The sequence below is a fragment of the Lelliottia sp. 7254-16 genome, from assembly GCF_002922995.1.
In the GTDB taxonomy this organism is placed as follows: domain Bacteria; phylum Pseudomonadota; class Gammaproteobacteria; order Enterobacterales; family Enterobacteriaceae; genus Enterobacter; species Enterobacter jeotgali.
The window spans coordinates 57,672-115,342 of sequence record NZ_PQVS01000014.1; the positions used below are offsets into that span (position 1 = coordinate 57,672).

Sequence of the window (57,671 nt, forward strand, 5' to 3'; positions counted from 1 at the left end):
CCGCTTACGGCGCTTCGCCAGTGGCTACAGGAAAACAATCTCGACGGCATGATCGTGCCGCGCACCGACGCGTGGCAGAGCGAATACTGCGCACCGCATTTTGAAAAACTGGCGTGGCTGACCGGCTTTGACGGCTCTGCAGGGCTGGCATTGGTTCTGAAAGATCGCGCGTTGCTGTTTGTCGACGGTCGCTATCAGGTACAGGCTCGCGTGCAGGTCAATATGGATGATTTTGCGATCCATCATCTGCACAACGAACCGCTGGCCCAGTGGCTTGACGCGAATGCGAGCGACGGAATGCGCATCGCCTTTGACCCTCTGCTGATGACCCACAACGAATACCAACAGCTTGCCGTCACCGGCTGCGAATTTGTCCCGCTCAACGCGTCGCCTTTCGACACATTATGGAGCGATCGCCCCGCTGCCCCGGCGGGCCGGATCCGCGAGATGCCCGTTGCGGTCAGCGGTGAAAGCAGCGCCGACAAACGTCGTCGTGTGGCGCAATTGCTGCAGGATAACAGCGCGGATTATCTGGCGATAACCATGCCGGACAACATCGCCTGGCTGCTGAACGTGCGTGGGTCTGATATCCACACCAGCCCGGTGCCGCTCTCCTTTGCATTGCTGAGCCGCGAGGGTGACGTCGAATGGTTCGTCGATGGCGACAAACTTCGCGAACTGCCCGCTTCTGCTGTCGATGGGATAGTGATTTCGCCGCAGGATGATTTTGTGCACCGCTGCAAACAGGTCAGCGAAGGCAAACGCGTGTGGCTGGATGCGGATTCTGCTCCGGTTGCGCTGCGTTTTGCGATTGAGCCGCAGGGAGAGATCCTCTGGCAGGCCGATCCGGTGACGCTTATGAAAGCGCACAAGAACCCCGTCGAGCTGGAAGGCTATCGCGAATGCCATCAGCAGGACGGTGCCGCGTGGGTGAATTTTATCGCGTGGTTGTCGCATGAAGTACCGCAGCGCGAGGCGGCAGGCAAGCCGCTGACCGAACTGGAAGCGCAGGCGCAGCAGCTTAAATTCCGTGAACAACAGCAAGGCTTTATCGAGCAAAGTTTCGAGACGATTTCCGCCTCCGCCAGTAACGCGGCAATGTGCCATTATCACTCCAGCGCCGCATCAAATAAGGCAATTACCAGCGGCCATTTCTACCTGAATGATTCTGGCGGCCAGTATCATAACGGCACCACGGATGCGACCCGTACGCTGGCGTACAGCAAGCTGGATGCGCAGCAGCGGTTGCACTATACCGCCGTGCTAAAAGGCTTTTTATCGCTCATTACGCTGCAATTCCCGTCGGGTACGCAGGGGCATCAACTGGACGCGTTCGCTCGTCGTCCGCTGTGGGAACTGGGACTGGATTACGATCATGGCACCGGGCACGGCGTGGGGCATCAGCTACTGATCCACGAAAACCCGCAGCGCATCGCCAAGAAAGTGAACCCGTGGCCGCTGACAGCGGGGAGTATCATCACCATCGAGCCGGGGTATTATCAGGCCGACAGCCACGGTATTCGCATTGAAAATCAAGTGGAGATTGTTGAGAGCATTCCGGGCTTCTGCAAGTTTGCTTCCCTGACGCTTATCCCGATTGATTTAAGCCAGGTTGAATTGCAGTTGCTCAACGATCAAGAGAAGCAGTGGCTGGATGATTATCATCAGCAGGTGAGAGAGGTTCTGTCGCCGCTGGTCAATAGCGATGCGCGACCGTGGCTGTTTGAAGCCACCGCGCCGATTCGCGTGCAGGCGGGATAATCTGTACGGTTCTGTAGGCCGGGTAAGGCGTAGCCGCCACCCGGCAATTCCACCGAACGCAGAAAAGCAAAAATCCCGCTCAGTTTCCTGAGCAGGCTTCTTAAATATGGCTCCTCTGACTGGACTCGAACCAGTGACATACGGATTAACAGTCCGCCGTTCTACCGACTGAACTACAGAGGAATCGTGTGAACGGGGCGCATATTATCGATGCCACCTGTCATTGTCAAAGACAGAATGCATAAAAAAGTTCGTTTGCTGATTTATTCTTCAGTTCGCACATTTGTCAGGCGTTCTGAAGGTTCCGGCGTCGCATTTTCGCTCTTGATTCGTGGGTATTTCCACAGCCAGCGCCCGCTGACCATACGCCAGTAAAACAGTGCGCCGCGCACCGCCCAGTCGAGGAACATCCCCAGCCAGACGCCAACAACCCCCATACCGAGCATAATCCCGAGCCCATACCCCGCCACCACGCGACAGCCCCACATGCCGAGCATCGACACCCACATCGCAAAGCGCGCATCACGTGCGCCTTTAAGCCCCGCAGGAAGCACCCACGACGCCGCCCAGATGGGCATAAACGCGGCATTCAGCCAGATGAGGATTTTGACCACCTCTTTGACGTCGTCCTCATGGGTGTAGAACGAGGCCATCAGCCCCGCGAACGGCGCGGTTCCCCACGCGATAATTGTCAGTCCAATTGTTGATAACCAGAATACGTGACGCAACTGGCGCTCCGCCTGGGCGATTTGCCCTTTGCCGAGCCGTTTCCCGGTGATAATCGTCGATGCCGATCCGAGGGCGTTCCCTGGCAGGTTAATTAGCGAAGCAATCGAGAACGCGATAAAGTTACCGGCGATAACGTCGGTACCCATCCCGGCGACAAACATTTGAGTCAACAGTTTCCCGCCGTTAAACAGTACAGATTCGATACTGGCAGGAATACCAATCCCCATCACTTCCCAGATAATGGCGAAATTGAAGGGGCGGAAATAGCTTTTTAACGAGAGTTTAAGCGCCGGGTTTACGCCCATCATCAGCACCGCGACAATCGCTATTGCGCCGATATACCGCGAGATGGTCAGCCCCAGCCCTGCTCCGACAAATCCCAGACCATCCCATGAGAAAAGCCCGTAAATCAGTATGCTGCTGATGATGATATTGAGGATATTCATCCCGCCGTTAATCAGCAGCGGAATTTTTGTGTTGCCCGCACCGCGCAGTGCACCGCTTCCAATCAAGGCGATAGCCGCCGCCGGATAGCTCAGTACCGTCATTTCAAGATAGGTCAGCGCCAACCCTTTCACTTCATCGGTCGCCTCCCCTGCTACGATATCGATAATCTCTTTACCGAAATAGTGGATTACTGCTGCCAGAATTACCGAGAAGACGGTCATGATCATCAGCGACTGTCGAGCCGCCTCGCGCGCACGCTTCGGATCGAGTTTGCCGAGACTAAAGGCGACAACCACCGTCGTACCAAGATCGATGGCGGCAAAGAACGACATCACTACCATATTGAAGCTGTCTGCCAGCCCCACGCCCGCCATCGCCTCTTTACCCAGCCAGCTCACCAGAAACGTACTGAGCACGCCCATCAGCAGAACGCAGGTGTTTTCCAGAAAGATAGGCACAGCAAGGGGGGTGATTTCACGCCAGAACAGAACACGATAGCTTTTACGTTTGGCATACCAGGGCGTACGCTTAACGGCCTGGCGCAGAGCGGAAGTGACGTTCAAAATGGACCTTAACGAGAGAAAGTTGAAACTCCATTTCAAATGATGAGGGAGAAACGCTAATCCTGCAAAGTATTTTCCACAAAAAATTGTAGAGAATGACGACAAACTGACGACAGAATCAGCAGTTGAATGAATGAGTGTAAGATCAGGTTTGACAAAAGTTTTTTCGCCGCTAAGATAAGCCTCCTAACCGATTCCTCTGTAGTTCAGTCGGTAGAACGGCGGACTGTTAATCCGTATGTCACTGGTTCGAGTCCAGTCAGAGGAGCCACATTTGAAAAGCCTGCTTTTAAAGCAGGCTTTTTGCTTTTCTGCGCCTGTATATCGGCCATAAAAAAAGCCCCTCAGCTTTCGCAGAGAGGCCTTATCATTCTTCGCGACGGTTACTCGCTTTTCGCTTCGCCGTTCTTGATTTCGCCAATCACTTTCAGTTTTTTGGAGATATCGCGACGCTCTTTGGACAGCTCAGCATTTTTGATGATGTAGTCGTCTACGCGATCTTCGTAGTCGGTTTTCATGCTGGCGATAATGCCCTGAATAGCTTCAACGCTCATGCCCGGCTTGATGTAGTCGCTCAGGTTATCAAGCAGCAGAACGCGTTTCTGGTTGTCACGGATCTTCTTCTCAACGTCCTGGATTTCACGCTGCAGTTTGTTTTTGCGGCGGAACAGGCGGACGAATTCCAGAACATCCTGGAACGAAGGCTTGGTAGTTTCCATTTTAATACCCCTGCTAATGTAAGATTCGGATTCGTTTAAGCAACCGCTGTGCAGATAACCTTACTGACAGCCGCTGCGAATGACAAATGGTATATCGTTTAATCCTATCATAACCCCAATCGCTGCTGAATCGAAGCAGCAGCCGTCACATCAGGCTATGGCTGCTTTTTATTTGCGCAGCGCCCGGCAAATGAGATGCGACAACAGTTCAAGCTGTCTCGCCATTTCCATGCTCAACCATACATAGCCGTGAATGGGCGTTTCCGCCACATTGTCACCCTGATGTTCATTAATCAACTGCCTCAACTCCGCTGTGATTTCATTCAGCCGTTCGCTGTTCGCCAGAATCGGCTGCGGATTGCCTTCATACAGCGCGTGAGCGATGGTTAACAGCGTTTGCTGCGTCATCTGCTGCGTTTCCTTGAGGGTGTGCGCATTCAGAAGAACAAAGTGGCTGGCGCGCGACGCCCAGTGAGCGTTAATTTGCAGTTCGAGCATACACACCAGATTGCGACTGACCGTCTGAATGGCCTCGAAAATGGATTTCTGAATGTGCGTCTCTTTGCTGGCGGGAGCGATAATGCCACGCATCTTCACGACATCATTGAGGATTTTTTGCAGGTGCTTTTCGAGCCTTGGGCGTTCGACCAGGTTGGGCGAAAACCCTGCCTGATAGACGCGGTTGAAAGCCGTGACGTAGTTGGCCATCTGAATGCGCCAGTGCAAAAATGCCCGCTGCGGCCAGATACCGGTGAATAGCATCGCCAACAGCGAACCCAGAATCACATCACCGCTTCGCCACAGGGCCGTGGCCATGTCCCCCGCCGGTGCGCCAACGACCACCGATAAGGTGATCCCAATCAGCAGCGCCTGATACGGTTTTTTACCGAGTGCTAACCAGCCGCACAGGAACATCGCCCCGGCGCACCACAGCAGCATGATCGGGAGCGAAATGAGCTCAAGCTTTAACGCAATCAGCCCCAATGCGGAGCCAAAAATCGTGCCTCCGATACGCTCAAAAGCGCGCGGAACCACGTTTCCCCAGAAAGAGATTGGCCCCATGATCACCACTAGCGTGATGAGCGGCCAGGTACCCTCAGGGATGTGCAGCAACCTCACCAGAAGGAAGGTGAGAAGAAACGCCAATGCGATGCGACAACCATGCACGACGCGGTAATTCCGGTACAAACGGATTTCAAAGGGAGTTAATGATTTGTCGGGACGCACACCCGCTCTCCAGCTATACGGCGAATCACAATTGTACTGTGTTTTCTGCCAGACGCATCACGTCCGGCAGAAAAACCCTACAAATAACAGGTGTGCGACTCAACCGACCTTATTTTGCACTGCAACGTACATTTCGATATCCCAGTAACCATCGACATTGCCATCGTTCAGATAGCGCTCAAAACACGGCTTCGGTGCGATCCCGTAGCGGTTATCCTCGAGGAGACTGTTAAAGAAGCTGTACCACGGTGTGCCGAAGTCATGGTTTTCGACTCGCGCCGTGGCGACGGCATAGTCCCCCGCCGCGATTTCAGTGAGGATCACCCCATCACTGTTGGCAGGGATTTGAAAATCTTCGCCGACAGTGACAGCTGTATCGCAGCGAAGTTTTTCGGCAGGCACTTCATCGGGATTGTCATAATAAACCGCCACCCATTCCAGTGGCTGAATCTGATTGCCATCGACCCACATCGCCAGTTGCTCAAAACCTTGTTTGACGGTTTGCTCCCACGGGCCAACCAGATGAAAACCGGCAATTTTACGCTTAGGTTGCTGCTTGATGCTGTAGTCCATACTGCCTCCGTTTATTACTGTATATTTATACACTATAAAGCAGATTCGTTATGTCCGGCAAACACGAGATGTTTATTATGTGAGCAGACTCGCAGGAGCGCCAGTCTGCTCTTATGAGCATTAGGCTTTGTGGTGCAGATAGTCGCTCAGACGCGAGAACAGACCGCCCTTACCGACTTTTTCCAGCGTGACTAACGGCCAGTGCGCGACGACCTTATCGCGGTCGTACAGCTCAATTTCCCCGACGCGCTGATGGGCAGCAATAGGCGCTTCCAGCTCTTTTTTATCGAGGACATACTTGGCTTTGATATTCGCGACTTCACTTTTTGGCAGTGCCAGCCAGTAATCCTGATCGGTACCAAGTGAAATGTGTTCTTTATCGCCGTACCAGATACGCTCAGTCCCGACCTGTTTGCCGCTGCGCAGGATCTGCACGGTATCGAAGTTTTGCTGGCCCCAGTGCAGCAACTTACGCGCCTGTTCTTCGCGACCTTTCGGGCTGTCGGCTCCCATGACCACTGCAATCAGGCGACGCTGACCGTCCACCGCCGAGGCGATCAGGTTGAAGCCCGCACCTGAAGTGTGCCCGGTTTTCAGCCCGTCAACGTTCATGGTTTTGTCCCACAGCAAGCCGTTGCGGTTTTGCTGGGTGATGCCGTTCCAGGTGAGGCTCTTTTCACTGTACATGTGATAGAAATCCGGCTCACCGTGAATAATTGCGCGCGACAGCACCGCCAGATCGTAAGCCGAACTGTGCTGCCCTGGCGCATCCAGGCCGTGCACGGTTTCAAAGTGGGTATCACGCAGATTCAGCTTTTGCACGTAGTCGTTCATCATGCTGACGAACTGCGGCTGACCGCCCGCTACGTGGTCAGCTAACGCCACACAGGCGTCGTTACCGGAATCCACAATCAGGCCACGGCTGAGGTCGCGAACGGTCACGCGATCGCCTGCTTTCAGGAACATCAACGATGAACCGTCAAACACCGGATTGCCTTTCGCCCACGCGTCGCGCCCGACGGTAACAACGTCATCTGGGGTAATGCGATGACTGTCGATTGCACGATCGACCACATAGCCGGTCATCAGTTTGGTGAGGCTTGCCGGATTGCGCTGCTGATGTTCATTACCGGCCGTTAAAATTTGACCCGTGGTGTAATCCATTAGCACCCATGACCCTGCCTGAATGGCCGGGGGCTGCGGCGAATAGTCCAGTGGATCGGCAGCCAGAGCAGAAGTAATACTCGAAGCGAGTAAAGAAACAGCAATAAACAGACGGCGTTTCAACGGTATTTCCTCAGGTCATTTAAAATCGTTGCCCTTTTTACGGAAGTTCTCGCTTCGTTACCTGTTTAAATTGCAAAAAAATGTGACGGGACGCAAAGATTTAGCGGAAGCCAGCGCGCAATTCTGGCGCTGAAAATCGCTTTTTGTTCGGCGTGTCGCCGCCGATCGTTTACCATAGTAAAGTCACTTTTTAACAGGATGGTATTACTGGTGTCTGATTCCGCCGCGCTTCCCACTTTTCTCTTTCACGATTACGAAACCTTTGGCACCAGCCCGTCGCTGGACCGGCCTTCGCAGTTCGCGGCGATCCGCACCGATGCGGATTTTAATATCATCGGTGAGCCGGAGGTTTTTTACTGTAAGCCTGCTGACGACTATCTTCCCCAGCCTGGTGCCGTGATGGTGACCGGCATTACGCCGCAGGAAGCGCGTGAGAAAGGCGTGAATGAAGCCGAGTTTGCCCGTCGTATTCACGACCTGTTTACCGTGCCCAATACCTGCGTGGTGGGCTACAACAACATCCGCTTCGACGATGAAGTTACGCGCAATATCCTGTACCGCAATTTCTATGACCCTTATGCCTGCAGCTGGCAAAACCGTAATTCGCGCTGGGATCTGCTGGATGTAATGCGCGCCTGCTACGCCCTGCGCCCTGAAGGGATCAAATGGCCTGAGAATGACGACGGTTTGCCAAGCTTCCGCCTGGAGCATCTGACGCGCGCCAACGGCATCGAGCACAGCAACGCCCACGATGCGATGGCCGACGTTTATGCCACCATCGCGATGGCCAAACTGGTCAAAACCGCACAGCCTAAACTGTTTGACTATCTGCTGAGCCATCGCAGTAAGCAGAAACTAATGACCCTGATTGACGTTCCACAAATGAAACCGCTGGTGCATATCTCCGGTATGTTTGGCGCCTGGCGGGGAAATACAAGCTGGGTCGCACCGCTGGCGTGGCATCCCGATAATCGCAATGCGGTGATTATGGTTGATTTGGCGGGCGATATTTCTCCCCTGCTTGAGCTGGACAGCGACACCCTGCGCAAGCGTTTATACACGCCGAAAAGCGAGCTCGGCGATAACGCCGCCGTTCCCGTGAAGCTGGTGCATATCAATAAATGCCCGGTGCTGGCGCAGGCAAATACGCTGCGCCCGGAAGACGCCGACCGGCTGGGCGTGAATCGCCAGCTGTGCCTCGATAATCTGAAGGTGTTGCGCGAAAACCCGCAGGTGCGCGAAAAAGTGATGGCGATCTTCGCCGAAGCCGAGCCGTTTGTGCCGTCGGATAACGTCGATGCGCAGCTCTATAACGGCTTTTTCAGCGATGCCGACCGCGCCGCCATGAACATCGTGTTGCAGACAGACCCGCAGAATTTACCGGCGCTGGATATTACCTTCGCCGATAAGCGCATCGAAAAACTGATGTTTAACTATCGGGCGCGTAATTTCCCTGGCACCCTGGATGAGGCCGAGCAGGAGCGCTGGCTGGAGCATCGTCGCAACGTCTTTACACCTGAGTTCTTGCAGAGCTACGCGCAGGAGCTGGAAATGCTGTATACGCAGTATGAAGGCAATGCAGAGAAACAGGCGCTACTGAAGGCTTTGTATCAGTACGCGCAAGAGATCGTCTGAACATTTCAGGCATAAAAAAACCGGAGCCATGTGCTCCGGTTTTTTTGTATCACGCTCAGTGATTACGCGACATCTTCGTACTGCGGAACCGGGTTGCGGAAGCTTTTGGTCACGCAAGCCAGATACACCAGACCAATACCACCCCAGATCAGACCCAGAATCATGGAGCTTTCTTCCAGGTTAATCCACAGCGCACCAACCGTCATCGCACCGCACAGCGGCAGGAACAGGTAGTTGAAGTGGTCTTTCAGCGTTTTGTTGCGCTTCTCACGGATCCAGAACTGAGAGATCACGGAGAGGTTCACAAAGGTGAATGCCACCAGCGCACCAAAGTTAATCAGCGCCGTTGCGGTGACCAGGTCAAATTTGATCGCCAGCAGAGCAATCGCACCAACCAGCAGCACGTTCCATGCCGGAGTACGCCATTTCGGATGAATGTAGCCGAAGAAGCGAGTCGGGAACACGCCGTCGCGACCCATCACGTACATCAGACGAGAAACGCCTGCGTGAGCAGCCATACCGGATGCCAGTACGGTGACGCTGGAGAAAATCAGCACGCCCCACTGGAAGGTTTTGCCTGCCACGTACAGCATGATTTCTGGCTGAGACGCATCCGGATCTTTAAAGCGCGAGATGTCCGGGAAGTACAGCTGCAGGAAGTAAGAGGCGCCAATAAACACCAGGCCACCCAGCAGCGCAGTCAGCAGAATCGCACGCGGGATCACGCGTTCTGCGTCTTTGGTCTCTTCAGACAGAGAAGAGATACCGTCAAAGCCGAGGAACGAGAAGCACAGGATAGTTGCACCGGTAATCATCGGCACCACGTGTGCGCCTTCAGACCAGAACGGACGGGTGCTGGTCAGCGTACCTGCACCTTCACCATGCGCCACACCGTAGATGATCATGCCGACGATAACCGCCACGATGCCCATCTGCAGAATCACGATCAGGGTGTTGAAGTTAGCGACGGTCTTGATACTGCGCAGGTTAGAGATGGTCATAAAGGCCACCAGTGCGACAACAAAGATCCACGACGGTACGGAAGGCACCAGCGCTTCAAAGTAAATTTTAGCCAGCAGAATGTTGATCATCGGCATGAACAGGTAGTCCAGCAGTGATGACCAGCCCACCATAAAGCCGACAGCCGGGCTAATGGATTTCTGAGCATAAGTGTACGCAGAGCCAGCGGACGGGAAACGGCGAACCAGTTTGCCGTAGCTCAACGCGGTAAAGAGAATAGCGATCAGCGCAAAGGCATACGCCGTTGCAACGTGACCGTCAGTGAGGCCTGAAACGATACCAAACGTATCGAACAGCGTCATTGGCTGCATATAGGCAAGGCCCATCATGACAACCGGAATCAACGTAAGTGTTTTACGTAATTCCACGCGAGAGGTTTTTGGAGTAGCGTTATGCGACATTAGTTTTCTCCTTTACGGTGAAAACCGCCACGTAAGCAAAAGATTGCCCCATTTTCTGGATTCCTCAGCGACAACAACTGTCGGATTTTAGTAAGTATCTATCCGGTACGAAGCCCGGCCTCTTTGTTTTTAAATGGCGTTTGTTACATGCAAAAAAAATAACCGACGCCTTTTATATCGTCGGTTAATCTCATTTTTTTGCAGCGGCGCATTTTGCCCCATCTTTGGCATAAAAGGCAATAGATTCATAAGCCGTTCACGATTTTCTTTTTACTAAGCGGTTGATATTCCGCCCTCCGGCAAAGTGTAAACGGCAGCGATAGCACTATTTGCTAAAATCTCATCTCGCCACCACGCGCTGGCAAGCCCGGCGGTTTGCTCATTCCACCCCACCCACACCGATTCGCTGTTGGTTTGCGCCAGTACTTGTTTTTCCACCAGCGCCCCGCTTTCTATAAACCGCTGTGCCAGATATCGCGGTAAATAGCCGCAGCCCAACCCGCTAATTTGCAGTTCGAGTTTGGTTTTAAAATCAAAAACAGTAATCGCTTCCTGATCCTCCAGCAATTGCGAAGAGATAGCGCACTCTGGCAGAGAGCTATCTCCCACCACAATCGCACGGCAACCTTTTATGACGCGACGCGGTATGGGCTCGGGTTCCTGAGCAAGGGGATGATGTGGCGCCACCACAAACACCTGTTCAAGGGTGCCAATGCGGGAAAAACCAAAATCACTCGACTGAGGCGGGTCACGTAACGCGCCGACGATAATATCCGCACGCCCTTGTGTCAGCGCTTCCCAGGAACCGCCCAGCACGCCATTGATAAATTTAAGTCGGGTAACGCTGTGGCGTTGGTAAAACGCTTCAATCAGCGGCGAGAGTAAAGAGAAAGGAAAAGTATCGTCCACCCCGATGACCAGCTCGTTTTCCCAGCCCTGGTGCAGTTTCACTGCCTGCTTTTCCAGCTCGCGCACCGTATGCAGAACTTCGCGCCCTTTTTCGAGCAGCATCTGGCCTGTTCGCGTGAAACGCGCACGGTGCCCGCTGCGGTCCAGCAGCTGGATATTGAGGTCACTTTCGAGCTTGTGAACGGTGTAGCTCAAGGCCGAGGGGGTTTTGTAGAGCTTCGCCGATGCGGCGGCAAAACTCCCCTCTTTTTCGAGTGCATCGAGGATAATCAGAACATCCAGCAGCGGTTTCATGTTCGCCCCCAAAAGGTGTGCGATAGAACCCGCTGGCGGGGTTATTCCATTGGCATTACCAGCGGATCGGGATATTGATACTCAAATCCCAGTTCACGACAAATACGATTGCCATCAATCACTTTGCCTTGCCCTTCCCCGGATGCATCGCGAAATTGCGGCGGCTCAAGCCCAAGCTGTCGGGCCATCACGGGATAAAATGTGCTACGCGCCGGATGATAGGGCGCACATATATTATAGATGTGCCCGCCCTTTGGAGCCTGCAACAGGAGCGTAATTGCGCCGATAACATCCTCAAGATGCACAAGATTGACACCATGATGACCATTTGGTGCGGTTTTACCGGCAAAGAAGCGCCCCGGATGACGCTCCGGCCCAACCAGGCCCGCGAGGCGCAAAATATCCACTTGGGTACCGGGTAAATTATGCAGCCAGTCTTCCAGCTCTTTCAGCACCCGGCCGCTAGCGGTGACAGGCGCCCGCGCGGTGCTCTCTTTGACGGTCCCTTCAATATCACCATACACCGACGTTGAACTGGTAAAGATTATGCGCGGAATATGATGGGCCAGCGCGCTATCCACAATTTCCTGCATCGCCTGAAGGTAAAAAGTCTCTCCTGGGCCGCTGCGACGAGCGGGAAGCGTAATAACCAGCGCATCCACATTCATCAACGTATCGAGATCGTCCGTATCGCAAACCAGCTCCGGTTCCAGGCGTAACTCGACACCCTCTATGCCGCACATGCGCGCGGCCTCGACGCCATCCACCGTGGTTTTGCTACCGGTCACCTGCCAGCCTCGTGCCGTTAATGACATTGCCAGCGGCATACCTAACCATCCTAAACCGACAATTGCGACCTTCTTCATGCGTTCTCTCCTGGCTTATACGCGTCTGACTTAAGGCTACGCCAGCACTGCGGAACTGACAATTCATAGCATCAATATGAAATGAATTAATGATAGAAAAAAGCCCTTGCTAAACGCTGTGGATATGGTTTAGGTTAAAAGACATCAGATGCATAAGCATTCACAGAGAATTTATATGACACGCGTTCCTTTTAAAAACCACCATCACCACCATCATCCTGACTAGTCTTTCAGGCGATGTGTGCTGGGAGACATTCAGATCTTCCAGTGGTGCGAGAACGCAAGAGAGAGCCCCCGGAAGATCATCTTCCGGGGGCTTTTTTTTGGACCGTATCCAGACAGGGTAATAAGGACAACAACATGTTAGATAACTCACGTTTACGCATAGCTATTCAAAAATCAGGCCGTCTGAGCGACGATTCACGCGAATTGCTTTCCCGCTGCGGGATCAAAATTAACTTGCACACGCAGCGCTTAATCGCCCTCGCCGAGAACATGCCGATCGATATCCTGCGCGTTCGCGATGACGATATCCCTGGTCTGGTGATGGATGGCGTGGTTGATCTCGGTATCATCGGCGAAAACGTGCTGGAAGAAGAGCTGCTGACCCGTCGTGCACAGGGCGAAGACCCGCGCTATTTCACCCTGCGTCGTCTGGATTTCGGCAGCTGCCGCCTGTCGCTGGCTACCGCCGTCGATGAAGCCTGGGACGGTCCTGCTGGGCTGAACGGCAAGCGAATTGCCACCTCTTACCCTCACCTGTTGAAACGCTACCTCGATCAAAAAGGCGTGCAGTTCAAATCCTGTCTGCTGAACGGTTCTGTTGAAGTGGCTCCGCGTGCCGGTCTGGCCGATGCCATTTGCGACCTGGTCTCAACCGGCGCGACGCTTGAAGCCAACGGCCTGCGTGAGGTGGAAGTGATTTATCGCTCGAAAGCGTGCCTGATTCAGCGCGACGGCGAAATGCCGGACGCTAAACAGCAGTTGATCGACCGCCTGCTGACCCGTATTCAGGGGGTGATTCAGGCACGCGAATCGAAATACATCATGATGCACGCCCCTACCGAACGTCTCGATGAAGTGATTGCCTTGCTGCCAGGCGCGGAACGTCCAACCATTCTGCCGCTGGCGGGCGATCAACAGCGCGTGGCGATGCACATGGTCAGCAGCGAAACCCTGTTCTGGGAAACCATGGAAAAGCTGAAAGCCTTGGGTGCCAGCTCCATTCTGGTGCTGCCAATTGAGAAAATGATGGAGTAATTCCACTCATGTTGCCCGGTGGCGTTTTGCTTACCGGGCCTACAAGACCCGTAGGCCGGATAAGCAACGCGCCATCCGGCAAAAAGGAAGACGATTATGAGCTTTAACTCCATCATCGACTGGAACACCTGCAGTACTGAACAACAACGCGAACTGTTGATGCGCCCGGCTATTTCCGCCTCAGAGAGCATTACCCGCACCGTGGCGGAGATCCTGGATAACGTTAAAGCCCGTGGTGATGATGCGCTGCGCGAATACAGCGCAAAGTTTGATAAGACTGAGGTCGGTGCACTGAAGGTGACGACTCAGGAGATCGACGACGCGTGCGAACGTCTGGGCGACGACATCAAACAGGCGATGGCCGTGGCGGTGAAAAATATCGACACCTTCCATACCGCGCAAAAATTGCAAACTGTCGATGTTGAAACCCTGCCCGGCGTGCGCTGCCAGCAGGTGACGCGTCCTGTCGCCTCCGTCGGGCTGTATATTCCCGGCGGTTCGGCGCCGCTGTTTTCCACCGTCCTGATGCTGGCGACCCCGGCGCGTATTGCCGGTTGTCAGAAAGTGGTGCTCTGCTCCCCGCCGCCGATTGCCGATGAGATTCTGTATGCCGCAAAACTGTGCGGTGTTCAGGATATTTTTAAAGTGGGTGGCGCTCAGGCCATTTCCGCTCTGGCGTTTGGCACCGAGTCTGTGCCGAAGGTCGATAAAATTTTTGGGCCAGGCAATGCGTATGTGACCGAAGCGAAACGCCAGGTCAGCCAGCGTCTGGACGGTGCGGCGATTGATATGCCTGCCGGTCCGTCGGAAGTGCTGGTGATTGCCGACAGCGGCGCGACGCCCGATTTTGTCGCTTCCGATCTGCTTTCTCAGGCCGAGCATGGCCCTGATTCCCAGGTGATCCTCCTGACACCGGACGCCGACATCGCGAAACGTGTGGGCGAAGCAGTTGAGCGCCAGCTGGCAGAACTCCCGCGTGCCGAGACGGCGCGCCAGGCACTTTCCGCCAGCCGCCTGATCGTGGCGGAGTCGCTGAAGCAATGCATCGCGATTTCTAACCAGTACGGTCCTGAGCACCTGATTATTCAGACCCGCAACGCGCGTTCTCTGGTCGACAGCATCACCAGCGCCGGTTCGGTGTTCCTCGGCGACTGGTCGCCGGAATCCGCAGGCGATTACGCTTCCGGCACCAACCACGTGCTGCCGACCTACGGCTACACCTCGACCTGTTCAAGCCTCGGGCTGGCGGACTTCCAGAAACGTATGACCGTGCAGGAGTTGTCCCGCGAAGGTTTTGCCGCCCTCGCCTCCACCATTGAAACGCTGGCCGCCGCCGAGCGCCTGACCGCCCACAAAAACGCCGTGACGCTGCGCGTTGCCGCCCTGAAGGAGCAAGCATGAGCATTGAAGAATTAGCCCGCGAAAACGTTCGTCGACTGACGCCCTATCAATCTGCTCGCCGCCTGGGTGGCAATGGTGATGTCTGGCTGAACGCCAACGAATTCCCGACAGCGGTCGCCTTTGAGCTGTCTCAGCAGACCCTGAACCGTTATCCGGAGTGCCAGCCAGCCGCAGTGATTGAGAATTACGCCCAGTATGCCGGGGTCAAGCCAGAGCAAGTGCTGGTCAGCCGCGGGGCCGATGAGGGTATCGAGCTGCTAATCCGCGCTTTCTGCGAACCGGGCAAAGATGCCGTGCTGTACTGTCAGCCAACCTACGGCATGTACAGCGTCAGCGCCGAAACCTTTGGCGTCGAGTGCCGCAACATTTTGTCTCTGGATGACTGGCAGCTCGATCTCCCAACCATTGCCGAGAATCTTGACGGTGTGAAAGTCATTTTCGTCTGCAGCCCGAACAACCCGACCGGACAAATCATCAATCCGCAAGACATCCGTACCCTGCTGGAGATGACGCGCGGCAAAGCGCTGGTTGTCGCCGATGAGGCCTATATTGAGTTTTGTCCGCAGGCAACGCTCGCAGGCTGGCTGGAAGAGTATCCGAATCTGGTGGTGCTGCGTACGCTATCGAAAGCCTTTGCGCTGGCTGGCCTGCGCTGCGGATTCACGCTGGCCAATAAAGACGTTATCGATCTGCTGATGAAAGTGATCGCCCCGTATCCGCTATCTACGCCGGTCGCCGACATCGCCGCCCAGGCATTGGCTCCGCAGGGTATCAATGCGATGCGCGAGCGTGTGGCGCAGATCCTGGTGGAACGTCAGTATCTGATCAGCGCCCTGAAAGCACTGCCGTGCGTGGAGCAGGTTTTCGACTCTGAAACCAATTACATCCTGGTGCGCTTTACCGCCTCCAGCGCCGTATTTAAATCTTTGTGGGATCAGGGCATTATCTTACGAGACCAAAACAAACAACCTTCCCTGAGCGGCTGTTTGCGCATTACCGTAGGCACCCGGGAAGAGAGTCAGCGCGTGATTGACGCCCTGAAAGCGGAGAAAGTATGAGCCAGAAGACCCTTTTTATCGATCGCGATGGCACCCTCATTTCGGAGCCACCGAGTGACTATCAGGTCGATCGTTTCGACAAACTGGCTTTTGAACCGGATGTGATTCCCGTTCTGCTTAAGCTGCAGAAAGCGGGCTACAAGCTGGTGATGATAACCAATCAGGACGGACTGGGCACCGACAGCTTCCCGCAGGCCGATTTCGATGGCCCGCATAATCTGATGATGCAGATCCTTACCTCGCAGGGCATTGCCTTTGATGAGGTGCTGATTTGCCCACATCTTCCGGCGGATAATTGCGACTGCCGCAAACCGAAAGTGAAGCTGGTCGAGGGGTATCTTGCCGAAGGCGTGCTGGATAAAACCAACAGCTACGTGATTGGCGATCGCGCCACCGATATTCAGCTCGCCGAAAACATGGGCATTCAGGGACTACGCTATAACCGCAGCGAATTAAACTGGGCGACGATTGGCGAGCAACTGACGAAACGCGACCGTTACTCCCACGTCGAACGCAACACCAAAGAGACGCAGATTGATGTGAAAGTGTGGCTGGACCGCGAAGGCGGCAGCAAAATTCACACCGGCGTCGGCTTCTTCGATCACATGCTGGATCAGATCTCGACCCACGGCGGGTTCCGCATGGAGATCAACGTCAAAGGCGATCTGTACATCGACGATCACCACACCGTGGAAGATACCGGCCTGGCGCTGGGCGAAGCGCTGAAGCTGGCACTGGGCGATAAGCGCGGTATCAACCGTTTTGGCTTTGTGCTGCCGATGGACGAATGTCTGGCCCGCTGTGCGCTTGATATTTCCGGTCGCCCGCACCTGGAATATAAAGCCGATTTTACCTATCAGCGCGTCGGTGATCTGAGCACCGAGATGGTCGAGCACTTCTTCCGCTCGCTCTCTTACACAATGGGCGTGACGCTGCACCTGAAAACCAAAGGCAAAAACGATCACCACCGCGTCGAGAGTCTGTTCAAAGTCTTTGGCCGTACGCTGCGCCAGGCGATCCGCGTGGAGGGCGATACCCTGCCTTCGTCAAAAGGAGTGCTGTGATGAACGTGGTGATTCTGGACACCGGATGCGCCAACCTTAACTCGGTGAAGTCCGCCATCGCTCGCCACGGCTACGATCCCGTCGTCAGTCGTGACCCGGATGTGGTGCTACGCGCCGACAAACTCTTTTTACCAGGGGTCGGGACCGCGCAGGCGGCGATGAACCAAATCCACGAGCGCGAGCTGGTCGAGCTGATTAAAGCCTGCACCCAGCCAGTGCTGGGGATTTGCCTCGGGATGCAGATCCTCGGGCGTCGCAGCGAAGAGAGCAACGGCGTGGACCTGCTGGGCATTATTGAAGAAGACGTGCCGAAGATGACCGATTTTGGTCTGCCGCTGCCGCACATGGGCTGGAACCGCGTGTATCCGAAAGCAGGTGACCGCCTGTTCCGCGGCATCGAAGACGGGTCTTACTTCTACTTCGTACACAGCTACGCCATGCCGCTGAACCCTTACACCATCGCCCAGTGCAATTACGGCGAGCCGTTCACGGCAGCGGTCAACAAAGATAACTTCTTTGGCGTGCAGTTCCACCCCGAGCGTTCGGGTGCAGCGGGCGCACAGTTGCTGAAAAACTTCCTGGAGATGTGATGATCATTCCCGCATTAGATTTAATTGACGGCACGGTTGTCCGTCTCCATCAGGGCGATTACGGCCAGCAGCGCGACTACGGTAACGATCCGCTGCCGCGCTTGCAGGATTATGCGGCGCAGAGCGCAGAAGTGTTGCACCTCGTCGATCTCACGGGCGCAAAAGATCCGGCTAAACGCCAGATCGCACTGCTGAAAACCCTGGTCGCAGGCGTCAACGTCCCGGTGCAGGTGGGTGGTGGCGTGCGCTCTGAAGAGGATGTCGCCGCACTGCTGGAAGCGGGAGTCGCGCGCGTGGTGGTCGGTTCAACGGCGGTCAAAGACCCGGAACAGGTCAAAGGCTGGTTCCGCCGCTTCGGCGCCGACGCACTGGTGCTGGCGCTGGATGTGCGCATTGACGAGCATGGCAACAAGCAGGTGGCGGTCAGCGGCTGGCAGGAAAACTCTGGCGTTACGCTGGAGGAGTTGGTCGAGATTTATCTCCCCGTAGGACTGAAACATGTTTTGTGTACGGATATCTCCCGCGACGGCACGCTGGCGGGCTCCAACGTCTCGCTGTATCAGGAAGTGTGCGCCCGTTATCCGCAGGTGGCTTTCCAGTCATCGGGGGGTATTGGCGATCTAGCTGATATCGCCGCACTGCGCGGCACCGGCGTGCGCGGCGTGATTGTCGGTCGCGCTTTACTGGAAGAGAAGTTTACTGTGACGGAGGCGATTCAATGCTGGCAAAACGGATAATCCCATGTCTGGACGTGCGCGACGGCCAGGTGGTGAAAGGCGTGCAGTTCCGTAATCACGAAATCATCGGCGATATCGTACCACTCGCCAAACGCTACGCTGACGAAGGCGCGGACGAACTGGTGTTTTACGATATCACCGCCTCCAGCGATGGCCGCGTCGTCGATAAAAGCTGGGTTGAACGCGTGGCAGAAGTTATCGATATTCCATTTTGCGTGGCGGGCGGGATTAAATCGGCGGAAGACGCCGCGCAGATCCTCTCCTTCGGCGCGGACAAGATCTCCATCAACTCCCCTGCTCTCGCAGACCCGGAGCTGATCACCCGCCTCGCCGAGCGCTTTGGCGTGCAATGTATCGTGGTCGGGATTGATACCTGGTATGACGCCGCCACCGGCAAATATCACGTCAATCAATATACCGGCGACGAAAACCGCACCCGGGTGACCCAGTGGGAAACGCTGGACTGGGTGCAGGAAGTGCAGAAACGCGGTGCGGGTGAAATTGTGCTGAACATGATGAACCAGGACGGCGTGCGTAACGGCTATGACCTGGAGCAGCTCAAAAAAGTGCGCGCGGTATGCCGCGTACCGATGATTGCCTCCGGCGGCGCAGGAACGATGGAGCACTTTTTGGAAGCCTTCCGTGATGCGGATGTCGACGGTGCGCTGGCCGCATCGGTGTTCCATAAACAGATTATCAATATTGGCGAGTTAAAAACGTACCTGGTCAATCAGGGCGTGGAGATTAGGGTATGTTAACTGAACAACAACGGGCGCAGCTGGACTGGGAAAAAACGGACGGATTATTGCCGGTGGTTGTGCAACATGCCGTCTCTGGCGAAGTCCTGATGCTGGGCTATATGAACCAGGATGCGCTGAGTACGACGCTTGAAAGTGGAAAAGTGACCTTTTTCTCGCGCACCAAACAGCGTCTGTGGACCAAGGGCGAATCGTCCGGCCATTTCCTCAATGTGGTGAGCGTTACCCCTGACTGTGATAACGACACCCTACTGGTGCTGGCAAACCCGATCGGGCCAACCTGCCACCTGGGCACCAGCAGCTGTTTTGGCGACGCGAGCCACCAGTGGCTGTTCCTGTATCAGCTTGAGCAACTGCTTGCGGAACGTAAAACTGCCGATCCGGAAAGTTCATATACGGCGAAACTTTACGCCAGCGGAACCAAGCGCATTGCGCAGAAAGTCGGGGAAGAAGGCGTTGAAACGGCACTGGCGGCAACCGTAAACGATCGCGATGAGCTGACCAATGAAGCGTCGGATTTGATGTATCACCTGCTGGTGTTGCTCCAGGATCAGGAGCTAGATTTAACGGCGGTGATTGAGAATTTGCGTAAGCGACACAAATAAAAAAGACCGGGGAAACCCGGTCTTTTTTTTGCCTGCTTATTAGGCTCTTGGTTTGTAGTTACGCAGCGCGTTGCGCCCCAGCACCACACCGGAACCGATAATCCCGCCCAGCAGCACGGCCAGAATCAGCGTAATCGCTTTCTTCGGGCTGTCGCGACGGATAGGCAGGTCTGGTTTCATCACATAACGGTAGGCATGGATGGTTGACGGATCAACATTCAGATTCTGAATATCCAGCAAGTTCTGTTTGGTCTGATAATAGGCCGGGGAGAAGACCAGCGGACGAGTTGACTCATTCTGAATCATGGAGTTCAACGCTTCGCTACCCAGCAGGAACATGGTGTCCTGCGTGACGTCCTGGGTTTGTTGGATTTGCGGTGAAGTGATTTTCGCCGCCTGAGCGAACTTCAACGCCTCAGCGATTTGTTTGATTCGAAGGTCTTTTTGTTCCTGAGCCACTTTTTCCTGGTTTTCCAGAGAATCATTCAGGGCTGTGATTTGCTGTTTAATATTGTCTTTAAGGTCAACATCCAGCTCTTTAGCTGTCTGCTCATCAACTTGCTGAATATACTGTGCCAGTTGTTTCTGCGCGGCTTCAGCCGACTCGCCCACGTAGGAGACATTCAGAGGCAATGGCTGACCTTTAACAGCGGCATCAATGGTTAATTTTTCAGGCGCTTCCTGGTTATCAAGGGACTGCGCTAACGCCGAGAAAGCAGAGTTAAAACGTCCGACAACACGAAGTTGTGTATCCAACATGCCTGGAGCAGAAGAACCGTAAAGGATGTTAAGCGCGTTGGTATAGGTAGCGATTTGTGCAGCATCGGGTTGTGTGATGATTGCACTAGAGGTCCATTTCTCTTTGGCAGTGGCGATATATACACCGGCAAACACGATAGCAACTGCCACAAATGCAGCAATTGTCCACTTCCCACGCCATAGCTGCATCACCAAATCAATTAAATCTATCTGTTCTGGGTCATTTTGACTTCTGACCTCATTATTGCTGTTCTGGGACATACAATCCTTAACGAAATATCTACGCAAAAATAATATTTAGCTAGTGTATCGCTTGTTGGCAAATTTTCTATAAGAATCCTGTGAGTTATCTGCTGACTGGTGAAGTTTTGCTTACATCCGGCTTAGGGGTATGATGAGCGCCATTGTATTACGCTATGCAGTTAGCGACTTTGAATCTAAAGAGGATGGATATGAAATTTCTGGTCACCGGTGCAGCAGGTTTTATTGGCTCAAACGTCAGCAAGCGTCTTTTGGACGCAGGGCATCAGGTTGTCGGGATTGACAATCTCAATGACTATTACGATGTAAATCTGAAGCAAGCACGACTGGATCTACTGACATCAGGGAATTTCAGCTTCCACAAGCTCGATCTCGCCGATCGTGAAGGGATGGCAGCGTTGTTTGCCAACGAGAAATTTGATCGTGTGATTCATCTGGCGGCCCAGGCAGGTGTACGTTACTCGCTGGAAAACCCACATGCCTACGCGGATGCCAATCTTATCGGCCATCTGAACGTACTGGAAGGTTGCCGCCATAACAAGGTTCAGCATCTGCTGTATGCGTCTTCAAGTTCGGTTTACGGCCTGAATCGCAAAATGCCCTTCTCGACCGATGATTCAGTCGATCACCCAGTCTCCCTCTATGCAGCGACCAAGAAAGCTAACGAGCTGATGTCGCATACCTATTCGCATCTTTATAATTTGCCAACGACAGGTCTGCGTTTCTTTACGGTGTATGGCCCGTGGGGTCGCCCGGATATGGCGCTGTTCAAGTTCACGAAAGCGATGCTCGAAGGCAAAAGTATTGATGTGTACAACTACGGCAAGATGAAGCGTGATTTCACCTACATTGACGATATCGCAGAAGCCATTATCCGTCTGCAGGATGTAATTCCGCAGGCCGATGCCAACTGGACGGTGGAAACAGGGACACCAGCAACCAGTTCTGCTCCGTATCGCGTCTATAACATCGGTAACAGCTCGCCGGTTGAACTGATGGATTACATCACGGCGCTGGAAGAGGCGTTGGGCATTGAGGCTGACAAGAATATGATGCCGATTCAGCCGGGCGACGTACTGGAAACTAGCGCGGATACCAAAGCGCTGTATGAGGTGATTGGTTTCAAACCTCAGACTTCTGTAAAAGAAGGCGTGAAGAACTTCGTGGACTGGTATCGCGATTTTTATAAGGCCTGAGTTTTATTTCGGTCAGTTGGCATCCTCAGGGATGCCAACTTCTTTTAGTTAAAAAGATTAGATTTAAAAATAATAAAACCGCCCGAAGGCGGTTTTATTCGAGTGTTTAATCCAATATAAAATATAAGCTCATGAGGAGCTGATATATCACTCACACCGTGGGTAGATTTCATAGAAATCATGAACAACTGCTCTTGCTCCAAAACCCTCTTTTTGCGAGATCAACCCCTCATTTAACACTCTACCCTGCTCCTCATTGGAAATTCCAAAATCAAAATAAGCTCGATCAGCGTAAGTATTTTTCACAAGATAATCAATGAGCCCGTCAAGCGCACCGACCTGTCGCCCCTGTTCTGAGTTAAACAGATACTGGGTGTGAACAGTATTCCCAACTTCAAAAATGACGGCCCCAGATACTTCTTCATTGTTTAAAGAAGCGGTATAGAATTTTATATTCTTAGGGAATGTTTCATGAAGATATTTAATTTCGTCGACAGTATGCACCGGGTTTACACCATGAACTCGCTGCAATACTGCCGTTAAATTACTCCAGAAGCTATTGATATCCGAGCTTTCTTGATAAACCATGCCTGATTCAGATGCTTTTTTAACAATCCATTTTCGCCCTTTAGAATACTTTATCTGTTTTTCTAATTTTATTGTTGAGCTAACATCTCTGCGAATCAATTTAGCACCGATTCGGAATAGTGCATATAAATCTTCGTCACAAGGCATATCATGATAAATATATGGTATCCGCTTATATATCAGTGATGTTAACTTATTGACAGACAAATATTCTTGCAAAGTTTCAAATACAGATAATATCTCGTTCTGCTTTGCAGATGCTTTGATTAATAAGCCGCCAAATGTTAATCCTTGATGAGAAATCAACTGATCTTCAGAGATATTTGCAGGCAAAAGCGCAATAAGTGAATCTTTGTCATCATAAATCATCAATGAATGATCAATAAATCGGGAAGAGTGATAGTCCATATATTTTCTTAGGAAGAAAAAATGACTATTTTTAGCTAAAGACACAAACTCGTTCCAGATAATACTATCTTCGCTTTGATATTTTTTAACAAACACTTACGCTACCCTCATCGTCATTTCTATTAAATCATCTCTTTGTGTCGAGACAATAAATCCTTCTCTCTGATAAGCACGTATTGCTCGTTGGTTATCAGAACAAACATTTAAATAAATTAGATTAATATCTAAGCGTTTCGCTTCGAGCCTTATAAAATCAAGAATGGAAGTAAAGAGTCCTTTTCCCCAATAATTTTTTTCGCCAATATAGCCAAAATACTCAGCACTCGATGAGGTTATTTTCTTGAGTCCCACCACACCTATAGGGAAATCGTTGCACTCCATCCCCCAAACTTTATAATCATCTCTTGGTAACGAATCAAAAAATGCTCTTTGTTGCATCTGTGTAAAGTCAGGGGTATTTGTAAGCTTTTTTATTTCAACATCATTAAGCCAGCCCCATGATTTAGCTAAATATATTTCATCAAATGTTACAAATCTTAAAGTATAACTTGACATTAAAAACCTCAGCCGATGAAAGATAAAGTAATATGTTTAAAAGAATTTAGTTCTTATAGCGGCCAAACGTCTAAGCTAAGACGTGGCCAGTTAGATAACTGGCCACCAACATTATTTTATCAAAAAATTATATGACTTAATCACTACCAAACAGATCGCGGGTGTAAACTTTGTCCGCCACATCCGCCAGCTCTTCCGCCATGCGATTCGAAATAATCACATCCGCTTCTTTCTTAAACGCATCCAGGTCGCGAACCACTCGCGAATGGAAGAACTCGTCCTCATTCATCGCCGGTTCATAAATAACAACCTGAACACCCTTCGCTTTAATGCGCTTCATAATCCCCTGGATCGATGAAGCACGGAAGTTATCCGACCCACTCTTCATGATGAGACGATACACGCCGACGACTTTTGGCTGACGAGCCAAAATCGAGTCAGAGATAAAGTCTTTGCGCGTACGGTTCGCTTCAACAATCGCTGAAATCAGGTTGTTTGGCACCGCCTGATAGTTAGCCAGCAGCTGTTTGGTATCTTTAGGCAAGCAATAGCCACCATAACCGAAGGACGGATTGTTATAGTGATTGCCAATACGCGGATCCAGACAAACACCTTCGATGATCTGTTTGGTGTTCAATCCCAGGCTTTCCGCATAGCTGTCCAGCTCGTTGAAGAAGGCGACACGCATCGCCAGATAGGTATTGGCGAAGAGCTTGATTGCCTCAGCTTCAGTCGTATCAGTGAACAGCACATCGATATCTTTCTTGATCGCCCCCTCCTGCAACAGCGCAGCAAAGCGCTCCGCACGTTCGGAACGCTCACCAATAACAATACGCGATGGATACAAGTTGTCGTAAAGCGCCTTACCTTCGCGGAGGAATTCTGGGGAGAAGATCACGTTATCAATACCCAGTTTCTCTTTAATGGACTGGGTAAACCCGACCGGAATGGTTGATTTGATGATCATCACCGCACTTGGGTTGAGAGCAACAACATCTTTGATGACGGCCTCGACGCTGGAGGTGTTGAAGTAGTTCGTTTTTGGATCGTAATCCGTTGGGGTGGCGATAATCACATAATCTGCACCACGATAAGCGTCTTCTTTGTCGGTCGTTGCACGGAAGTTGAGCGACTTGTTAGCCAAGTATTCTTCGATCTCTTTATCAGCTATCGGAGAGATCTTCTGGTTCAACATGTCCACTTTGGCCTGCACGATATCCAGCGCCACCACTTCATGGTTCTGCGCAATCAGAATACCGTTTGAGAGACCGACATAGCCCGTTCCGGAGATTGTAATTTTCATTCGTTCTACTTCTTCAAGTATGAGTGTCAGGAGGCCCTAGCAGCGCCACCGCAGTAAACAACTGTGGAGGTTTTTACCTCTTATGTTTATGCACTGTCAAGGCAAAGTCCTTGTTGCGTGAGCGGGATAAAACCGTCATTTATTCTTCGCCAGGCAGGTGGTGTTGTGCAAAGCAAGAGGACACGGGGAGGAGAGCAATAAAAAAAACCCGGTAACAATGACCGGGCCTTGCTATGGAACTGAGTTAAATCAGATTAATCCAGCCATTCGGTGTGGAACACACCTTCTTTATCGGTACGCTTGTAAGTGTGCGCGCCAAAGTAGTCACGCTGCGCCTGAATCAGGTTCGCAGGCAATACTTCTGCACGGTAGCTGTCGTAGTACGCCACTGCTGCAGAGAAGGTTGGTACCGGAATACCATTCTGGACAGCATAAGCGACAACATCGCGCAGCGCCTGCTGGTATTCGTCAGCGATTTTCTTGAAGTAAGGTGCCAGCAGAAGGTTAGCGATACCTGCATTTTCAGCGTATGCATCGGTGATTTTCTGCAGGAACTGTGCACGGATGATGCAGCCAGCACGGAAGATTTTCGCGATCTCACCGTAATTCAGATCCCAGTTGTTTTCATCAGACGCAGCGCGCAGCTGAGAGAAGCCCTGTGCGTAAGAGACGATTTTACCCAGGTACAGTGCGCGGCGAACTTTCTCGATAAACTCGGCTTTGTCACCGGCAGGTTTCGCCTGCGGGCCAGACAGCACTTTAGAGGCCGCAACACGCTGCTCTTTCAGAGAGGAGATGTAGCGCGCGAACACGGATTCCGTGATCAGAGACAGCGGCTCACCGAGATCCAGGGAGCTCTGGCTGGTCCATTTACCGGTACCTTTATTTGCTGCCTCATCCAGAATCACATCAACCAGGTATTTACCCTCTTCGTCTTTCTTGGTGAAGATGTCTTTGGTGATGTCGATCAGATAGCTGTTCAGCTCGCCAGTGTTCCACTCGGTAAAGGTCTGCGCCAGCTCTTCGTTGGACAGGTTCAGACCACCTTTCAGTAAAGAATACGCTTCAGCAATCAGCTGCATATCGCCGTATTCGATACCGTTGTGAACCATTTTCACGTAATGACCTGCACCATCCGCACCGATATAAGTGACGCACGGTTCACCGTCTTCAGCAACTGCCGCGATCTTAGTCAGGATCGGCGCAACCAGCTCATACGCTTCTTTCTGGCCGCCTGGCATAATTGACGGGCCTTTCAGGGCGCCCTCTTCACCACCGGAAACACCGGTACCGATGAAGTTGAAGCCTTCAGCAGACAATTCGCGGTTACGGCGGATAGTGTCATGATAGAAGGTATTGCCACCATCAATGATGATGTCACCTTTATCAAGATACGGCTTCAGGGAATCGATAGCAGCATCAGTGCCAGCGCCTGCTTTCACCATTAACAGGATACGACGTGGCGTTTCCAGAGATTCAACAAACTCCTGAACCGTATAGAAAGGAACCAGCTTCTTGCCCGGGTTCTCGGCAATCACTTCTTCGGTTTTTTCACGGGAACGGTTGAAAACGGAGACGGTATAACCACGGCTTTCGATGTTGAGCGCCAGATTGCGCCCCATCACTGCCATACCGACAACGCCGATCTGTTGTTTGGACATTATATACTCCTGTCAGGTGTGGTCACCGCGACTCATGCGCGGCTTGAATATATTGGAATGTTAACTCAGCTTATGATGCAGAAGATAGTGAAAATTGAGTTTTCACTACAGTAGTAAAAGTTTATACCTGAAATTAAAAGGTTATATTAAACAGAAAGTTAAAAACTTCTATTTTTTACAAAAAGTAAGATAATATTAACTCAAACTATCATACAAGTTTAGGTGTTTATTCACTACAGAGGAAACATCAAATTCCTGTTCTGCAAATTGTCTACCTGCTAGTCCCATTCTATGCCTAAGATCCGGCTGTTCAACTAAGAATATCACCGCCTCTGCTAGAGCTTCAGAATTCTTGATCGGTATACATATCCCAGTTTGGCCATCGATAACCGCATCACGGCAACCTGGATTAATGGTAGTGATGATGGCTCGCCCGCATGCAGCCGCTTCGATGAGTACTTTTGGGACACCTTCGCCGTAATAAGAAGGGAGGCAGACTATATTTGAATCCGAAAAAAGATCAGCAATGTCAGTTCTATGGCCTAAATATTTTATCACTCCCTCGGCAATCCACATATCTATTTCTTTACTTAACACCGAGTTGGGATTGTCGACATCGGGAGTACCAATTAAAATAAACTCAACATTAGAATGGTTGCTTTTGACAATTCTTGCTGCTTCAATAAATTGATAAACACCTTTATCTTTCAAAAGTCGACATGCCATTGCGACTTTGACTATAGGACTTATTGGTTCAGGTCGGTAATTATATATATTAAGATCGGCACCGGAGCCTTTAATTAAAACTTTATCATTATTTCTCAAACCAACAATGTTGGTTAGTATTTTTTCATCCGAAGTATTCTGGAAAATAACAATTCTACTGTTACCTGAAAGTGCAATTTTGTACAAAATCGAAACTGCCAATTTTATTAATCGTGCACGTAGAGTTTTAGAGGTAAATACATAGCCTAAACCAGAGATGGCTGAAACCATAGCGATTTTTTTAAGTACAGTTCTACGCATCAAGCCAGAATAAATGACAGGTTTTATGGTCACTGCATGAATGATTGTTGGCTTAAATAGCTTAATTGCCTTTCTAACCTTTAGTAGAGTCCTTAACTCTGAAACTATGCCAATCCCGCTTCTACTAAATGGAATTTCGTAGGTTAAAAAACCCATTGATTCAAGCTGTTTTTGATGGGCTGTAAAATGGCAAGCAATCACCACCCGATACCCCTTCTCAAGCGCTTTAAGAGCTATTGGCAAACGGTGAGAAATAAAAAACCAATCAACATTAACAAAATACAACAATATTCGATGACTATCGTTATTCATTAAATAATACTCTTCATCTCAAAATTACATATAAAATTAACATTTATACTAAGTCAGTCTATTTAACATTCATTGCGCAATAAATTTGTATTCATTGTTTGGTTATCATGCTTGATTCTTTTCTTTCTTCGTCTAATGAACATCATCATTATTCTTTAGCTCAAATAATACACTTCATTACATTTCAATATTGACTGGAGTTTATTTGCATTTCCAGAATTTTTAACCAATGCAGTTATTGCACTCCAAATATTGGTTCAAGATAAACGTTTCTAATTGCAAAATATAAGCTAACTAGTGCCAGGAAAAACAAGGCTGTATACTTTCTTTTCTTTGAAGAGATACCTGGAACCCAAAAATAAAAGCACACCCAACCTAACTCAAATATCCTACTAGCTACTGTTGGAATCAAGGATGCAGGAATAGATACAGCGTAAGCAGCTAAAGAGATTATGAAGCATCTTTTTTGGAATACACTCAATTCATTGAATGAGAAGACACCTATCAATAATGGGAAAGCTAACCCTATAAATCTTACAGAAGCGAAGTTAAAACTCTCATTATCTGCACGACTAGCGTATAAACTGATTATACTTATATTTGAAACCAAGATACCCTGTATAACATACAAAGTAATGGCTGCAATAATTGCATAAATAAATATCATAGGGATTTTTAGTTTATTCATGAGGAACCATGAATTCGGTATTATAAATCCCATTACAAAAAATGCCATTGAATAATGGAACATTATGGAACATAAAAAAATAGCAAATGAAATATAGAGCCGGTTTATAGACTTATAGTAAAAACTGAGTAATACAAAACTTATTGCGATTGCAACTCGTATCTGTGTCATTTCGTGCAGCAATCCCATTCCCAAAAGATAAAAAATGGTAATAATTAATGCATTATTCCCTTTTATAAACAGAAATTCCTTGATAGCCAACGATACAAATGCCAGCGCAACAAGCATTACGTGAATGTCAGCATTGAATACATTTTTGAATAATAAATTCAATAACACGAAGCCATATTCAAATCGTGTATCAGAAAATGAGAAATCATTTGATATACTATCATAAAATGTTGAGTAAGATAAGAAATCACTATCCTGACCTAACAATCTAAGACCAAAGAAAAAAGAAATGGCCGTAATAAAAACAAATAACAAATAAAGTTTAAAATATTTTATAGACAATTTCTTCTCTCATAAATTAAATTTGTCATGTATATAATGAGTATTAACGATATGGACCCGTAACACCCTTAAGTCCATCAACAATCCCTTTGAGCATAAATTTAAGTCTAATAAAGCCATTGTCACTAAATGTGTATATTATGAACTTACAAGGCATTACGAACATTTTTTTTATTTTGTATTTTAACGGGAACGCAATTTCTCTATTTGACAATAGCCAGTTTCTATATACGTAATATAATCTGAAAGGACTGCATTTTGCAAAACTGACCTTTCCCATCACGTTGACATCTGTTTGCCCGAGATGATGCTGCAAGTCAACGTTTATTGTGGAAAGTACATTCCATCCAAGATGGCGAGCTCTGTAGCACCATTCAATATCGACTAAATCGATAAACCATTCAGATTTATTTAACCCGATATATTTTAGCGCATTTAATGGTATCAATGCGCCAGAAGAAATGATGCTTTCAACTTGATAAACTCCATTAATAACTTCCTTTCCTAGATTTATTTCTCGATCATATTTTTTGTTATTACGTTCGTTTATAATCAGAGGACCTAATGCAGCAATTTTTTTAATACTTTTATTTGCTTCCTGATATTCATTGTACATTTTCGATATATAATCATCATCAATTGATGAATCTTGGTCAAACGTAAAGAATATATCACACCCAAGTTCAATTGCTTTAAAAAATCCGTGATTCTGAGCATATGCAATGCCCATATTTTCATTTAAATTATCATAAAAAACATTATCAGAAAACGTATTAATGTCTATAGATCTTTGGACGCTTGTAGGGGTATTATCAACAAGAATAACAAAATCACACTGTTTCTTTAGTGTAGTAACTAATGCCGAAATTTGTTTTAATATAGGATTGAAAAGTATAACTATGGCTGCTTTTTTATTTTTCATCTTTATCCCAATTATATGATTGATGTTTGGTTCTTAAAATTCTTGTAGATTTCGAAACATATAAAGTGGCAGCGCGATATATAAGAAAATAAGTACTGAGTGCAACAAAATTGAGTATGATGCTATTAGCGGATAAAAAGTATACAATCACCAAAATGAATGTTAATGCTATATACCATTTAACACGGAAAACATCCGGATTCCGAACAATTTTCTTAATAGCCGGGAACGAATATTTATCCTTACATGCATGTTCAACAGTTCTCAATAGAGGAAAAATAAAAATCATGAAAGGAATCATGGATTGATAATAGATACTATCTGTTGCTGCAACAGCGGGAATGAGATAACGAGCAGTTACAATTATAAAATAGGTAACCACATTGCAACGAGAACGGAGAGTATTGTGAAAATAAAAACCTGCTATTAAGATTGCGATCAAGACCGATAAAAGGATTTGCTGATGACTGTCACTTCTATTAAAAAGAAAAATAAACAATACTATTGTAATAATTATTCTAACGGAAATAATAGAAAACAGTCGTTTCTTAAGCCAATCTCTATTTTCGTCTGCGCGAATAGTAGGATTTTTCTCTTTTGCAACTGTTCTAAAATCATTATCGAAATAACCAATTTCATACAATGACATTGTCATAACGAAAGCAATAAAAAAACATAATATACTGCCGTTAAATAAACAAACCGTGAGCAAAAGAAAAAGCGGGAAAATTATCAGCCAACTAACTCTTTCATGCTTGGTTTTAATTCGTGAAATAAAAAGATAATATAAAGGGAAGTAAAATTTCATAGAAAAATAACCTTACCTAAATCTACATTATTCTTCGACAATAATCTTAACCAGCCATTCTTATTGTTTTTATTTGTTATTATATACGAAAGAGTGCTGTTTTTTATAAGGTCAATATCACTCATATTATCAGTAGCTACTAATTCCAAATTACTTTCCGCTATTTGATTAGATTTAATGCCTTTGAGATCAACATCCAGTTTTCCTGTACACATTCCTTCATCATTATATTCAAGCACTGAGGAGTATGCTTTTACATTGAGATGATTTGATATTGCTATTATTACTGGATCAATAGAAGCAGACATCAAGACGGAATTTAACGGGTCATTAAGCAATAATTGCATTGTTTCCTGTTTTCGTTTATTTCCCAGATATCTGTCTACAAAAATTTGTGAGAAATCAAACAACTCATGCTTGCTCTCTCCTTTTAAAGAGTAAATCATATTTCGTCTAATCGAGAGGAATTTCATTCTATTTAAAATTTTAAATGGAAGAGATAATAAAATCTGTGTCCAAAAAAACTTTAGTCTATTACGATGATATTTATGATATTCAATAATAAAATCAAAAGTGGTATTAGAGGCATACAGGGTACCACAAACGTCAAATACACGCATAGAGCAGCCTTTTAAGTTGACGACCGTTCATTAACAAATTTTGTATAGACTACTTTTTATCAAAGACTGGTTGTAATTTATCTTTATCTGACAAAACAATATTTTCTACTTCTGGCCAATCTATATCAACATGGGAATCATTCCACGCGAAACCACGCTCGAATAATGGATTATAATAGTTTGTAGTTTTATACATAAATTCGGCAGTCTCCGTTAATACAAGAAAACCGTGGGCAAATCCTTCTGGGATCCAGAATTGCAGATTATTCTCTTCCGATAAAATGAGTCCTACCCATTCTCCATAGTTTTTAGACTGTGGTCGTATGTCGACTGCAACATCGAAAACCGCTCCGCTAGTACAGCGGACTAACTTACCTTGCGCTGCTGGTTCTAGCTGATAGTGCATCCCACGCAATACACCTTTTGAAGACTTTGAATGGTTATCCTGTACAAATAAAACCTCTTTTCCTACCGATTCATTAAAACTGGCTTGGTTAAAACTCTCCATAAAGAAGCCCCTCTCATCACGAAAGACTTTTGGTTCAATTATTAACAAGTCTGGTATTTTTGTGGCTGTAATTTTCATTTATTCCCATCGCTTTTTTTCTTTATTTCGACTAAAACTTTATCAAATTTATCGCCAACAATATCCCATGAGTAGATCTTATCGATAATATTGTTACCCTCGATTTCATGCTGGATTTGCGCAGGTACTAAATTATAAAAAACATCAAGCTTTTCACGAATAAGTTCTTTGCTGAATTGTTTTATCTTGAGAACACTGTCAGTGTTAACCAACGGTGCATAATTGGATATAACCAGACAACCACACGCCATTGCTTCTGCACAAGGGTAATGAAATGCCCCATCCTCAACGAGCCCAGTAGCAATCATTAGATCATTGCTGCGGTAGAAATCAGCCAACGCCGAATCATTATTGATAGGGATGTGATTATATCTTACTCCTGCTTGCTCAAGCCGATGGGCATCTCTCTCATCAAGATAAACTCCAATATTCAATATGCAATCTTTTCCAGGAATCCAATCAATAAGTACATCAATTAACTCTGATGTTCCTTTATGTTTTTCTTTACGTCCAATTATACCAATAGAATGTCTTGAATTCATTTTATTGCGCGATGAAAAAACTTGAGTATCAACGCCCGCAGGTATGACGTCAATATAATCATTTATTTTTTCAGGTAAAATATTCTCATTGTTTACGATTTTATTAAGCGGCAAACTATAAGTAAGATATGCAATCAACTTTCTAAGTCGACTTTGGCTTAATAATGTCTCGTACGCCTGAATATAATATACTTTAATTATTTTTTTGGGTAGGAAATACGCAATATATGCAGTCAGATTGTAATTAGCCAAGACAAGGTCAGGTTTTAATTCTGCACATTTTTTAAAGATCTTATAATATGTAATTAAATAATTGACAACTTTGTTATACTTCGTTTCTTTAAAACTCCGGTAAATCGTGGCAGACGTTGGATAGTAAGGTTCGCTTCCATTATCTGGCGCAACGAAGTAAACATCGTGACCTCTAATGATCAATTCCGTTGCTATTCGTGATAATACTCTCTCACCACCTGCACGACTAAATCCAACCACTGGTATTGCAATTTTCATCCGAATATTTTACCGCTATTTAATCTTGGGTTGATAAAGTTTGTGAAAATGAAAGTAAAACAAAAATATATACTGTAATTTATCATATATGCAATATTAGCGCCTTGAATGCCCCATATATTAAGGAATACATGAACTAGGAATATAAATGATAATGAAAACAATATCTCTGAGGTTATGAATGTCTTTATTCTTCCCTGAGCTAACATTGGGTAGGCGTATACGAAGCTTGCAATTTTAACGACGTCACCTATCAACTGATATAAAAATAGATTTCTTGCCTCATAAAAATCTTTTGTAAAGAGCAGGGAAATACTCAAATCTCTAAATATATAGATACCAAATGCTATAACTGCCGTAAATGGAACTATCACCAGGCTCAAATTGTTAACTTCTTTTCTAATTTCCATACTTTCATTTATAGCTGACAATCTTGGCATAAAATATGTGCTAAGTGCAATGGTCATTATTGCAAGATACGCTTCAGATATTTTCCAGACCGCTTGCCACTGGCCAGCATTTTCCCATCCTGTTTCGGCTATCATTAACTTACGTGCAACTAATAGTGCAATAGGTAGAGACAACGCAGACACAAATGACATAAACGAATAATTTAATATTCCTTTAGTATAAGCCTTAGTTACTACTCCACTGAAAGATGAGAGCGAAAACCACTCTTTCCTTCTACAGTAGATAACAAGGACGATGCCGGCAATTGCTGTATTCAATGAAACAGAAATTAATGCACCTTTCAATGAATATGCAACAGTCATAAATATCAAAATCGTTGTTGATATTACAACTGAGACCATCCCAGAGATAATGTATTGGCGATAGTTTTGCTGACCATTTAGTATTGATGCAAGTAAAGTGTTAGCAACTGAAAGTGGAAGTGCGGAACAAGCCAGTATAATTAGCCAAGAATACTCAGTGGACGAAAAAAAATACAAAGATATATAATTAGAAAGAATTATCGACACACAAGCAATAACGATATAAAGAATGAGAGACAATTTTATTGATGCACGCCACCATGGCGTGCATTGAAAATAACCTTTCTCATGATTCTCTGCAGTATATCGAACAACACCATTCCCTACAGGAGCATTTACAACCCCGCTCATAATACTGATGATACTTTGGAGTTGGCCAATCATGGCAATCCCGGATGGCCCAGTATATATAGCAATGACTTTGCCAATGACAAAACCAGAAAGCATTTTCAAAAGGGTAAATAAACCGGAGAAAATAGTTACTGTAAGGAATTTTTTCATATTAGAATTTATTAAGCACCGCGATAACAAACTCTACCTGCTCTAAAGTCATAACAGGACTTATCGGCAACGAAAGTACATCCTCATGAATTTGTTCAGTAATAGGTAAACTTAGGTGATTATACTGTTTATAGGCTTCTTGTTTATGAGGAGGAATCGGATAATGTATTAACGTTTGAATCCCATTTTCCGCCAAATAACTTTGCAAAGCATCACGCTCAGTGCATCTAATGACAAATAGATGCCATACGTGATTTTCTGCAGAAACTATCTTTGGCAGGGTGATTTTGTCATTTATAATTCCCTTAAGATATTTTTCCGCAACGCTTCTTCTTATCTCAGTGTCGTCATCCAAATGACGCAATTTCACACTCAGAAGTGCTGCCTGTAACTCGTCAAGTCGGCTATTAACACCACATGTAATGTTATGATATTTTTTATGTGAGCCGTAGTTTCTCAATGAGCGAAGAGTGCTATCTAGTTCTGAATCATTTGTCGTTATGGCACCTGCATCCCCGAGTGCCCCCAGATTTTTACCTGGATAGAAACTGAATCCAGAAGCATCACCCCAAGCTCCAGACATAATACCGTCAATTTTGGCACCGTGTGATTGAGCGGAATCTTCAAGTACAAGCAAGTTATGTTTAACAGCAATTTTTCTAATTGCCGGCATGTCACAAATTTGTCCATAAAGATGAACCGGCAGAATCGCTTTTGTTTTCTTAGTTATTGCCTGCTCGATTTTATCAGGGTCTAAATTAAATGAAGCCGCATTCGGTTCAACAAAAACAGGAATTAGCCCATTTTCAGTGACAGCAAGTACAGAGGCAATGTAAGTGTTTGCAGGTACTATAATCTCATCACCCTCAGTCAATTTCCCCATTTCTTTCCAGGCGCGGATGACCAAAATGAGGGCATCAAGGCCGTTTGCCACACCGACACAATGCTTAACCCCACAGTATTTGGCGTACATTTCTTCAAAATGCGTCAATTCCTGTCCCATGATATACCAACCAGAATTAAGGACACGATTGAAGGCATCTTTTAATTCCTGCTCATATTTCAGGTTTATATTCTTGAGATCTAAAAAATCAACTTTTTCCATTTTTCTAATTCACTCGATAATTGTAGCAACATACCCAAAAGCAAATGTTTTCGGGAGTGGAATGTGCTTTATTGCTTTGTTCATTTGTTGCTTTGTTAACAGGCCTACCAATAATTTCGCTCTACATAATCAATAAAATCATGGTAGTTTCGAATATAATCAGATTCGTTATATATATCGTCAGCCAAAACCATCAAAATACAATCATCACTAAAATCATACATTTCATGCCAAATTCCCGGCTCAATCATGAGTCCTTGAGCTGGGTTATTTAAAATAATATCTTTTTTCTCTTCCCCATCATCAAAAAGGAATGAACATGAACCTTTTATCGCTATAGCTAGTTGCCGTGTTTTTTTGTGAGCATGGAATCCACGCCTAATCCCCTGCAAAGTATCAAACATGTAATAAACACGCTTGATAAGGAATGGTATATTACGTTCCTCTTCTAAAGCGACGAGTAATCCACGTTCGTCTCCGTGTTGTTGCAGTGGAATTAATTCTATTTTCATGAATATCTCTGATTTCTTTAACTAAACTGCTTAAGAGGGTGAATTAATAACCTTTAATCATTTTCAGCAGATACTGACCATAGGCATTTTTCTTCAATGGCTCTGCCAGTTTTTTTACCTGTTCTGCATCGATAAACCCTTTACGATAAGCAATCTCTTCCGGGCAAGAGACTTTAAGCCCCTGACGTTCTTCAATGGTCGCGATGAAGTTACTGGCTTCAATTAAGCTCTGATGTGTACCTGTATCCAACCACGCATAGCCGCGTCCCATCATGGCAACAGATAAACGCCCCTGCTCCAGGTAGATACGGTTAATGTCAGTAATTTCCAGCTCGCCACGCTCAGATGGTTTTAGGTTTTTCGCCATTTCTACAACATCGTTGTCATAGAAATAAAGCCCAGTCACGGCATAATTGCTCTTCGGTTCCAGCGGTTTTTCTTCCAGACTAATTGCGGTACCGCTCTTATCAAACTCAACCACGCCATAACGCTCAGGATCGTTCACGTGATAGGCGAAAACTGTAGCTCCGTTATCTTTGCTCAGGGCCGCTTCAAGCTGTTTTGGCAGATCGTGACCGTAGAAAATATTGTCGCCCAGAACCAGTGCGCAGCTATCGTCGCCGATAAATTCTTCACCGATAATAAAGGCCTGTGCCAAACCATCCGGGCTTGGCTGCACTTTATATTGCAGGTTAAGACCCCACTGGCTACCGTCGCCGAGTAACTGTTCGAAACGTGGGGTGTCCTGCGGAGTACTGATAATCAGGATGTCTTTAATTCCAGCCAACATCAATGTGGACAACGGGTAATAAATCATTGGCTTATCATAGATAGGCAGCAGTTGTTTGCTTACGGCCATCGTTACCGGATACAGACGAGTACCAGAACCACCAGCCAGAATAATACCTTTACGCGTAGTCATCATTTTTCTCTATAAACGCAAAATGCCCATATCAGGGCATTTAAAATTATTAAATAGATTGAGCGGTAAACAGCTCAGCGAGCATCCGTTTCACGCCAATATCCCAGGACGGCAACACCAGATCAAAGTTACGCTGGAACTTTTCTGTATTCAGTCGCGAGTTTTGAGGGCGTTTTGCTGGCGTCGGGTAGGCCGACGTAGGAACCGCGTTCAGCTGTTCGATTGCCAACTCTATACCCGCCTCACGCGCCTGAGCAAACACTAACGCAGCATACTCATACCAGGTTGTAGTGCTAGACGCTACCAGATGATATAGCCCTGCTACCTCAGGCCTTACCAGTGCAGTACGAATAGCATGAGCGGTACAGTCCGCCAGAAGTTCAGCTCCTGTTGGCGCCCCCACTTGGTCGTTAATTACCGATAATTCAGTCCGCTCTTTTGCCAGACGCAGCATTGTTTTCGCAAAATTATTGCCTTTACCGGCGTACACCCAACTGGTACGGAAAATCAGATGCTTAGCACAATGAGCCTGCAACGCTTTTTCACCATCAAGTTTTGTCTGACCGTATACGTTTAGCGGTGCGGTCGCATCAGTTTCCTGCCACGGAGTTTCACCGTCGCCAGGGAACACATAATCCGTTGAGTAGTGAATCACCCAGGCACCAATTTCTGCCGCGGCTTTTGCGATCGCTTCAACGCTAGTTGCATTCAGTAGCTGCGCAAATTCTTGTTCTGATTCAGCTTTGTCTACCGCAGTATGAGCTGCAGCATTAACAATGACATCTGGCTTAATCCGACGTACCGTTTGAGCGATACCCTCTGGGTTGCTAAAATCACCGCAGAAATCTTTGGAATGAACATCCAGTGCAATAACGTTGCCCAGCGGGGCCAGAGCACGTTGCAGCTCCCAGCCCACCTGCCCTGTTTTGCCGAAAAGCAGAATATTCATTACTGACGTTCCCCGTAATTCTGCTCGATCCAGGTTTTGTAGGCGCCGCTTTTCACGTTGTTCACCCAATCCTGGTTGCTGAGATACCACTCCACGGTTTTACGGATTCCGCTCTCAAAGGTTTCCTGTGGTTTCCAGCCCAGCTCAGCCGCTATTTTATGGGCATCAATGGCATAGCGGCGATCGTGGCCTGGACGGTCAGCAACATAGGTAATCTGATCGCGATATGACCCTTCTTTCGGCACGATTTCATCCAGTAAATCGCAGATGGTATGAACGACATCGAGGTTTTGCTTCTCGTTATGACCACCGATATTGTACGTTTCGCCAGGCTTGCCTTCCGTGACCACGGTATACAGCGCGCGAGCATGATCTTCAACATACAGCCAGTCACGAATCTGGTCGCCTTTACCATAAATAGGTAACGCTTTACCGTCCAGGGCATTCAGGATCACGAGCGGGATCAGTTTTTCAGGAAAATGGTAAGGACCGTAGTTGTTAGAACAGTTAGTCACAATGGTCGGGAAACCATAGGTACGCAGCCATGCGCGAACCAGATGATCGCTCGAAGCCTTAGAAGCAGAATACGGGCTGCTTGGGGCATATGCTGTTGTTTCAGTAAACAGTGGCAGCTCGGTTGACCCCGGATGCTCGTCAGGATGAGGCAGATCGCCATACACTTCGTCAGTAGAAATGTGGTGGAAGCGGAATGTAGCTTTGGCTTCATCACTCAGCGTTGACCAGTAAGCGCGGGCGGCTTCCAGCAGGACATACGTCCCAACGATATTCGTTTCGATAAACGCCGCCGGGCCAGTGATAGAACGATCCACATGGCTTTCCGCCGCAAGATGCATCACCGCATCAGGCTTATGAGCCGCAAAAATGCGCTCCATTGACGCTTTGTCGCAGATGTCTGCCTGCTCAAACGCATAACGCTCGTTATCACTCACTTCAGCAAGCGATTCCAGGTTACCGGCATAGGTCAATTTGTCGACATTGACCACTTCATCCTGGGTATTTTTAATAATATGCCGCACTACAGCTGAACCGATAAAACCGGCACCGCCAGTAACAAGAATTTTCACGTTAGCTATTCCGTAGATTGAATATATCGAGATATTGATGTTCTGAATTCAGGATAATAATAGGGACGAAAACAGAAAATTGACACGCTACCGCCCCTGGCTTTACAGCTACCAGTGCACTGAGCGATTGCTTAAAATGAGTGTTCTGCAGTCAGTTTCCGGACGTAAAAAAACCAGTGGATAACCACAGAAGAACGTTAATTGTCGTCCTTATCGTCCCCAGAAACAAGTAGAAATCCTTATCAAGTAGTCCAAAAAAACAACAGGTAACTCTTTGTAATTCTGGAACTTTAAAAACAAAAAACGGCAACTATCATTCTTGAGCATTTACCTTCGCTCAGGATGATCGGTTGCCGCTACTTCACTGCAAACTTAGCAGGACTAAATAATCACTCGTTCGTCAGCATCTTCTCAATGCTCTTACGGAACTTCGCGCCCTCTTTCAGGTTGCGCAGCCCGTAGTTCACGAATGCCTGCATATAGCCCATTTTCTTACCGCAGTCGTAGCTGTCACCTGTCATCAGCATCGCATCAACAGACTGTTTTTTAGCCAGTTCTGCAATAGCATCAGTCAGCTGAATACGTTCCCACGCGCCCGGTTCTGTTTTTTCCAGTTCGGCCCAGATATCAGCGTTCAGCACGTAGCGGCCCACCGCCATCAGATCGGAAGCCAGGGTCTGTGGCTGATCGGGTTTTTCAATGAACTCAACGATACGGCTCACCTGCCCTTCTGAATCCAGCGGCTCTTTGGTTTTAATCACAGAGTACTCGGACAGATCGCCTTTCATGCGTTTGGCCAGCACCTGGCTGCGCCCCGTTTCATTGAAACGCGCGACCATAGCAGCGAGGTTGTAACGCAGCGGATCGGCAGACGCATTGTCCAGAATGATATCTGGCAGCACCACGATAAACGGATTATCGCCGACAATCGGACGCGCACACAGAATGGAATGTCCCAGGCCCAGCGGCTGTGCCTGGCGAACGTTCATGATGGTCACTCCAGGCGGGCAGATGGACTGCACTTCGGCCAGGAGCTGACGCTTAACACGCTGCTCAAGCAGCGCTTCGAGTTCGTAAGAGGTGTCGAAGTGGTTCTCTACCGCATTCTTGGAAGAGTGGGTCACCAGAACGATTTCTTTGATCCCTGCAGCAACAATCTCGTCAACGATGTACTGAATCATCGGCTTGTCGACGATCGGTAGCATTTCTTTAGGAATCGCCTTCGTGGCTGGCAGCATATGCATGCCCAGACCCGCTACCGGAATGACTGCTTTCAAATTAATCATTATTTCTTCCACCTTAAAATGGTTGCCGAATTATAGCTGTTAAACCTGTTTTCGCCAGCATGTTTTGCGGTAATTCTGGACCTGATGGTACGCTTTCGACCCACAAATTACAGTAGTTGTTGTCCGAATACGTCACAGTTTTGATCCAGATTAATCGCAAAATGGCCGACGTAAATTCTATCTGTGGGGCAATTTGAAGTTTAGCCGCTCCACATTCACCACCTGCTGATCCACTCGGTCGATATCCACTGAGCTCTGCCCGTTTTCATTAACTGCGTGGATATTTGCCAGCGACAGCAGGGTCTCGTCCTTCGCCATGAATTTACCGCGCACGTCTTTACGCAGGTCAAAATTCATCTTCAGTGCCGGCCCCACTGCGGCCTCTTGCATCACCTTGATGTTACGCAAAAACAGGTGCTGCGGTTTGTTGTGCAGCTCTAGCGTAGCGCGCTGCATTTCGACGTTAGTGATGGCGACAAACGAGGTCGCATTGCCGGACGAAATCTGGATACCGCGCAGTTTATACGCCAGCTGTCGGTTATCCAGGCGGATATCGTTCAGTTTAAAGTTTTGCGGGATCGACAAATAATTGCCTTTAATCACCCCGTAGCCAATGAGCATTCCGGCGCTGTTGACCATATCAACATTGTCGATGACAAAATTATCGCAGCCGTAAATCGCCACAGTGGCGTTATCAATCCCCGCTTTCTTACTGAAATCGGGAGTGATGTTTTTGGCTTTAATGTTACGGATAATAAAGTGTTTTCCGTTCTCAACATGAATCAGCTGGCGACAGTTACTGCCGGTGATGTTCGCCACCACAAAGTTCTTCACGGCCTGTTTTTCAGGATAGTCGTTATCGTAGGTACTTCCGGCGAGGCCGATGCCGATACCCCAGTTGATCTTGCCGTTAGTGCAGTTGATGTTGTCGATGACGTGGTCAGAAATCAGGATATTGCGATCGTTGATCGCCACATTCCACTCAATCGCATCGCCCTGCAGATGGCTGAAACGGCTGTTGGTGATCCTCGCGCCGTCGACCTGATTATGGAATCCCTGGCGCAGAATGGCGTAGTTAGCCTGTGACACGCTGATATTGTCGATGAGCAGATTACGCATCACACGATCGTTTTTTCCACCAATATAAATCTGCGTCACCGGTCCGAAGCCACTCATCGCCAGACCCTGGATAACACAATCGGAGCCGCGCACGTCGAGGGTGATATTTTCGGTGCGTCCCTTCCCTTCGCCGATCACTTTACTGCCTTCCTGCAACACGAAACGCCCGCGCCCGTTGCCGGTCAGCGCTCCACGGATCAGCAACGTTTTACCATCAGGAATAAAAATCCCGGTATTGATGTTCTCGCAGGTCAACCCTGCCGGGACCACCACCGTATCGCCGTCGATGAAGGCCTGCTTGAAAGCGGCGATCCAGTCGTTGCGATTATACTGGCTGATATCGACCGTGCCGCGACCAGCCGCCCGCGCGAGCCGCGAGGTGAGCAACGGTGTTGCCGCCAGCAATGAGCAGGAAGTCACAAAGGTGCGTCGGGTTATCTTCTTAAGCATAAGACCTCGGCTTTACAGCGTTTGCAGCAGGCTCGCAAGTTGGCGATTGATGACCTGCTGATTAAATTCAGTTTCGACTTTCTGCCGGGCATTGTGCAGCACAGGTTCCAGCTCTTGCTGTCCAATATCGCCAAACGCCGCCAGTCGTTCGGCGAGCGCCGCCGCGTTATTTTCAGGTACCAACCAGCCGGAATGGCCCGGCTCGATCAGTTCCGGAATGCCGCTGTGCACGGTCGAGACCACCGGAATACCGACCGCCATCGCCTCCATCAGCGCCACGGGGATACCTTCCATATCGCCATCGGTGCCGGTCACGGAGGGCAGCAGAAACACATCGGCATCGTCGAGCATCGCTTTCACTTCATGGCTGGGTTTAAAGCCCGGCATCTCAACATATCCCTCGAGCTGATATTGCTCGATCAACGTGCGCAGACGGCGCTCCCACGGGCCGATGCCGAGGATGCGATAGTGGAAATCAAACCCGCGCGCCTTGAGCTGACGGCAGGCTTCAATCGCCACGTGCAGCCCTTTTTTCTCAGTGAGACGCGCCACGGAGATAATTTGCAAAGGTTTTCCCGGCACTTTCACCGGGCGCTGGGTGAAGCGATCCATGTTCACCCCCATCCGCGACACGGTGATTTTATCAGGCGGACAGCCCATGTTTTTCAGTCGTCCCGCCCACAGGTCACTGATGGGCAGCATCATGTCGCCGCGACGAAACAGCTGTTGATATTCGCCCGTGTAGTGGTTCAGCACTTCATGGCTAGAGATGTCGATCCCGTGGAAAATGGTCGCGATTTTGCCATCAATCACACCCAGTTCGCGCAGTTTTGCCGCCGTTACACCGGCCGGGCCGAAGTGGGCGATAAACACATCGGCGCGAAACGGCTGCGACGTTTGCCCGCGAATTGAGGAGAGGATCAGGTTGCGCGACTCCGCGCCATAGCGCGACACGTTCAGCGCCCGCCACGTGGATGGGCGATGCAGGCCACGCAGCGTTTGCGTGGCGCGGTAGCGCAGTTTTGACAGTCGCCCCTGGGGTTCATCCTGCAACCAGCGGGTTTTCGCCGCCAAATCATACTGCGTCCAGGCGGCATGGGTATTCTGCGTATCGCCCTTTTGCAGGGCGACAATCTCCACGTTGTATCCCATATCGATAAACGCGGTGATCTGGTTCAACACAAACGTTTCAGACGAGAGCGGGAATTTCAGTAAGAAGAAACCAACCTTCATTTGCCCTCCCCGATGCGATCGAGGACGGATTTCACCATGCTGATGCCATTTTCCCGCTCGGCTTTCACCGCACGCGCCAGGCGTTCATTGATGGCAGGGAGCTGACCCAGCGTATCGCCGACCATTGCGCCAAGGGAACCGTCGAGCAGATGGCGAATATCCACCGCCATTTCTGGCATCCCGAGCTGCTGCATAATGCCCGCTGATTTGTGCTCGTAGTTGATGGCGATGGCAGGCGTGCCAAAGTTCATCGAGATAATCGCGGAGTGCAGGCGCGTCCCCACCGTCAGGTCGCAGGCAGAAAGCAGCTTGCCCATTTCCAGATCGTTGAGTTCATCCATCACCACGTGGTAGCGCGACGGATCGTTCACCAGATGACGCAAATTTAGCGCCACCATGCGGTCATCTTTGTTGTAACTGTCAATTCCGGTACAGGTCGAGAGCGCCAGCACCTGATAGCCACTGTCGAGCACGCGATTCACCACCTCGGCGAAGGCCTGTTCGTAGGCCGCCTGGGTCGTTCCCAGACGTTTATCGAACGGAGCCAGTTCGCGCAGGGTAATGGCGACCGTTTTTTGCTGTGCCGCGACGTTCAGCCAGTGCTGCACCGCGTAGCTGGCAACAAAATTCTGCTCCTGATGATCCACCAGCCAGGCCGTATCCACGCCATGTTCCACTTTCGACGTATCAATCTCGCTGCGTTTCATCAGGTCGAGGCTCACGGATTCACGCAGAATCAACGCGTCACAGTGACCAAAAACATAGTTCGCCAGTTGGTTAAACTGCGGGTCCTGGAATGGTCCAACGCTGTGACCAATCATAAACAGCGGCTTTTTCGCCATAAAAGTACAGAGCGCATGTTCAAACTGCGGTACGCCGTACAGATCGACGAAGAACGAACCACCGACCTGGATGATGGCGTCATAACCCGACAGCAGGCGCACAAAATCAGTAAAGCCTTGCGCAATGGCGATATTGCGCAGCTTGCCGGTGTCAGTCACACGCGACAGCAGCACCTGATGCTGATAGCGTCGGCGCAGCACCTTCTTCACACGCCCCACTACGCCCGCCGCGTTATTGTGCTGTTTCATCTGGCTGTAGAGCGGATCGCCCATCACCGGACGATTCAGTAACCACGACGAGCTCACCGGGTAGCGGCTCATCACATCCACTTCTGTCTCAGGCTCAAGGGTGTTAATTGCATCCAGTAAACCGCGCAGAATGGCGCTGTCGCCACGGTTGCCGCAGGTATGGTTGCCAAGAATCAATAATTTCATAATGACCTCTAAAAGGGGTTCTTCACATAACAGGTGCGGCCTGATGCCCTCACCCCGGCCCTCTCCCACGGGAGAGGGTGAAATATGCACAGACTGTCCCCTCTCCCTGAGGGAGAGGGTTAGGGTGAGGGGGAAATCACCCCGCCCTCAGTAACGTCTTCATCTTCTCGCTGCGACAAAACTGGCGCTTCATTTCGACCACCAGCGCGTTACGGGACAGCACAATCATCACCACAAACGCCAGCGCACCGGCGGCAATTTGTACCGCCAGCAGCACACCCAGCGACAGATGTCCGTTAAGCACAAACCCTAATCCGTAGCTCACCGCAAGTGTCGGCAGGGACAGGTAAAACGGCAGCCACAGGCTCAGGATGTACTGGCGATAACTGGAGCCGAGCACCGGTTTGATCATCACGAAATAGCTCAGAACCGTATTGATGATCTGCACCAGCAGGAAGCCCAGCGTCACGCCAATCGCACCCGCCATTTGGCCGCCTACCACGATCGCCGGAATAAACAGAAAGGTTTTAAAAACATTGAATTTGAAGCTGATATCAACGCGTGCTTTGGCCATCAGCAGCGAACCAATCGGATTACCGACGGAACGCAGCAGCCCCACCACGCACAGCAGCTGCAGAATCGGGATAATCCCGCTCCACTTCTCGCCAAACACCAGCGGGACAAAATTGTTTGAAACCACCATCAGCCCAAGCAGCGCCGGGAAGTTGATAATCCCCACCACTGACAGCAGCTTGTAGAAGTTCACGCGCAGCTTTTCGGTGTCGTCCTGAATTTTGGCAAACGCCGGGAACAGCACGCGGGTAATGATGGGGTTGAGTTTCATCGGCGGCACCACCGCCACGTTGTAAGCGAGGTTATAGCCGCCCGCGACGCTGGCGCCGAGAATACGCGCCAGAAACAGCGTGGAGAGGTTGGTATTAACGTAATTGATGATGCTATCGGCGGTCAGCCATGCGCCAAAACGCAAATTGGATGACACCGATGCCAGCGAGAAATGAAAGCCCGGACGGTAAATTTTGCGGCCAAAGAAGCCAAACAGCAGCGTACGCACCGCGGTGTTGACCAGATACCCAAGGATCGCCGTCATCGCCAGCGGCCAAAAATGGGCGCTGACCACGGTGAAGGTAAACCCGGCCAGCACCGATGAGGTCTCGATCATGCCGATTTTGTTGAACTCCAGCTCCTTTTGCATCAGCGCGCGGAACTGCTGACCGTGTGGAATCACCACAAATGCAAATGACAGCGTGCGAATGAGCGGCGCGAGGTCCGGGTTATTCAGCACATCGCCAATAACACCACTCAGCAAAAACACTCCCACACACACCGCAATGCCCAGCCCGACGTTAAGCCAGTAAAGAGTGGTCAGCTCAAGATGGCTGATCTCCTTACGCTGAATAATCGAGTTGGCAATACCGAAATCCGACAACGTATCGGCCAGGGCGATAATCACTAACGATACCGTCAGCAAACCAAACTGATGATTATCAATAATGCGTGCCAACACGGTCATCTGCACCAGCCCGAGGCCGATGATGATGATCGTGGCCATCGCTGACCACTTAGCACCGCTGATGGTTTTTTCACGTAAGCTCATGTTAGTACGCCGCTTTGTTGACAAAACCTTTAAAAATCGTCAGAAACACGATTTTGATATCGAACCAGACACTCCACTCGCGGATGTACTCCAGATCGAACTCAACGCGTTTTTCCATTTTTTCCAGCGTGTCGGTTTCACCGCGCCAGCCGTTGATTTGCGCCCATCCGGTGATGCCGGGCTTCACTTTGTGACGTAGCATGTAGCCCTCGATTAGCGCGCGGTACTGCTCGTTATGCGCGACGGCATGGGGGCGCGGCCCGACGATCGACATTCCGCCGGTCAGTACGTTGATAAATTGCGGCAGTTCGTCCAGCGACGTGCGGCGCAGGAAGTTCCCGACGCGGGTTACGCGCGGATCGTTCTGCGTGGCCTGGGTCACGACGCTGGCATTTTCCATCACTTTCATTGAGCGAAACTTCCAGACCATGATCGGCTTGCCGTCCATTCCGTAGCGGGTCTGGCGGAAAATAATCGGGCCAGGTGAAGTGAGTTTGACCGCCAGCGCAATCCCGCACAGTACCGGCGAAATCAGCAGCAGGATCAGAGAGGAAAGGACAATATCTTCCGCGCGTTTCAGCAGGCGATTGATCCCGGACAGCGGCGTGTCATACAGCGGCACAACCGGTACGCCATTTACCTCTTCGATACGCGAATGCAGGATATTGAAGGTAAACACATCGGGGATCAGGATAACCGAGCAGGTCGTATCGGCCAGCTCGCGCATCAGGTATTTAATGCACGACTCTTCGCTCATTTTGAGGGCGAGATAGACGTTGTGAATTTTTCCCGCACGGGCATCTTCAATCAACTGTTCGTAGTTGCCCGCCCAGTCAGCCGTTACGCCGCCCGGTTTGGCGTCGTGATAAACCCCCACCACGTCAAAGCCCAGCCACGGCTCTTTGCGGAAACTGTCCAGCAACGCCTGGCCCACGGGTAAATCCCCGGCCACCGCCACATAACGCTTGTTGTAGCCGCGATTGCGCAGCCACCCGGCGAAGAAGCGGATCAGGGAGCGGCAGACCACCATTCCGACGCTGGTTAACGCATACCAGCACAGATAGGTTTTGAGGCTGTTATCGAAGTCGCTGCTGAACGCCACCAGCCCGGCGCTGAAGATCAGGCTGAGCGTCCAGTTTTGCAGGAGTAGCATCAGTTCGGTGGTGATTTTGACGCCACGGTAAGAGCGGTAGAAATCGGTCATCCCACCGATCATCTGAAAGACCACCAGCGCCAAAAGCGCCATCAGCAAATGCATATATAAAAACGACAGCCCGCTGACCTGACACACCACCCACAGCCCACCGAACATGATGGTGATGTCAGAAAAACGCTGCACCATTGAAATTAACGATGCATTCGTTTTGGCTCGCTCGCGCTTTTTTAGATTTGTCATCGTTGTTCCTTTAAGTTCCCCACTACACCCCTCACCCTAACCCTCTCCTCAAAGGGGAGAGGGGATCGCTCGGTGCGGTCTTTTCCCCCTCGCCCCTCTTGGGAGAGGACAGGGGTGAGGGGAATGTAGCGGGCGACGAAATGCCATTACGCCTTCAACAGCGCCAAAATGTCCTGCGTTCGCGCCTCCATCAGCGGAACATCAGCGCGCGACTCCACGTTCAGGCGCACCACCGGCTCCGTATTCGACGAGCGCAAATTAAAGCGCCACTGCGGGAACGACATGCTGATCCCGTCCGTGCGGTCGATCTCCAGCGCGTGCAGCGCAAAATGTTGCTCCACGCGGGCGATAGACTCGGCGGGCAGTTCCAGCTTGCTGTTGATCTCGCCGCTCGCCGGGAACGCCGCCATGCGGTCACGGACCAGTTCGCCCAGGGTTTGTCCTTTCAGGCACAGCAGTTCCGTCACCAGCAGCCACGGGATCATTCCGCTGTCGCAGTAGGCAAAATCGCGGAAGTAGTGATGGGCGCTCATTTCGCCGCCGTAAATCGCGTCTTCTTCGCGCATGCGCTCTTTGATGAACGCGTGACCGGTTTTCGACATCACCGGCGTGCCGCCCGCCGCGCTCACTACGTCGACGGTGTTCCAGGAGAGGCGCGGATCGTGAATGATTTTCGCGCCCGGATTTTTTTCGAGGAAGGCTTCAGCCAGCAGGCCGACGATGTAATAGCCTTCGATAAACTGGCCGTTCTCATCGAACAAGAAGCAGCGGTCAAAGTCGCCGTCAAAGGCGATGCCCATGTCCGCGCCGTGCTCAATCACCGCATTGCGGGTATCGTCCCGGCACTCGGGCAGCAGCGGGTTAGGAATACCGTTCGGGAAGTTGCCGTCCGGGGTGTTGTGAACTTTCACGAAGGTGACCGGGACATTCAGCGCTTTAAAGCGCGCTTCGAGAGCATCCACCACCGGACCGGCCGCGCCGTTCCCGGAGTTGATCACCAGCTTCAGCGGGGTGATATTTTTGACGTTGATGTAGCCGAGCAGGTGATCGATATAGTCTTTGCGCAGATCGATTTGTTGGTAGGTACCGCGCGCGGCTTCGTTTACCGGCGGGAAATCGTTGGCTTCGGCCAGACGCTGTACGTCGCGCAGGCCGGTGTCGCCGCTGATTGGACGTGCGCCTTCACGCACCAGCTTCATGCCGTTGTAATCCATCGGGTTATGGCTGGCGGTGACTTCGATACCGCCGTCTACACCGAGGTGGAAGGTGGCGAAATAGATCTCTTCGGTACCGGACAGGCCGATATCCAGCACATCCACACCCGCGTCCTGCAACCCTTTCGCCAGCGCCAGTTTTAGCGCTTCGCTTGTCAGGCGCACATCGCCGCCCAGCACGATAGTTTTCGGTTTCAGATATTCGCCGTACGCGCGACCAATGCGCCACGCGATGTCTTCATTCAACTCTTCGCCTAACTTGCCGCGAATATCGTAGGCTTTGAAACAGGTTAATTTATTCATGGTTTTACCCTTTTTCAGGCAACAGTCGGCCCTGACCAGAAAGTGGCCAAAATTATCGTTGTCGTTATTTGCCGGATGGCGCTGCGCTTATCCGGCCTACGTTCCTGTAGGCCCGGTAAGCGAAGCGCCTCCGGGCGTTGTTAACCGGCGCTAAACCCGTCCGTACCGGTCCTGGAAGCGGACAATGTCGTCCTCTTCCAGGTAGGAACCGGAGCGCACTTCGATCAGATCGAGAGGAATTTTCCCTGGGTTTTCCAGGCAATGGGTCGCACCGAGCGGGATATAGATAGATTCGTTTTCGCCGAGCAGTTTGACGTCATCATCAATGGTGACTTTTGCCGTGCCTGCCACCACCACCCAGTGTTCGGCGCGATGATGGTGCATCTGCACGGATAGCCCCTCACCGGGTTTCACGGTGATGCGCTTGACCTGATAACGCTCGCCCGCATCGATGGAGTCATATTTGCCCCACGGACGGTACACTTCGCGGTGAATGTGATGCTCATGACGACCATCAGCTTTGATCTGCTCGACGACTTTTTTGACGTCCTGCACCGAGTTGCGATCGGCAATCAGCACCGCGTCTTTGGTCTGCACTACCACCAAATCTTTCACGCCCACGGTGGTCACCAGACCAGACTCCGCATAGATATAGCTGTTTTCGGTTTTATGACTGATGACATCGCCATGATGGACGTTGCCTTCCGCCGTATGAGCGCTGATTTCCCACAGTGACGACCACGAGCCAACATCGCTCCAGCCCGCATCCATCGGTACCACTACCGCGTCCGCCGTGCGCTCCATCACCGCATAGTCCACTGACTCTTCCGGGCAGGCGAGGAATGACGCTTCGTCCACGCGGATAAAGTCGAGATCCGGGTCAACCACCGCCATCGCTTTTTCGCAGGCGCGAAGAATATCCGGGCGATACTTCTCCAGCTCCTCCAGATAGCGCCCGGCGCGGAACAGGAACATGCCGCTGTTCCAGTAATATTCGCCGCTGGCGACGTAAGCCTGCGCCGTTTCCAGATTCGGTTTTTCGACAAACTGCGCCACGTTAAACGCCACGCTATCACCTTCGCCAGTGGTCACATCGCCGCGACGAATGTAACCATATCCTGTTTCCGGCAGGTCCGGCACGATGCCGAAGGTCACCAGTTTGCCGCTTTCGGCATACGGAATGGCAGCACGCACCGCGTCACGGAAGGCGTCTTCCTGCTGAATCACGTGGTCTGCGGCCAGTACCAACATCAGCGGGTCACAGTCCGGGCTGCTGCGCTGGGCGGCCAGTGCCGCCAGGGCAATCGCCGGCGCGGTATTGCGGCCAGCGGGCTCAAGAATGATGTTTTCGGTCAGCTTATTGAGCTGACGCAGCTGCTCGGCAACGATAAAACGGTGCTGCTCGTTGCAAATCACCACCGGGCTTTCGCACTCCACGCCGTTGAGACGCGAAACCGTGGTTTGCAGCATGGTGAGCTCCCCTTTCAGGCACAGGAACTGCTTGGGGTAAAGCACGCGGGACAGCGGCCACAGCCGACTACCAGAGCCACCCGCCATCACCACCGGGTACAATTTATTCTGACTCATGATTTATCCCCGTATATCTGCAATAAATTGGCTAAGCACGTTCTCTTTCTCGAGCGTGCGTTCGGCATATTCACGTGCCACCGTGTTCTCTTTCGGCATGGCGAGAGCCAGTTCAATCCCGGTCACCAGCGCATTGACCGATTCCGGTTCCACGCAAACGGCGATCCCCGGATAGCTTTCGCACAGCTGGCCTAACTCGGTTTCAGGCTCAGCGGTGATCACCGCGTTGCCGCCGACGGCCAAAATATTGGTCAGTTTGGACGGCAGAACCGCATCGGCTGCGCCGCGCTTTTGCACCACCAGATGACAATCACCCATCTTCAGCAAGGCAGGCAGTGCCTCGTAAGACTGAAGCGGGAAAAATTTAACGTTCTTCAGGCCGCGTTCGCTGACCATTTTTTCAAGCCGGGCTTTACCGCCGCCCTGCCCGACAATCACAAACACCCACGGATGTTTATCAAGCTGCTGCGCGGCGTCGATAACGCTTTCCAGTCCCTGTTTTTCCCCGATGTTGCCGGAGTAAAGAATGATTTTTTGATCGACAGGTAAACCGAGCTGCGCACGTAATGCCAGCGCATCGCTCTGCGTCACGTCGCGAAAACGCGCCACTTCGGACCAGTTCGGGAAGAAGACAATTTTCTGCGCCGGAACGCCTTTCTCCTGCGCTTTATTCATCATCGAGCGCGAAATTGTCGAAACATAATCGACGTTATGCAGACCGCTGCGCTCAAAGGCACTGGCCAGTTTCGCAACTTTTCCGCCCTTGCCTTTCCCGGCCATACCTAAGCCGAGCATGGCGTCCACTTCATAATCCTGGATGTGCAGCAAGGTGCGGGCGCCACTGAGTTTGCCCAGCAGGCGCATACCTGGCGTACAAAACAGGGTTGGCACCACGCCGATAATGCGATCCGGCTTCCAACGACGCTGAGCCATCAGCGGGAAGAAACTGCTCAGGGCAAAGCTTCCCAAATGCAGCAGGCGTTTCAGCGTCGAGGGTTGTTTTGGCACATACAGCGGGCAACGCCAGACGGTCGCGGCTCCCTGCTCGCGGCGATAGCGCCAGCTGGAATAACGCTCGCCGACCTTCCATTCCGGGTAGTAAGGCGGGGCCGTAATGACCCGCACCTCGTGACCCTGACGGGCCATCCACTCCACCATCTCACCGGTGTACTTGCCGATACCGGTTAACTCCGGCGAATAGTTGATTCCGTACACCAAAATTTTCATATGCCTGGCACTCCGGCCTGACGATCAACGAGGAAGTACGCGCGGCTGTTGTCGTGAACGTTGTCACTCGCCAGCAACGCGCCCTGTTCCAGCCAGCGGTAATCGTCGTGTTGAGAATCAGGCAGACGCAGGTCTGCCTCACTCACTTTCAGGCGAAAACCCAGCACCACGTAGTGAGTGCTGAAATCAGTGCCGGAGAAGTTATCGTCATAGAAGTGCTGCCATACCCCGTAAAACTGGCCTGCCGCCATCGGCAGACGCAGCCCCAGCTCCGCCAGAGTGAGACGTTCGAAAGCATTTTCTAACGTCTCATCTTTTTGCACGCGTCCTCCCGGCACGAACCAAAACCCTTGCGCCGGGCGATTGGTGCGCTTGCCGAGAAGAAACTCGCCGCGTTCATTCTCTACGATTAAATCGATGGAAATCAGCGGAGTGGAACGTACCACCGTGGCAAAATCTTCCTGACTTAAAAACATAATTACCCCCGGAAGCGGTGCTGGTTTTCCAGGAACCACTGGTACGTACTGGCCAGTCCCTGTTCGAGCGACACTTCGTGATACCAGCCGAGCTGGTGCAGACGCGTCACGTCCAGCAATTTACGCGGTGTGCCATCGGGCTTAGTGGCGTCGAACACCACGCGTCCTTTGTAGCCCACCACCTGGGCGATAGTCTGCGCCAGTTCGCGAATGGTGCAATCAACGCCAGTACCGACGTTGATGTGCGACAGCATCGGCTGGGTGTTCTCAGCCCACACCTCGCGGTCCAGCTCCATCACGTGAATACTGGCGGCCGCCATATCATCCACGTGCAGGAACTCGCGCATCGGCGTCCCGCTGCCCCACACCACCACATCCGGGGTGTTTTCCGCCGTCGCTTCGTGGAACCGACGCAGCAGCGCCGGGATCACGTGCGAATTACTCGGGTGGAAGTTATCGTGCGGACCGTACAGATTGGTCGGCATCACCGAACGATAGTCGCGGCCATACTGGCGGTTATAGGATTCGCACAGTTTGATCCCGGCAATTTTTGCAATCGCGTAGGGTTCGTTCGTCGCTTCCAGCGTTCCCTGTAACAGCTCGCTTTCGGCGATTGGCTGTTTGGCCAGCTTCGGGTAGATACAGGATGAGCCGAGGAACAGCAGCTTGTTCACGTTGTGCAGATGCGCGGCGTGAATGATGTTGCTCTCGATCATCATGTTCTCGTAGATGAAATCCGCCGGGTAGCTGTTGTTGGCGACAATACCGCCCACTTTCGCTGCCGCCAGATACACCTGGTCTATACGTTCTTCGGCAAAAAACTGCTGCACCGCCTGGCCATCGAGCAGGTTGAGCTCGTCGCGGGTGCGGACAATCAGTTCAGCGTCGCCGCGCTGCTCCAGCTGACGGACAATGGCTGAACCCACCATTCCACGATGACCGGCGACAAAAATACGTTGTTTGGTCATGACTCAGGACTCCAGCGCGATGGCAACCTCGTAGCCATGAGACTTGAGCAGAGAGTGCTTTTTCGCTGCTTCAAGATCGTTGGCAACCATTTCAGAGACCATTTCCTGCAGGGTGATTTCCGGTTTCCAGCCCAGTTTTTCGTGCGCTTTGGTCGGGTCGCCTAGCAGGGTTTCCACTTCCGCAGGACGGAAGTAACGCGGGTCAACCTGGACGATCACATCGCCTGGTTTCACGCCCGGCGCATCGTGACCGGTGACAGAAACCACCACACCGCGCTCTTCTACGCCAGTGCCTTCGAAGCGCAGTTTGATGCCAAGCTGTGCCGCCGCCATTTCAACGAACTGACGCACGGAGTACTGCACGCCGGTCGCAATCACGAAATCTTCCGGGTTATCCTGCTGCAACATCATCCACTGCATTTTCACGTAGTCTTTCGCATGACCCCAGTCACGCAGGGAATCCATGTTGCCGAGGTGCAGGCAAGATTCCAGGCCCTGAGCGATGTTGGCAATGGCGCGGGTGATTTTGCGAGTCACGAAGGTTTCGCCACGACGTGGGGATTCGTGGTTGAACAGAATGCCGTTACAGGCGTACATGCCGTAGGATTCGCGGTAGTTCACGGTGATCCAGTAGGCGTACAGTTTGGCGACCGCATACGGAGAGCGCGGGTAGAATGGCGTGGTCTCTTTCTGCGGGATTTCTTGTACCAGGCCGTACAGCTCAGAGGTGGACGCCTGGTAGAAACGGGTTTTCTTTTCCAGGCCGAGGAAGCGAATCGCTTCCAGCAGGCGCAGCGTACCCATGCCATCGACATCTGCGGTGTATTCCGGGGATTCGAAGGAGACCGCTACGTGGCTCATTGCGCCCAGGTTGTACACTTCATCCGGCTGCACTTCCTGCAGAATACGCGTCAGGTTGGAGCTGTCGGTCAGGTCGCCGTAGTGCAAATGGAATTTCGGGTTAGCGGCATGAGGATCCTGATAAATGTGGTCCACACGCTCGGTGTTAAACGAAGAGGCGCGGCGTTTAATACCGTGAACTTCGTAACCTTTATCCAGCAGGAATTCCGCCAGGTAAGAACCGTCCTGACCGGTAACGCCAGTGATGAGAGCGACTTTAGACATGTTTATATTCCTCTGTACTTATCAATCAGAAATTATTCAGTTTCAACGCGTTCGCGTATCACCACTGCGGGGTTGCCACGGCAAATCTTATTTGCCGGTAGCGATTTAAAAACGCTGCTGCGGGCACCAATGACCGTGCCATCGCCAACAGAAACACCAGGTGCGACAAAAACATCTGTCGCCAGCCAGCATTTTTCGCCGATCACAATCGGCGTGGCATTAATATCAAAATGCTGACTCATAAAATCATGGCTACCGGTGCACAAATAACACTTCTGCGACACCACGGAATTTGCGCCAATCGTTATCTCACCAAGGGTATATAACACCGCGTCATCACCTACCCAGGCGTAATCACCGAGGGTTAATTTCCAGGGATAGGTAATTTTCACTGACGGGCGAATAACCACATTTTTACCAATTTTCGCGCCAAATAAACGCAACAAAAAAGCTCGCCAGCGATACAACACCTGCGGAGACCAGGCAAATAATGTTGCTTGCACGGCCCACCAGAGTTGCACCTTAATTCCATTACCACCGCGAAAACCTTTCGGGACGGTAAAACCACTGAGATCCTGCATCACCTTTCCTTATACTTACGCTTTGTTATATAAGGCTTTCGTTTTGCCTGTCGTTCTCAGACGTAATAAATAGGATAATTCCGCCCAGAAGCCCGGCACGCGTAATATATTGCGCTGCACTTTTTTGGCATCCTGACATAATTCCAGATTATTCGAGGTTGACACTCCGCCCATTGAGAATTCCGACACCAGCCCTTTTATGCGGCGGAACGGATACCCAGATTTATACAAACTGGCGGCCAACGCATAATCTGATGACACTTTATATTGCAAGTCATACGGCTGTTTTTTCAGCCCGGCAGTCGGGAAGAAAATCGCCTGATGGCTGGCCGGTAAACTGTGGTAGATATACCAGCCGCTTTTGGCGCTTCGTCGAATTTTATTACCATCACCAAAGTCCAGCAGCGCATCACCGATAAACATCGCGTCCTCTTTCTGACGCGACAGTTGGCGGGCAAACAGCGCCACATCTTCATGGAAAACATCACCCGAATTGAGGAAGATTGCATAGCGCCCTTGCGCCATCTCGATGCCTTTATTCATCGCATCGTAAATGCCGTTATCTTTCTCGCTGATGTAACGTAAGTTGAACTCACCGTTGAGTTTTTCCAGAAACTCCGCCGTGCCATCGTTCGAACCGCCGTCCACCACTACCCATTCAAAGGTGATGCTCGGATCGCGTGCCAGATTGCGCAGCGAGCGCCAGGTTTTTACGACCCCTTCGTGGTTGCGAAAGGCGACAGTAATGACGCTAAGAAACATAAACCACCTCGTTTCGTCATACGTTCGTAATATTGAGCGCTTTACGCAAAATAAACGGACAGACAATTAAGAATGCATATTCCGGGCTAAATATTGACCCAGTAAAGAACAGCGACACTGGTGTAAAAAGATAAAGCTGAACACGAAAATTCTGATTATCACCAAATGCGTTAATCATCATTTTAAACACTTTAAACAGGTACCAGAGCGTTAACAGCACGGCGAACCAGGAAAAGTAAATAATTAACAGATACAGACCATTGTCTATGGTTTTACCGACATCCGCACCGTTAAAGATTCCGAATGATGCAACATATTCGTAAAGTGAGCCAAATCTGACTACACCATCAATATGGGTTAACGAATACCCAACCATCACCAGCGGGCCGATAATGCGATAATAGGACGATGAGCCTTCCGTACCTAAATCACCCAGACGCGTCGAGATGTAGGGAAATGCAAAAACAATACCCACTAAAAATACGGTTAGCGAAATTATTGCTAACGGTAGTTTTTTCTTAATCGCGTCTTTATTGAGATACTGAAAGGCCCATTCAAGCAGGTAAAACAAGATAAATGTCATTACCCCAGAGAAGGAACCTGACAGAACAATCCCTGCAAGAATCATAGCATCGGTCTTGGGCGTTTTGATACCAAACTGTTTGATGCTGAGCCAAATTGAGATTAGTGCCAGAGCAAAAAATGCCGGTTCGAAATAGAGCGCAGTGGTTCGCTTGCCACCAAACTTAATGAAGTTCATGACATAGCTATTACTGTAAATGAGATATTTCGAAATAATCTCCATCAGACTGCTGCCGCCGGTCAAAATAATTTGCGCCATTTCCAGTGCAGCAAGCACAACAATGAACGCCACGGCAATATAAAAGAACCTGAGGATCTTCCGATAATTGTGCGGAGAAATTGTTTTAAAGCGAATACTCCAGACCATACCAATAATAATCACGATATAGACAAAGAGCATGGTGGAGGTCACGTACTTACTGGCATCCAGCGACTGACCAAAGATGTAGTTAAATGCCGTTAAACCAAAACCCAGCCCCAGGGCAATCATCAGCTTCTTAACGCTAATCTTCTCGACGTACAGCAGCAGCAAGAGCGGCAAGAAGGTGACAATGGTTATCGGGAAGCTTTCACCCAGTTGGGCTATTTTGACGTTGACCAGCAGATAGATGAGCGGTAACAGCAGATAACTACAGATTCTGATAGAACGAGACATACTCCTCCAGCATCTGTTGGCCGCTGTACGCCTTGCGGCTGCGGTTGCGGAACGATTCCAGGCTGGTGTTAAAAACGGCCTGGGCAATCTCGGCTTTTGGTCGTTGCACCAGCGGCAGCACCTCATCCTCGCTGAAGGTTTTCCCGCCCGATTTTTCCAGCACTTCGCGCGCGGCGTCGCTGTGGGTGGCGATGACAGGTACACCAATCGACAGCGCTTCACACAAAATCAGCGGATAGTTATCCACGCGTGAACTGAACACCAGAGCGTCCATCCCGTTCAGGGCACTCATCAGCTTGCGCTTATCGGTTTCAAAGCCGTGGTTGGTGACGTTCGGCCCCTCGAACGGTGAGAATTTGCCGAAGGTGTGCAGCTCGATTTTGTCGCCGAGCGCCATCATGTCGCGCACCAGCTGTTGATTGGTTTTACCGTCGTAGCGCAGGTCATGAGCAACCACCGCGATTTTCGGCTTGCCCGGCGTGACGGCAACCGGCGTCAGTTCCGCCAGAATTTCTTCCGTCGCGACATCGATACCGTTATTAATAATTTTGCAGCGCCCAGGTCCATACAGACTGTTGAAGGCGTCAGCAACATGCTGACTCGGAGAGATAAACTGGCAGCCGAGCGCCAGCATGTCGCGGAACAGCCGACGTTTATCGCCGACCAGCTGATGCGCGCGATCCACTTTGACCGGTGGATAGTTGGCAAGCGTCGGGCATTTCTGGCAGTTCGTTTTCCAGCCTTCGCAACCGTCGGTGAAGGCACAGCGCCCGGTGACGCTCCAGTGATCGTGCAGCGTCCAGACA

Annotated in this window: 54 protein-coding genes, 2 tRNA genes, 1 pseudogene and 1 other annotated feature (2 of these 58 cut by a window edge); of the genes and pseudogenes, 13 read left to right on the top strand and 44 right to left on the bottom strand. The window is 50.0% G+C overall.

Annotated features, from left to right (window positions below; translation table 11 throughout):
- On the top strand, nucleotides 1-1,761 hold the 3' portion of the coding sequence (locus C3708_RS17455; RefSeq protein ID WP_103949767.1) for an aminopeptidase P family protein. 15 nt of this gene lie to the left of the window's left edge; the window shows 1,761 of its 1,776 coding nt (coding positions 16-1,776); the start codon falls outside the window, past its left edge; it ends in the stop codon at nucleotides 1,759-1,761.
- A 107-nt stretch (nucleotides 1,762-1,868) separates the two neighbouring features.
- On the opposite strand, the gene C3708_RS17460 is transcribed toward C3708_RS17455, so the two are convergent.
- The 3 genes and pseudogenes from C3708_RS17460 to C3708_RS24075 all read right to left on the bottom strand — a co-directional run.
- A tRNA-Asn gene (locus C3708_RS17460) sits at nucleotides 1,869-1,944 on the bottom strand.
- A gap of 80 nt (nucleotides 1,945-2,024) precedes the next feature.
- Complete coding sequence (locus C3708_RS17465) at nucleotides 2,025-3,539, bottom strand: EmmdR/YeeO family multidrug/toxin efflux MATE transporter (protein ID WP_103949768.1); 1,515 nt, start codon at nucleotides 3,537-3,539, stop codon at nucleotides 2,025-2,027.
- A 36-nt stretch (nucleotides 3,540-3,575) separates the two neighbouring features.
- Nucleotides 3,576-3,635, bottom strand: a pseudogene (locus tag C3708_RS24075) (hypothetical protein); the annotation flags it as partial.
- Nucleotides 3,636-3,695: 60 nt separating this feature from the next.
- Here C3708_RS24075 and C3708_RS17470 point away from each other — a divergent pair.
- A tRNA-Asn gene (locus C3708_RS17470) sits at nucleotides 3,696-3,771 on the top strand.
- Between the two features lie 112 nt (nucleotides 3,772-3,883).
- On the opposite strand, the gene C3708_RS17475 is transcribed toward C3708_RS17470, so the two are convergent.
- The 4 genes from C3708_RS17475 to dacD form a co-directional block, all read right to left on the bottom strand.
- Nucleotides 3,884-4,219: a DUF496 family protein gene (locus C3708_RS17475; protein WP_095282548.1), complete on the bottom strand. Its 336-nt coding sequence runs from the start codon at nucleotides 4,217-4,219 to the stop codon at nucleotides 3,884-3,886.
- A gap of 168 nt (nucleotides 4,220-4,387) precedes the next feature.
- The gene (locus tag C3708_RS17480) at nucleotides 4,388-5,446 is read right to left on the bottom strand and encodes an FUSC family protein (protein WP_103946152.1); all 1,059 of its coding nucleotides are present in this window, start codon (nucleotides 5,444-5,446) and stop codon (nucleotides 4,388-4,390) included.
- 99 nt (nucleotides 5,447-5,545) lie between these two features.
- Nucleotides 5,546-6,019, bottom strand: coding sequence for a DNA gyrase inhibitor SbmC (sbmC, locus tag C3708_RS17485; protein WP_103949769.1), 474 nt, complete (start codon nucleotides 6,017-6,019; stop codon nucleotides 5,546-5,548).
- A gap of 120 nt (nucleotides 6,020-6,139) precedes the next feature.
- The gene (gene dacD / locus C3708_RS17490) at nucleotides 6,140-7,306 is read right to left on the bottom strand and encodes a serine-type D-Ala-D-Ala carboxypeptidase DacD (RefSeq protein WP_103946154.1); all 1,167 of its coding nucleotides are present in this window, start codon (nucleotides 7,304-7,306) and stop codon (nucleotides 6,140-6,142) included.
- Nucleotides 7,307-7,504: 198 nt separating this feature from the next.
- Here dacD and sbcB point away from each other — a divergent pair, with 198 nt between their 5' ends.
- Entirely contained in the window at nucleotides 7,505-8,941 is a 1,437-nt protein-coding gene (gene sbcB, locus C3708_RS17495; protein WP_199184164.1) for an exodeoxyribonuclease I, read from the top strand.
- A gap of 62 nt (nucleotides 8,942-9,003) precedes the next feature.
- On the opposite strand, the gene C3708_RS17500 is transcribed toward sbcB, so the two are convergent.
- The 3 genes from C3708_RS17500 to C3708_RS17510 form a co-directional block, all read right to left on the bottom strand.
- Nucleotides 9,004-10,362 carry an APC family permease gene (locus C3708_RS17500; RefSeq protein ID WP_095282553.1) on the bottom strand — a complete coding sequence of 453 codons (1,359 nt, stop codon included), beginning with the start codon at nucleotides 10,360-10,362 and terminating at the stop codon, nucleotides 9,004-9,006.
- Nucleotides 10,363-10,635: 273 nt separating this feature from the next.
- A complete protein-coding gene (locus C3708_RS17505; protein WP_095282554.1) occupies nucleotides 10,636-11,565 on the bottom strand; it encodes a LysR substrate-binding domain-containing protein in 930 nt (309 codons plus the stop codon).
- A 41-nt stretch (nucleotides 11,566-11,606) separates the two neighbouring features.
- Nucleotides 11,607-12,431, bottom strand: a complete 825-nt coding sequence (locus C3708_RS17510) for an SDR family oxidoreductase (RefSeq protein ID WP_095282555.1) — start codon at nucleotides 12,429-12,431, stop codon at nucleotides 11,607-11,609.
- Between the two features lie 175 nt (nucleotides 12,432-12,606).
- On the opposite strand from C3708_RS17510, the gene hisL reads away from it, so the two are divergent.
- The 9 genes from hisL to hisIE all read left to right on the top strand — a co-directional run bounded on the left by hisL (nucleotide 12,607) and on the right by hisIE (nucleotide 19,904).
- Nucleotides 12,607-12,657: a his operon leader peptide gene (hisL, locus tag C3708_RS17515; RefSeq protein ID WP_099516347.1), complete on the top strand. Its 51-nt coding sequence runs from the start codon at nucleotides 12,607-12,609 to the stop codon at nucleotides 12,655-12,657.
- Nucleotides 12,633-12,756: a sequence feature (His leader region), on the top strand. It overlaps the preceding gene by 25 nt.
- A 35-nt stretch (nucleotides 12,757-12,791) precedes the next feature.
- Entirely contained in the window at nucleotides 12,792-13,691 is a 900-nt protein-coding gene (gene hisG / locus C3708_RS17520; RefSeq protein WP_103949771.1) for an ATP phosphoribosyltransferase, read from the top strand.
- A 96-nt stretch (nucleotides 13,692-13,787) separates the two neighbouring features.
- Entirely contained in the window at nucleotides 13,788-15,092 is a 1,305-nt protein-coding gene (gene hisD / locus C3708_RS17525; protein ID WP_103949772.1) for a histidinol dehydrogenase, read from the top strand.
- A complete protein-coding gene (gene hisC, locus C3708_RS17530) occupies nucleotides 15,089-16,150 on the top strand; it encodes a histidinol-phosphate transaminase (protein WP_103949773.1) in 1,062 nt (353 codons plus the stop codon). Before hisD ends, hisC begins: the two co-directional genes overlap by 4 nt.
- Entirely contained in the window at nucleotides 16,147-17,214 is a 1,068-nt protein-coding gene (gene hisB / locus C3708_RS17535) for a bifunctional histidinol-phosphatase/imidazoleglycerol-phosphate dehydratase HisB (protein ID WP_095282559.1), read from the top strand. The genes hisC and hisB overlap by 4 nt, the downstream gene beginning before the upstream one ends.
- A complete protein-coding gene (gene hisH, locus C3708_RS17540) occupies nucleotides 17,214-17,804 on the top strand; it encodes an imidazole glycerol phosphate synthase subunit HisH (RefSeq protein ID WP_103949774.1) in 591 nt (196 codons plus the stop codon). The genes hisB and hisH overlap by 1 nt, the downstream gene beginning before the upstream one ends.
- Nucleotides 17,804-18,541 (top strand): 1-(5-phosphoribosyl)-5-[(5-phosphoribosylamino)methylideneamino]imidazole-4-carboxamide isomerase, encoded by a 738-nt coding sequence (hisA, locus tag C3708_RS17545; RefSeq protein ID WP_103949775.1) that lies wholly within the window; start codon nucleotides 17,804-17,806, stop codon nucleotides 18,539-18,541. Before hisH ends, hisA begins: the two co-directional genes overlap by 1 nt.
- The gene (gene hisF / locus C3708_RS17550; RefSeq protein WP_103949776.1) at nucleotides 18,523-19,299 is read left to right on the top strand and encodes an imidazole glycerol phosphate synthase subunit HisF; all 777 of its coding nucleotides are present in this window, start codon (nucleotides 18,523-18,525) and stop codon (nucleotides 19,297-19,299) included. The genes hisA and hisF overlap by 19 nt, the downstream gene beginning before the upstream one ends.
- Nucleotides 19,293-19,904: a bifunctional phosphoribosyl-AMP cyclohydrolase/phosphoribosyl-ATP diphosphatase HisIE gene (gene hisIE / locus C3708_RS17555; RefSeq protein ID WP_103949777.1), complete on the top strand. Its 612-nt coding sequence runs from the start codon at nucleotides 19,293-19,295 to the stop codon at nucleotides 19,902-19,904. Before hisF ends, hisIE begins: the two co-directional genes overlap by 7 nt.
- Nucleotides 19,905-19,943: 39 nt before the next feature.
- On the opposite strand, the gene wzzB is transcribed toward hisIE, so the two are convergent.
- The gene (gene wzzB / locus C3708_RS17560; protein ID WP_095282564.1) at nucleotides 19,944-20,924 is read right to left on the bottom strand and encodes an LPS O-antigen chain length determinant protein WzzB; all 981 of its coding nucleotides are present in this window, start codon (nucleotides 20,922-20,924) and stop codon (nucleotides 19,944-19,946) included.
- A 191-nt stretch (nucleotides 20,925-21,115) separates the two neighbouring features.
- On the opposite strand from wzzB, the gene C3708_RS17565 reads away from it, so the two are divergent.
- Complete coding sequence (locus C3708_RS17565) at nucleotides 21,116-22,120, top strand: NAD-dependent epimerase (RefSeq protein ID WP_103949778.1); 1,005 nt, start codon at nucleotides 21,116-21,118, stop codon at nucleotides 22,118-22,120.
- A gap of 147 nt (nucleotides 22,121-22,267) precedes the next feature.
- Here the strand turns inward: C3708_RS17565 and C3708_RS23930 are convergent, their stop codons facing one another.
- The 33 genes from C3708_RS23930 to wcaC form a co-directional block, all read right to left on the bottom strand.
- The gene (locus tag C3708_RS23930) at nucleotides 22,268-23,212 is read right to left on the bottom strand and encodes a GNAT family N-acetyltransferase (protein ID WP_103949779.1); all 945 of its coding nucleotides are present in this window, start codon (nucleotides 23,210-23,212) and stop codon (nucleotides 22,268-22,270) included.
- A complete protein-coding gene (locus C3708_RS17575) occupies nucleotides 23,213-23,671 on the bottom strand; it encodes a GNAT family N-acetyltransferase (RefSeq protein WP_103949780.1) in 459 nt (152 codons plus the stop codon).
- A 136-nt stretch (nucleotides 23,672-23,807) separates the two neighbouring features.
- Nucleotides 23,808-24,974 carry a UDP-glucose 6-dehydrogenase gene (ugd, locus tag C3708_RS17580; protein ID WP_103946164.1) on the bottom strand — a complete coding sequence of 389 codons (1,167 nt, stop codon included), beginning with the start codon at nucleotides 24,972-24,974 and terminating at the stop codon, nucleotides 23,808-23,810.
- A 254-nt stretch (nucleotides 24,975-25,228) separates the two neighbouring features.
- Nucleotides 25,229-26,635: an NADP-dependent phosphogluconate dehydrogenase gene (gene gndA / locus C3708_RS17585; protein WP_095282567.1), complete on the bottom strand. Its 1,407-nt coding sequence runs from the start codon at nucleotides 26,633-26,635 to the stop codon at nucleotides 25,229-25,231.
- Between the two features lie 195 nt (nucleotides 26,636-26,830).
- Nucleotides 26,831-27,973, bottom strand: a complete 1,143-nt coding sequence (locus C3708_RS17590; protein WP_103949781.1) for a glycosyltransferase family 4 protein — start codon at nucleotides 27,971-27,973, stop codon at nucleotides 26,831-26,833.
- A gap of 235 nt (nucleotides 27,974-28,208) precedes the next feature.
- Nucleotides 28,209-29,174, bottom strand: coding sequence for an EpsG family protein (locus C3708_RS17595; RefSeq protein ID WP_103949782.1), 966 nt, complete (start codon nucleotides 29,172-29,174; stop codon nucleotides 28,209-28,211).
- Nucleotides 29,175-29,217: 43 nt separating this feature from the next.
- Nucleotides 29,218-30,096: a glycosyltransferase family 2 protein gene (locus C3708_RS17600; protein WP_103949783.1), complete on the bottom strand. Its 879-nt coding sequence runs from the start codon at nucleotides 30,094-30,096 to the stop codon at nucleotides 29,218-29,220.
- Nucleotides 30,086-30,904 (bottom strand): hypothetical protein, encoded by an 819-nt coding sequence (locus tag C3708_RS17605; RefSeq protein WP_103949784.1) that lies wholly within the window; start codon nucleotides 30,902-30,904, stop codon nucleotides 30,086-30,088. Before C3708_RS17605 ends, C3708_RS17600 begins: the two co-directional genes overlap by 11 nt.
- Nucleotides 30,901-31,524 (bottom strand): haloacid dehalogenase-like hydrolase, encoded by a 624-nt coding sequence (locus tag C3708_RS17610; RefSeq protein ID WP_103949785.1) that lies wholly within the window; start codon nucleotides 31,522-31,524, stop codon nucleotides 30,901-30,903. Before C3708_RS17610 ends, C3708_RS17605 begins: the two co-directional genes overlap by 4 nt.
- Nucleotides 31,525-31,573: 49 nt before the next feature.
- Nucleotides 31,574-32,110, bottom strand: coding sequence for a dTDP-4-dehydrorhamnose 3,5-epimerase (gene rfbC, locus C3708_RS17615; protein WP_103949786.1), 537 nt, complete (start codon nucleotides 32,108-32,110; stop codon nucleotides 31,574-31,576).
- Nucleotides 32,107-33,162: a glycosyltransferase family 4 protein gene (locus C3708_RS17620; RefSeq protein WP_103949787.1), complete on the bottom strand. Its 1,056-nt coding sequence runs from the start codon at nucleotides 33,160-33,162 to the stop codon at nucleotides 32,107-32,109. The genes rfbC and C3708_RS17620 overlap by 4 nt, the downstream gene beginning before the upstream one ends.
- Entirely contained in the window at nucleotides 33,159-34,436 is a 1,278-nt protein-coding gene (locus C3708_RS17625) for an O-antigen translocase (RefSeq protein ID WP_103949788.1), read from the bottom strand. The genes C3708_RS17620 and C3708_RS17625 overlap by 4 nt, the downstream gene beginning before the upstream one ends.
- Before the next feature lies 1 nt (nucleotide 34,437).
- Complete coding sequence (locus C3708_RS17630; protein WP_103949789.1) at nucleotides 34,438-35,541, bottom strand: DegT/DnrJ/EryC1/StrS aminotransferase family protein; 1,104 nt, start codon at nucleotides 35,539-35,541, stop codon at nucleotides 34,438-34,440.
- Nucleotides 35,542-35,645: 104 nt separating this feature from the next.
- Nucleotides 35,646-36,053, bottom strand: coding sequence for an FdtA/QdtA family cupin domain-containing protein (locus tag C3708_RS17635; RefSeq protein WP_103949790.1), 408 nt, complete (start codon nucleotides 36,051-36,053; stop codon nucleotides 35,646-35,648).
- A gap of 43 nt (nucleotides 36,054-36,096) precedes the next feature.
- Nucleotides 36,097-36,975 (bottom strand): glucose-1-phosphate thymidylyltransferase RfbA, encoded by an 879-nt coding sequence (gene rfbA / locus C3708_RS17640; RefSeq protein ID WP_103949791.1) that lies wholly within the window; start codon nucleotides 36,973-36,975, stop codon nucleotides 36,097-36,099.
- Nucleotides 36,976-37,024: 49 nt separating this feature from the next.
- Complete coding sequence (rfbD, locus tag C3708_RS17645) at nucleotides 37,025-37,924, bottom strand: dTDP-4-dehydrorhamnose reductase (RefSeq protein WP_103949792.1); 900 nt, start codon at nucleotides 37,922-37,924, stop codon at nucleotides 37,025-37,027.
- Nucleotides 37,924-39,009: a dTDP-glucose 4,6-dehydratase gene (gene rfbB / locus C3708_RS17650; RefSeq protein WP_103949793.1), complete on the bottom strand. Its 1,086-nt coding sequence runs from the start codon at nucleotides 39,007-39,009 to the stop codon at nucleotides 37,924-37,926. The genes rfbD and rfbB overlap by 1 nt, the downstream gene beginning before the upstream one ends.
- Nucleotides 39,010-39,398: 389 nt before the next feature.
- The gene (gene galF, locus C3708_RS17655) at nucleotides 39,399-40,295 is read right to left on the bottom strand and encodes a GalU regulator GalF (RefSeq protein WP_103946179.1); all 897 of its coding nucleotides are present in this window, start codon (nucleotides 40,293-40,295) and stop codon (nucleotides 39,399-39,401) included.
- Between the two features lie 177 nt (nucleotides 40,296-40,472).
- The gene (wcaM, locus tag C3708_RS17660) at nucleotides 40,473-41,864 is read right to left on the bottom strand and encodes a colanic acid biosynthesis protein WcaM (protein ID WP_103949794.1); all 1,392 of its coding nucleotides are present in this window, start codon (nucleotides 41,862-41,864) and stop codon (nucleotides 40,473-40,475) included.
- A 12-nt stretch (nucleotides 41,865-41,876) separates the two neighbouring features.
- Complete coding sequence (wcaL, locus tag C3708_RS17665; RefSeq protein WP_103949795.1) at nucleotides 41,877-43,097, bottom strand: colanic acid biosynthesis glycosyltransferase WcaL; 1,221 nt, start codon at nucleotides 43,095-43,097, stop codon at nucleotides 41,877-41,879.
- Complete coding sequence (gene wcaK / locus C3708_RS17670) at nucleotides 43,094-44,374, bottom strand: colanic acid biosynthesis pyruvyl transferase WcaK (protein WP_103949796.1); 1,281 nt, start codon at nucleotides 44,372-44,374, stop codon at nucleotides 43,094-43,096. The genes wcaL and wcaK overlap by 4 nt, the downstream gene beginning before the upstream one ends.
- Nucleotides 44,375-44,510: 136 nt before the next feature.
- Nucleotides 44,511-45,989, bottom strand: coding sequence for a colanic acid undecaprenyl disphosphate flippase WzxC (gene wzxC, locus C3708_RS17675; protein ID WP_103949797.1), 1,479 nt, complete (start codon nucleotides 45,987-45,989; stop codon nucleotides 44,511-44,513).
- Between the two features lies 1 nt (nucleotide 45,990).
- Nucleotides 45,991-47,385 (bottom strand): undecaprenyl-phosphate glucose phosphotransferase, encoded by a 1,395-nt coding sequence (wcaJ, locus tag C3708_RS17680; RefSeq protein WP_103946183.1) that lies wholly within the window; start codon nucleotides 47,383-47,385, stop codon nucleotides 45,991-45,993.
- Nucleotides 47,386-47,531: 146 nt separating this feature from the next.
- Entirely contained in the window at nucleotides 47,532-48,902 is a 1,371-nt protein-coding gene (gene cpsG / locus C3708_RS17685) for a colanic acid biosynthesis phosphomannomutase CpsG (RefSeq protein ID WP_095282591.1), read from the bottom strand.
- A 150-nt stretch (nucleotides 48,903-49,052) separates the two neighbouring features.
- Nucleotides 49,053-50,489, bottom strand: coding sequence for a mannose-1-phosphate guanyltransferase (cpsB, locus tag C3708_RS17690; protein ID WP_095282592.1), 1,437 nt, complete (start codon nucleotides 50,487-50,489; stop codon nucleotides 49,053-49,055).
- A gap of 3 nt (nucleotides 50,490-50,492) precedes the next feature.
- Nucleotides 50,493-51,716, bottom strand: coding sequence for a colanic acid biosynthesis fucosyltransferase WcaI (wcaI, locus tag C3708_RS17695; RefSeq protein ID WP_103949798.1), 1,224 nt, complete (start codon nucleotides 51,714-51,716; stop codon nucleotides 50,493-50,495).
- A complete protein-coding gene (locus C3708_RS17700) occupies nucleotides 51,713-52,192 on the bottom strand; it encodes a GDP-mannose mannosyl hydrolase (protein WP_103949799.1) in 480 nt (159 codons plus the stop codon). The genes wcaI and C3708_RS17700 overlap by 4 nt, the downstream gene beginning before the upstream one ends.
- Nucleotides 52,193-52,194: 2 nt before the next feature.
- Entirely contained in the window at nucleotides 52,195-53,160 is a 966-nt protein-coding gene (locus tag C3708_RS17705; RefSeq protein ID WP_095282595.1) for a GDP-L-fucose synthase, read from the bottom strand.
- 3 nt (nucleotides 53,161-53,163) lie between these two features.
- Nucleotides 53,164-54,285 carry a GDP-mannose 4,6-dehydratase gene (gene gmd, locus C3708_RS17710; protein ID WP_103949800.1) on the bottom strand — a complete coding sequence of 374 codons (1,122 nt, stop codon included), beginning with the start codon at nucleotides 54,283-54,285 and terminating at the stop codon, nucleotides 53,164-53,166.
- A 32-nt stretch (nucleotides 54,286-54,317) separates the two neighbouring features.
- Nucleotides 54,318-54,866, bottom strand: coding sequence for a colanic acid biosynthesis acetyltransferase WcaF (gene wcaF / locus C3708_RS17715; protein WP_103949801.1), 549 nt, complete (start codon nucleotides 54,864-54,866; stop codon nucleotides 54,318-54,320).
- A 15-nt stretch (nucleotides 54,867-54,881) separates the two neighbouring features.
- Nucleotides 54,882-55,628, bottom strand: a complete 747-nt coding sequence (gene wcaE / locus C3708_RS17720) for a colanic acid biosynthesis glycosyltransferase WcaE (protein WP_103946189.1) — start codon at nucleotides 55,626-55,628, stop codon at nucleotides 54,882-54,884.
- A gap of 16 nt (nucleotides 55,629-55,644) precedes the next feature.
- Complete coding sequence (gene wcaD / locus C3708_RS17725; protein ID WP_103946190.1) at nucleotides 55,645-56,865, bottom strand: colanic acid polymerase WcaD; 1,221 nt, start codon at nucleotides 56,863-56,865, stop codon at nucleotides 55,645-55,647.
- On the bottom strand, nucleotides 56,840-57,671 hold the 3' portion of the coding sequence (gene wcaC / locus C3708_RS17730) for a colanic acid biosynthesis glycosyltransferase WcaC (RefSeq protein WP_103949802.1). Its footprint extends 386 nt past the window's final position; 832 of the gene's 1,218 nt are visible here — the last part of the coding sequence; its start codon lies beyond the right edge, outside the window; its stop codon occupies nucleotides 56,840-56,842. Before wcaC ends, wcaD begins: the two co-directional genes overlap by 26 nt.

Coding starts and splice junctions, on each gene's coding strand:
- C3708_RS17475 (WP_095282548.1), bottom strand. CDS start 4,219: ATGGAAACTACCAAGCCTTCGTTCCAGGATGTTCTGGAATTCGTCCGC.
- rfbA (WP_103949791.1), bottom strand. CDS start 36,975: ATGACTACGCGTAAAGGTATTATTCTGGCTGGTGGTTCTGGTACTCGT.
- C3708_RS17500 (WP_095282553.1), bottom strand. CDS start 10,362: ATGTCGCATAACGCTACTCCAAAAACCTCTCGCGTGGAATTACGTAAA.
- C3708_RS17610 (WP_103949785.1), bottom strand. CDS start 31,524: ATGCGTGTATTTGACGTTTGTGGTACCCTGTATGCCTCTAATACCACT.
- wzxC (WP_103949797.1), bottom strand. CDS start 45,989: ATGAGCTTACGTGAAAAAACCATCAGCGGTGCTAAGTGGTCAGCGATG.
- hisC (WP_103949773.1), top strand. CDS start 15,089: ATGAGCATTGAAGAATTAGCCCGCGAAAACGTTCGTCGACTGACGCCC.
- cpsG (WP_095282591.1), bottom strand. CDS start 48,902: ATGAATAAATTAACCTGTTTCAAAGCCTACGATATTCGCGGCAAGTTA.
- C3708_RS17605 (WP_103949784.1), bottom strand. CDS start 30,904: ATGAAATTTTACTTCCCTTTATATTATCTTTTTATTTCACGAATTAAA.
- gndA (WP_095282567.1), bottom strand. CDS start 26,635: ATGTCCAAACAACAGATCGGCGTTGTCGGTATGGCAGTGATGGGGCGC.
- C3708_RS17635 (WP_103949790.1), bottom strand. CDS start 36,053: ATGAAAATAGAATTAATTCCACTGCAACAACACGGAGACGAACGTGGA.
- hisD (WP_103949772.1), top strand. CDS start 13,788: ATGAGCTTTAACTCCATCATCGACTGGAACACCTGCAGTACTGAACAA.
- C3708_RS17700 (WP_103949799.1), bottom strand. CDS start 52,192: ATGTTTTTAAGTCAGGAAGATTTTGCCACGGTGGTACGTTCCACTCCG.
- wzzB (WP_095282564.1), bottom strand. CDS start 20,924: ATGTCCCAGAACAGCAATAATGAGGTCAGAAGTCAAAATGACCCAGAA.
- C3708_RS17565 (WP_103949778.1), top strand. CDS start 21,116: ATGAAATTTCTGGTCACCGGTGCAGCAGGTTTTATTGGCTCAAACGTC.
- wcaJ (WP_103946183.1), bottom strand. CDS start 47,385: ATGACAAATCTAAAAAAGCGCGAGCGAGCCAAAACGAATGCATCGTTA.
- gmd (WP_103949800.1), bottom strand. CDS start 54,285: ATGTCTAAAGTCGCTCTCATCACTGGCGTTACCGGTCAGGACGGTTCT.
- C3708_RS17575 (WP_103949780.1), bottom strand. CDS start 23,671: ATGTCAAGTTATACTTTAAGATTTGTAACATTTGATGAAATATATTTA.
- sbmC (WP_103949769.1), bottom strand. CDS start 6,019: ATGGACTACAGCATCAAGCAGCAACCTAAGCGTAAAATTGCCGGTTTT.
- C3708_RS17630 (WP_103949789.1), bottom strand. CDS start 35,541: ATGGAAAAAGTTGATTTTTTAGATCTCAAGAATATAAACCTGAAATAT.
- wcaL (WP_103949795.1), bottom strand. CDS start 43,097: ATGAAGGTTGGTTTCTTCTTACTGAAATTCCCGCTCTCGTCTGAAACG.
- ugd (WP_103946164.1), bottom strand. CDS start 24,974: ATGAAAATTACAATCTCCGGAACGGGCTATGTCGGTCTCTCAAACGGT.
- wcaI (WP_103949798.1), bottom strand. CDS start 51,716: ATGAAAATTTTGGTGTACGGAATCAACTATTCGCCGGAGTTAACCGGT.
- sbcB (WP_199184164.1), top strand. CDS start 7,505: ATGGTATTACTGGTGTCTGATTCCGCCGCGCTTCCCACTTTTCTCTTT.
- hisF (WP_103949776.1), top strand. CDS start 18,523: ATGCTGGCAAAACGGATAATCCCATGTCTGGACGTGCGCGACGGCCAG.
- C3708_RS17510 (WP_095282555.1), bottom strand. CDS start 12,431: ATGAAGAAGGTCGCAATTGTCGGTTTAGGATGGTTAGGTATGCCGCTG.
- galF (WP_103946179.1), bottom strand. CDS start 40,295: ATGATTAATTTGAAAGCAGTCATTCCGGTAGCGGGTCTGGGCATGCAT.
- hisA (WP_103949775.1), top strand. CDS start 17,804: ATGATCATTCCCGCATTAGATTTAATTGACGGCACGGTTGTCCGTCTC.
- wcaM (WP_103949794.1), bottom strand. CDS start 41,864: ATGCTTAAGAAGATAACCCGACGCACCTTTGTGACTTCCTGCTCATTG.
- C3708_RS17600 (WP_103949783.1), bottom strand. CDS start 30,096: ATGAAAAATAAAAAAGCAGCCATAGTTATACTTTTCAATCCTATATTA.
- wcaK (WP_103949796.1), bottom strand. CDS start 44,374: ATGAAATTATTGATTCTTGGCAACCATACCTGCGGCAACCGTGGCGAC.
- C3708_RS17620 (WP_103949787.1), bottom strand. CDS start 33,162: ATGAAAATTGCAATACCAGTGGTTGGATTTAGTCGTGCAGGTGGTGAG.
- wcaD (WP_103946190.1), bottom strand. CDS start 56,865: ATGTCTCGTTCTATCAGAATCTGTAGTTATCTGCTGTTACCGCTCATC.
- rfbC (WP_103949786.1), bottom strand. CDS start 32,110: ATGAAAATTACAGCCACAAAAATACCAGACTTGTTAATAATTGAACCA.
- wcaE (WP_103946189.1), bottom strand. CDS start 55,628: ATGTTTCTTAGCGTCATTACTGTCGCCTTTCGCAACCACGAAGGGGTC.
- rfbD (WP_103949792.1), bottom strand. CDS start 37,924: ATGAATATTCTGCTTTTCGGCAAAACAGGGCAGGTGGGCTGGGAGCTG.
- C3708_RS17705 (WP_095282595.1), bottom strand. CDS start 53,160: ATGACCAAACAACGTATTTTTGTCGCCGGTCATCGTGGAATGGTGGGT.
- cpsB (WP_095282592.1), bottom strand. CDS start 50,489: ATGAGTCAGAATAAATTGTACCCGGTGGTGATGGCGGGTGGCTCTGGT.
- hisH (WP_103949774.1), top strand. CDS start 17,214: ATGAACGTGGTGATTCTGGACACCGGATGCGCCAACCTTAACTCGGTG.
- hisIE (WP_103949777.1), top strand. CDS start 19,293: ATGTTAACTGAACAACAACGGGCGCAGCTGGACTGGGAAAAAACGGAC.
- hisG (WP_103949771.1), top strand. CDS start 12,792: ATGTTAGATAACTCACGTTTACGCATAGCTATTCAAAAATCAGGCCGT.
- C3708_RS17590 (WP_103949781.1), bottom strand. CDS start 27,973: ATGAATAACGATAGTCATCGAATATTGTTGTATTTTGTTAATGTTGAT.
- C3708_RS17505 (WP_095282554.1), bottom strand. CDS start 11,565: ATGAAACCGCTGCTGGATGTTCTGATTATCCTCGATGCACTCGAAAAA.
- wcaF (WP_103949801.1), bottom strand. CDS start 54,866: ATGCAGGATCTCAGTGGTTTTACCGTCCCGAAAGGTTTTCGCGGTGGT.
- hisB (WP_095282559.1), top strand. CDS start 16,147: ATGAGCCAGAAGACCCTTTTTATCGATCGCGATGGCACCCTCATTTCG.
- C3708_RS17625 (WP_103949788.1), bottom strand. CDS start 34,436: ATGAAAAAATTCCTTACAGTAACTATTTTCTCCGGTTTATTTACCCTT.